We start from the raw sequence: 57,671 nt of genomic DNA on the forward strand, positions 1-57,671 counted from the left end.
AAAACCGCTATCTCCCCCATCTAAACTACCAAAAATTGCAAATAATAGTATAAGAGAAACTAATTTATTACCTCGTGATTTCAAATCACCGGTAAATTTCGACCTTGTCATGAGATCTAACAGTGAATTAATTGAAATATCCAAAAATCAAAATTACTTACACGAAACAATTTTAGATAATAACAAAATAAATTTAAAACTTAATCATAACAATATAAAAACACCTTTCATTCTAAATAACAGCATCAAATATAAAGGTAAAACTATAACATTACACAACACTGACAATAACGATATTGAAGTTAATTATGGCAATAACACTTCTATATTACCGTCAAAATCATCCACTCGTTTTATATGTGATGAAAATGGGTATTGGCTGACAAAAAGTGATGCTAAACAAATGAAATATTACAGTCCACCTAGAAAAGCAAACTCAAACTCTCTTCCAATTATTTATTTTGAAATTGGAAATCTGCCAGATATCAATATAAATAAAATAGATGCAGATTTTTTTGAGAAAAATCTAGAAGAAAACCCCACCTTAAAAATAATGAAAATGGATTATGACAGAGTCAAAAAATTCACGCTAAAAAAAAATAAAAAATTCACATCTAAAAAAATCATTTTCACATCAGAAGCTAAAGAGTCAACATTCATCCACACTACAAATAAAGTTTTCGAGCTAAAAAAAGACAGTGTATTATTATTCCATTGTAATTCAGATGGCAAATGGGAAAACATTCCTATTTTTGATAACAAATCAAAAATCGACTATTCATACCCTAATAAATTTGATCTAACTTTAGATAAAAATGAATTAATTATTGAGGCTTCGAAAAAAAGAAATTATTTAAATAATCTAATAAAGAATAATGACTCAATAAAAATATTGACTAGTGATGGTAATTGGAGTCGTGACTTCACATTAAATAAAAATGATGCATTCCATAATAAGAAAATACTGTTTAGCTCTAATGCATCGTATAACAGTTACATTCATTATGGAAAAAACACTATAAAGTTACAAACAGGTGAAAACGTCCTTTTTGTCTATGATTTAGATAAAAAATGGATCCCTATTAATCAGAATAACAAAGAAAATTTCATTAGCAACTTGGAATATATAGATAAAACATGGTCTACTACAATCCCAAAAGAATATATCCATCCAGAAATAAAACTTGAATTTAATTATCAAGGTCAGAAAAGCATATTATCTAACATTGATGTAGGTGCACCAAATGAATTACTCATTAATACTTTTGATATAGGGTTGCTTACACCACCAAGAGATACACTTCTATTTCTAGATAAATTTGAATTAAATCGCCAATATTATCAAACGGTTCCAGTCAGTAAACTAATTGTTTCTCGCTACGAACCCATCCATTTGTTAAAAGTAGTCATGCCTGATGGCCAAGTTTTTACAGAAAATGCACCGGATGAGGGAGGAGGCCATAGTGGCAGCATGAGAGAGTTGATCACTAAATCTTTTTATGCTGATGGTGTTAACACTGCAAATTATGGTGTAAATAGTTCTGCTCCGGACACTGATTCCTTTGTTCTAACTCCCCAAATAACTGCCTATAACTCTGTCGGAATGTATAAAAATGGTAGAGTAGTTCACGGCTGGTCTGGTGGTAGAGGTAAAGCTACATTATATAGTACAGATAATAATGAGATCAGCCATGAATTCGGTCACAATTTTGGTTTAGGTGATCATCACGGGGGAGTTGAAGGCGGCTCCCATGCAGCTGCAAATAAAAAAAATTCAACCTGGCTGTGGGATTCAGATAATAACTATTTTATTCCAAATATGTATAAAAATGGTACATTAAATCATGATGGAATGAATGGAGGTGAAGCTTATGATGCGCGTTACAACGTTTACACCGCTTATACACCTAATTCTTTTATTGAAATTCAAAATAGATTTGAAAATCAGCATGTATTTAGTGAAAAATCAAAAACAGGATATAAAAAATGGGATCCAGAAATAAAAGAGATGGTAGATGCATATTTAGAACTATCACAATATAACGCCATCGAGTTTACTGCAATAAATGGTTCAGATATTACAGCTAACGATTTAAATTCACTATTGAAAAAAAACAAAAACGTTATTATTCATAATGGAAATGGTTATCATGCCATAAAAATCAACATTCCATTAGCAAATGAAAGTAATAAGGGTGCTATTTTAAGAATAGAATCAGTCGCGGATTACAATAGTGAGCTTCATATTAACAACAAGATTGAATTAATTAAAAAAAATGATTCAATTTGTTATATTTCAGATGGCTACACTTGGAATCGAAAAGATAACAATGAAACAATCCTCTATAAAGTTCCCTATAAACAAGGAGTGCCTGTTGTGACCTTAATGGGGTTCTATGACCCTAAAGACGTAATCGATAGCTATATCTACCCTTCTTTATATGGTTCTTATGGTATGGTTTATAGCCATGATAAAAAAATAGACACTCAAATGCCATATTTAGAGGTTATTTTTGAAGATGGGAAAATAAGCCAGTACCAACTTCATAACTTCCGTTCAAATGAAGAGATGATGAATAAATTTCATGTTAATATTGAGCGAAGTTTAAACCCCATAAAAGCTAATCTTTATATTAATAATAAAATTGTCCATTCTAGAGAAATTGAAATAAAGAAGAATAGACTCCTAACAACGATTAATGGTGATATTGCATAATTTTATCTAAGTTATCACTAATTACTAAATTAATTAGTGATAACTATATACGACATAATGAAAAATAAAATCTTCAAACGGTCTACTCTATATTGATTTAACAAGAGATAAGCTCTTTTTTCTTGCAAGCAATCCAAACAAACAGCCAACCAGCATAACTAATGCTAATGATATTTTTGGTGCGATAGGCAAACTGATTGCACAGAGTCCGAGAGTTGCTCCCCCTGCCATTTGAACAAAACCCACTAAGGCAGATGCAGTGCCTGCTTCATTACCAAACGGTTCTAAAGCATAACTGGTTGCCGTTCCCATCATAAAGGCCAGCCCTGTACAAGCACAAGCGACAGGCAACATATAGACTAACCAATGGCTTTGTATTTCTATCGGTAATACGACAAAACCTAGCAATAATCCTAAACAGCCAACTGCCATCATTGAACTACCAACCAATAAACAGGTTGGCCGCCCTATTTTATGAATAAAATAATTAGCGATATAACTGGCAAACATGATCCAAAAACCATTAACACCAAATACTATAGAAAACGCGAGCGGAGTTAACTGGGCATCCCCCATCAGTACAGTTGGTGCAAGTGATACATATGTTAATGCCATACCCATCGTGCCTGCGTTCACTAAGGCAAAAATAATAAATTGAGGATTCCCCAAAATTCGCCAATAGGTTTTCAGTGGGATAACTTTTGCTTTTGGCAAATTAGCTGGGCGAGTTTCAGGTAAAAAGGCAACAATCAGCACTAATATGACTAACGCATACAAAGCAAGAAACCAGAACGGTGCTCGCCAGCCCCACGCTTCTGCTAACAGGCCTCCGAGCAGCGGAGCTAACGCAGGAACAATATTCAATGTTCCATTTAAAAAACCAAAGGCGCGGGCCGCTTCTGTGCCATTCATTCGGTCACGTACACAGCTAAATGCCACCACCGAAGTACAACAGACTGCAACCCCTTGCAATAAACGCGAGGCAATAAATACTGTGGGTGTTGTTGCTACAATGGCAACACCAGCACCAACGATGTACAACACCATGCCCAAAATCGCGATAGGTTTTCGTCCATATCTATCGACTAATGGGCCCGAAATCAATTGCCCTAGCCCCAGAACAAGAATGAACAATGCTATCGTTGACTGGATCACCGACTCACTGCTTCCTAAATCCTTCGCAATATCAGGTATTGTTGGTAAATATAAATCAATCCCTAATGGACCAAGTAATACCAATAAAAGTAATAAGATAAGAAAATTACGCATAAACCATGCCCAGACTCGATAAAATTAATTTTTAAAATATTAGATACAATAAATTATAGAAAAGCTAAAGCCACCGTCGAATTAATGATTTACTTATAATGATAAATTAAATATTTTATGGCTCTTCAAAGTCAAAAAAGGCGCTAAACCTAGCGCCTTTTGTGTTATCAAAAATTAATGATAACGAATTTTATTCCATCCACTCAGTGTGGAAAACACCGTCTTTATCTGTACGTTTATAAGTGTGAGCACCGAAGTAGTCACGTTGCGCTTGGATCAAGTTTGCAGGCAATACTGCTGAACGGTAGCTATCATAATAAGAGATAGCCGCTGAGAATGTCGGTGTTGGGATACCATTTTGTACGCCATAGCAGACAACATCACGCAGTGCTTGCTGATATTCGTCAGCAATTTGCTTGAAATATGGCGCTAGCAGTAAGTTTGCAATTTTCGCATCTTGGTTATACGCATCAGTAATTTTTTGCAGGAACTGCGCACGAATAATACAACCTGCACGGAAGATTTTTGCAATTTCACCGTAGTTTAAATCCCAGTTATATTCTTCCGATGCCGCTTTGAGCTGTTGGAAGCCTTGTGCATAAGATACAATTTTACCTAAATACAGTGCACGGCGAACTTTTTCAATAAAGTCTTTTTTATCACCTTCAACGGCTTTTAGGGTTGGACCGGTTAATACTTTAGATGCCGCAACGCGCTGATCTTTTAAGAAAGAAATATAACGCGCAAATACAGATTCAGTAATTAAAGTCAGGGGAATACCTAAATCCAGCGCACTCTGGCTAGTCCATTTACCTGTACCTTTATTAGCCGCTTCATCAAGGATCACATCAACGAGATATTTACCATCTTCATCTTTTTTCTTGAAAATATCTGCTGTAATTTCAATCAAATAGCTGCTCAGCTCACCTTTGTTCCACTCAGCAAAGATACCAGCTAACTCTTCGTTGCTCAGGTTCAAAGAACCTTTTAATAATGAATAGGCTTCTGCGATTAATTGCATATCACCGTATTCAATACCGTTGTGAACCATTTTCACATAGTGGCCCGCACCATCTGCACCAATATAGGTCACACAAGGTTCGCCTTCGGCTTGTGCTGCGATTTCTTTTAAGATTGGCGCAACTAATTCATAAGCTTCTTTTTGCCCGCCCGGCATAATTGAAGGGCCTTTCAGTGCGCCTTCTTCACCACCTGAAACACCAGTACCGATGAAATTAAAACCTTGTTCGGATAATTCACGATTACGACGGATAGTATCAGTGAATAAGGTATTACCGCCGTCAATTAAGATATCCCCTTTGTCCAGATGAGGAGTCAGCGAGGCAATGGTTTTGTCCGTCGCTTCACCCGCTTTAACCATCAACAAGATGCGGCGAGGTTTTTCCAGAGAGTCAACAAACTCTTCAATTGTATAGTTGGGAACTAATTTTTTCCCTGGATTTTCGGCAATCACTTCGTCTGTTTTATCTTTAGAACGGTTAAAGATAGACACTGAGTAACCGCGGCTTTCAATATTGAGCGCAAGGTTACGCCCCATGACTGCCATTCCGACAACACCAATCTGCTGCTTTGACATGAACAACTCCTGTCTGATTAGGACCAAGTCAGCCTCGACCGTGCTGACATTCTGTTAACGGGATCACATATTAACCTAGGATTGGGCAGCATGGTAGTTATTGATGCAATCGATGACGTATACAAGGCCATTTTTGTCAAGAATTGTCCAATTAGCGTGATTTTTTATTGATATTTCATTCAACAAACCGCATTATTCATTCGTCGGTATAAGCCGTCATATCAGAAGGTAAAACAAACTGTATGGAATGGATCGCAGATCCTTCGATTTGGGCGGGCCTCGCTACCCTTATCGTTCTAGAAATCGTTCTTGGTATTGATAACCTCGTTTTCATCGCCATTCTGGCAGATAAGCTCCCGCCAAAGCTGCGTGATAGAGCCCGTGTAACTGGACTTTTATTAGCCCTGATTATGCGTGTTGTGCTTCTATTTAGCTTGTCATGGCTCATTACCCTCACGAAACCAATATTAACCCTCTTTGAGCATCCTTTTAGTGCTCGAGATTTAATCATGTTGGTGGGTGGTCTATTCCTCTTGTTTAAAGCCACAATGGAACTAAACGAGCGGTTGGAGGGGAAAGACGAACACACCAATACTCAAAGAAAGACATCGAATTTCTGGGCTGTTGTTGCACAAATTATTGTTCTTGATGCCGTATTCTCACTGGACTCCGTGATCACCGCTGTCGGCATGGTTGACCATATCGGCGTAATGATTGCCGCTGTAACCATTGCTATGGTATTAATGATTTGGGCAAGTAAACCGTTAACTAGCTTTGTTAACCAGCACCCAACCATTGTCATACTGTGTTTAAGCTTCTTACTGATGATTGGTTTCAGCTTAGTTGCCGAAGGGTTTGGCTATGCCATACCGAAAGGTTACTTATACGCTGCAATTGGCTTCTCTATCATGATTGAAGTCCTAAATCAATTTGCCCAATTTAACCGTCGTAAGTTCCTTAAAGGCTCACGTCCACTACGTGAACGTACGGCAGAAGCGGTCTTACGTATTCTTAGCGGTAATAATGAGCGTGGGGAATTAGACCCGCACACTTCTGACCTTATCGCTGATAATCAATCGGTTTTTGACCCACAAGAGCGCTTGATGATTGCTCGTGTGTTAGGTATGGCACAACGTAACGTAGAAAGCATTATGACTTCACGCCATGATGTGGATTATCTCGACATTAATAAATCATCTTCAGATTTACTGCAATTAATGGAGAAAAACCCACACTCGCGTTTAGTGGTCATTGATGAAACTATCAGTGATGAACCTGTTGGGGTAGTACATGTAATGGATTTGGTTAAACAGCAATTAAAAGGCCAACCATTAAACTTACGTGCATTGATTACCCAACCATTGATATTCCCAGAAGGGTTGTCTCTGTTAAAAGCGTTAGAGCAGTTTCGTAAGGCGCATACTCACTTTGCCTTTGTTGTGGATGAGTTTGGTTCTATCGAAGGTATCGTGACATTGACCGATGTAATGGAAACGATCGCAGGTAACTTGCCGGTTGGTGATGAAGAAAATGACTCACGCCACGACATTCAAAAACTGGATGATGGTACTTGGATTGCCAACGGCTTTATGCCACTTGAAGACCTGATCATGTTTATCCCTATGGAATTAGACGATAAACGTGAGTATGAAACGATTGCGGGTCTTTTAATGGAACACTTACAACGTGTTCCTGAAGTGGGAGAGCAAGTCACTATCAATGGTTGTATTTTCCAACCACTGGAAGTCAATAGCCACCGAGTCAATAAAGTGTTAATCACGCCACCTGCCCCTGAAGGGGATGGTTATGAGTTTGAAGATGACTAACCTTTAGCGCTAATACAAAAATGCCGACCTCTGTGTCGGTATTTTTTTGCCTCATTTTTAGTGAAAAATAACAATTTAATAAAGTAAATAAAAAAACCACATCGTTTTTTAAAAGAAATAAACATTGAAACACTGAATAATTCATAGCATTAAATACACCCAAACTTTATAAAGGTCATGCTATGCGAGTAAATAGTCAGTCTCTAAATGTAAATACATTACAAGCGTCAAATATTAATAAAAGTACCAATAAATCATCAGGGAAAATTGCAGTTACAGCAAGCCGTATTCAAAATAGTGCGGAACAATGCCCTGTAGCCTCTAAAAAGAAAGTCTGTTTTTCAGACGTCAGCCAAATGAAAGAGTTTTCTAGTAAAGAAGCTCCTAACAAAGTTTCAGATACTCAATCTGTTAATATTTTGACTAAAACAGACGAAAAAACCGTTCATAAAAAAGACATAACAAAACTGAATAATAACGTTACAGCTGGATTAAGTAAGATTAAATCAAAACTGGACGCAATTCTAAGCGACAAAATGCCTGGTTCTTTCCAAAAGGATGTAATCAATGAATTGAAGATAGAACTAAAGGAGCTAACGACGTCAGTCAATAACTATCAAAATAAGTTAAATAGCTCTTCATACGCACATAATAGTTCAAAACAAAAAACGCTCACTCAATTGAATAATAAATTATCAATGGCTAATGATAAAATTAGTCATGCAAATCATAGCAATAAGTACAATGGCATTAAAAACAATCAAGCCTATACTGATAATATAAATAAAGCGAATAATTTTATAAATGGTGAAAAGGCACCATCAAAATTTAATGACTAAACAGTTATATTTGAATAAAACCGCCTACATTAGGCGGTTTCTCTCGTTTATAACGCATTCAGTAAATCATTCAAGCCTTTATTTTCTTCTTTCTTCAAAAAGTTACCAAGCGCTTCTTTGGCTTGAGTCCGTAACTCATCACGCAGTAGTTTTTCCACATCTAATTGGTATTTTAAATTATTCCAACTACCATAAATACGCAGTGGAATGGTCATTGCTTGCAATTGCTGGACTAAACGTGAATCACCGCCCCAGCCGTTAGCAATATTAACCCCTAAATTGACATCAATGGTTTCATTAGGGATATTTATACGGCCTTGCCCACTAATATTCACTAAGGATGACATTGCATTCATAGAGGAAATGTTCAAATTACCTTTATTTAATTTCCCTGCTACAGTGAAGGAATCAACCTCAGTGACGTTACCCGTATTCACTGGTGCATTAATTTTATTGGTTACTCTGGAAACGGATTGCTGAATTAATAAAGGAATATTCAACCCCTGCAATTTTGCATTTCTTAACTCAAAATTAACAGGCCCCTGCCATTGATTTTTTACTGCATGGTCATCATAACCTACACCCGATAATGTAGCATTTAACGAAATTACCCCACTTAATTTTTGTGGCATATTGAAGGCTTTTAATAGTGGTGTTAGGTCGATATTTTTAAAATCCGGCCTTGCGGAAACGTATGCAGGCGTTGAACTGTAATTAAATGTCACTGGTAATGAGAAGGCACCACCAAATGCCTTACCCTGTAATTTTGAAACCGTCAAACGAGGTGTTTGGTTTTGTGCCTCAAAAACTACGTCACTAACCATCATTCCACGATAGATTAACTGGTTAATGGCTAAATTGATATTGGCGGAAAATACCTGCAAGCCAGATAAATCATATTGTTGAGGATTTGCACCAGAAATAACCGGTTTAACACCAACACGGTTATTATTCACCTCTGATTCGATACGGGTACTGCTAGGCACAGTCCCCAGTAAGTTATCTAAATCTAATTTTTCGGCCACTAAATTGACCATTATTTTGGGGGTATCGGCTAATTGTATACTAGCATCGCCTGACAGGGCACTTTCATTAGCCGTTATCACCAAATGGCTTAAACTGGCACTTTCTACTTTCCCTTTGGTGTATAGAAAATCACTTGTTATTTGCCCTTCAATTCCACTTTCAGGCAAATCAACACCACTCAATTTATAATCAAATTGCGTTAATTTCCCACTAATCTTTTGATTAATATCCGATAAATCGATATCTGCACGTAGATTAAATACAAACTCTTGTTGGTTTTTATTTAGATTTCCACTGAATTTAACGGCGACCTGTTTTTTATCACTTTTCTTCAGTGATAAATCAATGTTACGTAGGTTAAACTCATCTTTAGATGTTTGCCAAATCACTAAGCTATTAGAAATATTAATTTTTTCTATATCTAATAACCAGCTATTTTTCTCTGGTAAAGGGGAGGATGTAGGCACACCACCTGGCGCGACAGGAGCATTACGGTGAGTTTGGATTTCGCTATCCGGTGTTTTGCGGATAACAGCACCATCAATCACAATTTGCTCAACAGAAAGCTTATGGGAGATAAGTGGCCATAATTCAACATCTAAGCGCATATTATCTGCACTTAGTATGGGTTTAGCGGCATTCGGTGCAGTAAGGGAAACAGGGCCAGTAATAATGCTTAAAGTTGGCCATACATGCCAACGCATATCACCGTTGAATTCAAGTTGATAACCGCTTTTTTTCTCTACCTGTTCAACAATATAATGACGAAAATCATTCGGGTTCACCAACATTACAAGTGTGGTTAACCCTGCAACAATTACCACGAGTAAAATAATCAGTGTCGTCAAAAAACGTTTCATCCTTCCCTCTCTTAAATTCCGCTTGCGCTCGCCACAAAAATGAACTCACACCTATCCCTGAAAATGGGCGGAAATTACCTGTTTAATCTCCATTAAACGCCGCAATTTCCGCAAAGTTCACCGGTTATCAGTCTTCGCTGATACGGCTACCAACAGCACCTTGTTGGTTTTTATATTTAGCGTCTTGTCGGCTATTATAAGGGCGATCAGCACTACCAGATAACGGCTCAAAACTTAATGCGCCAATCACCATGCCAGGACGCAACGCTAACGGTAATTTACCTGAATTGTAGAATTCTAGCACGATTTGCCCATGCCAACCGGGGTCAATTCGATGTGCTGTTACGTGCACCATCAAACCTAACCGCGCTAATGAAGAGCGCCCGTCTAGCCAACCGACAAGGTTATCAGGGAGCGTAACAGACTCAAGCGTCACTGCAAGTGCTAATTCACCTGGATGTAGGAAAAAGGGCTCATCTTCATCAAGCACAATTTCATCACTCATGACGCGATCTAATGCGGCATTAACCTCATCTTTAGGGCCACTAAGGTCAATAAATGCAGCCGTGTGTCCTCGAAAAACACGGAATTGATTTCCTAAACGAACATCTGCAGTTGCACCATTGATTCGTTCAACTGGTGGGCGTGGGCTAATAACTAATTTACCATCATCCATCCATTGAATAATATCGCGGTCACAAAGACGCATGGTTGTTTCCCCCTTCATTATTTTAATTTCTGCGCGGTTTAATCTTGACAGAATTCGCCAATTTTCGCTTTCAAGATATCAATCGCAACACGGTTTTTTCCCCCGCGAGGTACTATAATATCGGCATATTGCTTTGATGGCTCAATAAATTGCAAAAACATTGGGCGAACCGTTTTATTATATTGGTCAATAACGGAGTCGAGCGTTCTGCCCCTTTCATTTACATCACGTTTAATACGGCGCATCAAGCAAATATCAAGTGGCGTATCGACAAAAATAGAAAAATCCATTTCACCACGTAAGCGCTTATCTGTTAATAATAAAATACCTTCAATGATAATAACTTTTTTAGGTTTAAACGTGATGGTTTTCTGTTTACGGGTATGAGCGACATAGTCGTATTGCGGAATTTCTACTGCTTGGCCACTTTTCAGTGATTTGAGATGTTCATAAAGCAAGCTGTGGTCCATCGAGTTAGGATGGTCATAATTTACTTTAAGACGCTCTTCCATTGGGACATCGGCTTGGTCTTTGTAATAACAATCTTCTGGAATAACACCGATATTATGATCACCAACCTGTTCCCTTAATTCACGGTATAACGTACTGGCAATTAAGCTTTTGCCAGATGCAGAGGCTCCCGATATACCTACAATGGTACAGTGATGCGCTATGTCAGTCATAAAATGATAACCTGGTTAAATATTAGAAATGAAAATACACAACAACAAAATGTTATGTTGGCGGAATTATAGGGGGTAATGGCGTGTTGTTCCAGCATACCTCAACAAAGTTCGCTAAAAAAACACCCATTAGATAGGAAATGCCGTAAATCAAAGCGTACAAAATGTCATTTATACACTAAAACTGTTTTTTTCCTTCTAATACCGCAATGCGATTTTCAATCGAAGGGTGAGTTGAAAACACAGAATCGCCCTTATTAAAAATATAAGCGGCCTTACGGTAAGCTTGGCCTGTACTCGTTTCATCATAATCATGGGTTTCATGCTTCCCTGATATTTTTTTCAATGCGCTGATCATCGCTTGGTTATCAGAAGTGAGATCGACCGCTGCGGCATCCGCCATATATTCACGGGTACGCGATAAATAAAAATAGAGAATTTGTGTTATCCACGGTAAAACAAAATTCAGAACTAATAGGATCATTTGCGCTTTGTTCGCCGCATTATTGCGACTGCGCCCTGCTGTTCGAATAAAAATCTGACTAAATAAATTGGTCACGGTTAAAATCACATTCGCCAAAATCCCCACGTACAGAGTTAATTTTGAATCACCGTGAATAATGTGCCCAACTTCATGAGCAAGAACGGCTTGAACCTCTTGCCGATTAAGTGTCTGTAATAAGCCTCTTGTCACCCCCACAAGTGCATTACGATTATTCCACCCTGCTGCGAAAGCATTAGGCTCGTCCGTTTCTAAAATATATAAGCGAGGAATATAGCCTAAGCTGGCACTTAAACTTAATTCTTCAATAATATTAAAAAGTTGCTTTTCTTGGGGAATATTCGCATTTTCTTGGGTGATTTCTCTGGCATTCACCCCAGCTAACATCATTTTATGGCCTCTAAAATGAATATAAATTAGCCCAAGGAAGGTTAAACCTAAAACAATGAAAGTGGCGATAGGTAATTCATGAAGTGTCACAAACATCATCGCATTGTCGACCAAATCCAATTGTTCATTTGGATGTGTTGCAATATCCGCCAGTAATCCAATGATTAGCATTAAAAAAATATAGCTCATCACCACCAAACGTGTGCGAATATTATTTTTACGAATGACGTTTCTAAAATCCATAATGTAACCTGTTATCTACTACTCATAAAATATCGGAACACCATAAGGCATCCCGATGATTTATCACTTCAAAGGTTTAAAGGCTTTTAATCAAAATTAATTCGACGTGATTCCTCAGTCTTAATGGTTTCTTCATCAAGACGCCAATATTCCTTTGAAATTTTTAAGCTAGGAATAATGCCAACAATGAGTGCCGCAGGCATAGAAGCGATATACGCATTATAAGTTTCTAATGAACGGTTATAACCACGTTTAGCAAATGACAATTTATTTTCTGAAGAAACGATTTCTTCTTGTAAATTTGCCATAATTGCATCGGATTTTAGCTCAGGATAAGCTTCAACCGCGACATTAATTGCCCCACTTGTTACCATTTTTGATAACGCATCTTCGGCTTCACGGGCTTTATCCCCAGTCGCCGTTTGTGCTTGCGTCCGTAGCTCAGTAATTTTACTGAACACCTCGCTTTCATGGCTTAAATATTTTTTAACTGTTGCCAATAAGCTATCAAATACTTTTCCACGACGATCTAATTGAACTGAAATTTCTGTTTCACTCGAAATAACAGCTTCTCGCAATGCGACGATACGGTTATAAAAATAAATAACGATCAGCACCACGACAACAATAAAAATTAAAAATTTCATAGTCACCTTTTCGGGTTGCCCGTAGAAAGAAAACTGATTAAATAAAAGATGTGGTTATTCTACGCGAACATGACTCAATAAAGAAATGTTCCGCAAACAATTCAGAAAAATAGAAGGTTAAAAAAACACGTTTAGTAAAGAAAAGTATCAACAATAAATAAGGCTATCTAGTGATAAACTAAATAGCCTTTTTTCTCTATAACCGATTAAACGGCGCGGAAAGAAATCTCTGTTGGGATTTTATCCCCTTCCCAATACATCAAAGCTGAAATACCCGAAGCAATTTCACGGTAGATATCTGCAAATTCACCTTCAGGATCACGCATAACAGTAGGCTGGCCACGGTCAAGGTCTTCACGTAAAGAAATATGCAGAGGAACCTGCCCCAATAATTTAGTATGGTATTTTTCGGCTAATTTCTCAGCACCACCAGTACCGAAAATTGGCTCAACATGGCCACAATTACTGCAAATATGTGCGCTCATATTTTCAACAACACCCAGCACTGGGACATTGACTTTCTTAAACATCACAATGCCTTTCATGGCATCGACCAAGGCGATATCTTGTGGAGTCGTCACCACAACAGCACCGGTTACTGGGATATTTTGAGAAAGTGTTAGCTGGATATCACCTGTTCCCGGTGGCATATCGATAACTAAGTAATCCAAATCAGGCCATAACGTATCTTGCAACATTTGCATCAACGCTTTGCTTGCCATTGGGCCACGCCAGACCATCGCGTTATCATCAGTCACTAAGTAACCGATTGAGTTTGTCGCCAAGCCATACGCCATAATTGGCGCCATGTGCTGACCATCTGGGGAGGTTGGGCGCTCTAAAGTTGTGCCTAACATATTTGGAATTGATGGGCCGTAAATATCCGCATCAAGGATCCCCACTTTCGCCCCTTCTTGTGCCAGTGCGAGCGCTAAGTTCACAGAAGTACTGGATTTACCAACACCACCTTTACCCGAACTGACGGCTAAGATATTACGAACACCATTAATACCCGGCAAATCATTTGCACGTTTTAATGTGGTGATGTCATGGCGCAGTTTCCATTCAACAGCATGAGCCCCTGTTTGTTGCTTTAATTCAGCAGTTTTTTCGCTAATTAAAGTTTGAAACGGCCCTTTCCAAACGAATGGCATAACTAATTCGACATGCAGCACGTTGTCCAACATTGCACAATGATGTAACGCTTTGATAGAAATCAAATTACGTTGCAGTGTTGGGTGTGTAAATGAAGCCAAAACTTTGGAGACTTGTTCAGTCAGCAGTTCTGGTTTGTTCTGCTCGGGGGATTTATCGTTCATCCCGGCTCCTTTATTTATATTTTTGAACTATGTATATCCTAGAATAAGTTACAGAAAATTGGGCGGATATACTTTGACTGAGATTAATCATAACAGAGAACAGGAAGAAAGTTATTATATCGAGATAGGAAAAGCCACGAAGAGGTAAAAATTCTTTTTCAAACAAATTTCCAATTAATATTTTATACCCCTAGCAGCGATGGTTTTGATCGGTTAACATCAAAGACCCTTTTCAAATAATGGAAGTAAGAAAGTTACTATGTCTCAAGTCGCGAATAAATTACTGGTAACCTGTGCGTTACCCTATGCTAACGGTTCAATCCATCTTGGTCATATCCTGGAACACATTCAGGCTGATATTTGGGTCCGTTATCAGCGAATGCGCGGCAAAGAGGTTCACTTTATCTGTGCCGATGACGCGCACGGAACTCCAATCATGCTTAAAGCTCAACAACTTGGCGTAACGCCAGAAGAGATGATTGCGGCAGTGAACCAAGAGCATCAGAACGATTTTGCTGGTTTCGCCATTAGTTATGATAACTACCACTCCACACACAGTGAAGAAAACAAAGTTTTATCAGAGCTGATTTACGGGAAACTAAAAAATAACGGTTTTATTAAGAACCGTACTATTTCACAGCTTTTCGACCCAGAAAAAGGCATGTTCTTACCGGATCGCTTCGTTAAAGGCACTTGTCCAAAATGTAAAGCCGAAGACCAATATGGTGATAACTGTGAAGTCTGTAGCGCAACCTATAGCCCAACAGAACTGATTAACCCACGTTCAGTGATTTCTGGCGCTACACCTGTAATGCGTGATTCAGAACACTTTTTCTTTGATCTTCCTGCATTTAGCGACATGCTTCAAGCGTGGACTCGCTCTGGCGCCTTACAAGAACAAGTCGCCAACAAAATGCAAGAATGGTTCGAATCAGGCCTACAACAATGGGATATTACCCGTGATGCGCCTTATTTCGGTTTTGAAATTCCTGATGCGCCGGGTAAATATTTCTATGTTTGGTTAGATGCGCCTATCGGTTACATGGGCTCCTTTAAAAACCTGTGTGACAAACGCGGCGATCTTGATTTTGATGAGTTTTGGAATAAAAATTCGAAAACCGACCTTTACCACTTCATTGGTAAAGATATCGTCTATTTCCACAGCCTGTTTTGGCCTGCTATGTTAGAAGGTAGCCAGTATCGTAAACCAACAAACCTGTTTGTTCATGGCTATGTCACGGTTAACGGGGCAAAAATGTCTAAATCGCGCGGAACATTTATTACTGCGCGTTCGTATTTAGATCATTTAGATGCTGACTGCTTGCGCTATTACTATGCAGCAAAACTGTCTTCGCGTATTGATGACATCGATTTTAATTTGGAAGATTTCGTCCAGCGCGTCAACAGCGACATCGTCAATAAAGTGGTTAACTTGGCATCACGTAATGCGGGCTTTATTGCTAAACGCTTTGATGGCAAATTATCAGCAAACCTTGCTGAGCCAGAGTTATACCAACAATTTGTTGATGCCGCTAAAGTTATCGGTGAGGATTATAACAACCGTGAATATAACAAAGCGATCCGTGAAATCATGGCATTAGCCGATATCGCAAACCGCTATGTTGATGAAAAAGCACCTTGGGTTGTCGCCAAACAAGAAGGTAAAGATCAAGAACTGCAAGATATTTGCTCGATGGGCATCAACTTATTCCGCGTTCTGATGACGTACCTGAAACCTGTTTTACCAGGCCTTACTAAGCGTGCTGAAGCCTTCTTAAATAGTGAATTATCATGGGATGCGATTAACACCCCATTACTGAACCACAGCGTCGCACCGTTCAAAGCGCTATTTAACCGCATTGAAATGGCGAAAGTTGATGCAATGGTTGAAGCCTCAAAAGAGAGCATCAAACCCGTTCAGCAACTTACGGGGCCACTTGCCGATGACCCAATTCAAGAAACCATCACTTTTGATGATTTTGCGAAAATTGACCTGCGAATTGCGTTAATCAAGCAAGCTGATTTTGTTGAAGGCTCAGACAAGCTACTGAAATTGCAATTGGATATCGGTGGTGAAACGCGCCAAGTATTTTCTGGTATTCGCTCCGCTTATCCAGACCCTAAAGCTTTAGAAGGCCGTTTGACGGTGATGGTTGCCAACCTCGCGCCACGTAAAATGCGTTTCGGTGTTTCTGAAGGCATGGTAATGGCTGCTGGCCCTGGCGGTAAAGATATCTTCTTACTCAGCCCAGACAGTGGTGCACAACCCGGTATGCAAGTTAAATAACCCATACTTGCTCTAGTCTGTTATTCATCAAAAGTGGGAAGCTAAATACTTCCCACTTTTTTATTGGCTTTTTATTGTGATCGGTAGCACAATAATAAAGTTAATTGTATGATGAATAGATATTACATTACAGGACCAGTCTCATGTCATTTAAACAGGTACTGATAACGGGATGGCAATATTTGCGAGCTTTCGCAATACTCTACCTTTGCCTGATTATTGGAAACCTTATCTCAACACTACTTCCATTCTCCATCCCTGGCAGCATTGTCGGCATGTTAATTTTATTCATATTGCTTGCGTTACAAATTATCCCCGCGAAGTGGGCACAACCCGGTTGCAGCATTTTGTTGAAAAATATGACCATCCTGTTTGTTCCTATTGGTGTTGGCATAATGAATTACTATGAATTACTCAGCCAACAAATGGTTCCTATCATCGTTTCCTGTGTAGTTAGTACCTTAATCGTTATGGTGGTTGTCGCCATCAGTTCCAACTATATTCATAAGGAACGCCCTGTCGTTGGGGCTCAACCTGATGACGTTCCTTTACCCCCCGAAGACCCAATTTCTTCGGTCATTAATAATGATAAAACTAAGGGGAATGAATAATGTTAGAACATATTTGGTGGTCATTACCGCTGACCATTGTGGTGTTTTATTTAGCGCGTAAGTTGTCGACCACATTTAAGTTACCGATTTTAAACCCACTATTAATTACTATTGCGGTATTGATTGCACTACTAGTGATCACGAATACCTCTTATGAGCACTATTTTGCAGGTAGCAAAATACTCAATGATTTACTACAACCCGCAGTCGTTGCGCTCGCTTTTCCACTTTACGAACAAATGCACCAAATTCGTGCCCAGTGGAAATCTTTATTAAGCATTTGTTTTGCAGGTAGTTTAGTGGCCATGTTCAGCGGTGCTGCCATCGCACTATGGTTGGGGGCAACCCCAGATATCGCGGGTTCTATTTTACCTAAATCAGTAACTACTCCTATTGCGATGGCTGTCGCTGATTCTGTTGGTGGGATCCCTGCGATTAGTGCCGCTTGCGTGTTGTTTGTTGGGATCTTAGGCGCCATGTTTGGCCATAGCTTATTTGATGTACTGCGTGTACGAACCCATGCTTCAAGAGGGCTCGCGATGGGAACTGCTTCCCACGCCCTAGGCACTGCCCGCTGTGCCGAAGTGAATTACATTGAAGGTGCTTATAGCTCTCTTGCATTAATGACCTGTGGGGTTATCACCTCGCTTATTGCCCCGTTTATATTCCCTGTCATTTTACATCTTTTTAGCTAAGCTTAATTCATTAAGCCAATAACCAAATATATGAGTAAGAGGAGTTCACTAGCCTCTTGCTCATACGCACACTGATAAAATATGAGATATATCTCACAACAAAAGAATATGTTTCATGTATTACATCCAAAATAGTGATAATTATCACACATAGCTCTACGTATTATTGAATAGAATAAAAACAATTAAAATAGGGAGAGTAACTCATGCATTCAAGATTTAAGGCCGCTTGGGCCGAGCTTCCAGAAAAGTTACAGTCAGTACTTAGACCTATCATTGATAAATCTGATTTTCAAGGCATGTTAACGGCGGAACAAGTTGAACAGATTAAAGCTGAAACAAGTGTAGACGACGCTGAGTTAGCCTTTGCATTATTGCCTTTTGCTGCTGCCTATGCCCTCACTCCTATTTCCCATTTTAACGTGGGTGCAATCGCACGTGGAGCAAGTGGTAACTTGTATTTTGGTGCCAATATGGAATTTAGCCATGTATCAATGGGCCAAGTGATCCATGCAGAACAGTGTGCAGTGACACACTCTTGGATGAAAGGTGAAACGCAGATTACCTCAATTACTGTAAATTACACACCTTGTGGCCACTGCCGCCAATTTATGAATGAATTACGTGAAGGTGGTAAAATTATGGTGAATTTACCAGGCCGTACACCTGCGGTACTACACCACTATTTACCTGACTCATTTGGGCCTTCTGACCTCAATATTACCACTTTACTGCTAGACCCTGTTGACCATGGTTATAAAAACCAAAGCCGTGACCGGTTATTAAGTGCAGCAATTGAGGCTGCAAACCAATCCCATGCACCTTATAGCCAATCCCATTCAGGAATTGCGTTACAATTAAAAGATGGCTCACTGTTTACCGGACGCTACGCAGAAAATGCCGCATTCAACCCAAGTTTACCGCCACTGCAAGCCGCTTTAATTATGATTAACCTTGCAGGTAAAGATATTCACGCCATCGACCAAGCTAAGTTTGTTGAAAAGCAAGATGCAATTATCAAACATTGGTATGTTACCGAAAATACATTACAGGCATTGGGTTGCCAAAATATTGAATTAGCTTATTTGGATTAATTTTATATTTATTTAAATATAACGGTTATTGCTGGGAGCTTGAATAAACAGCAATAACCGTATAGTTGCTATTAGAACTTTAATCTTGTTCACAATACCATTTACCTGCAAAGTGGCCATCCATAATAGAACTCACTAATGTTGATTAATATATGCTCTAGTAAGTGAATTCATTAAACAATTTTTCTGTTTCATTTATCGTCTCTTCTAATGTAATAACTAAAGGGATCTTTCGCATTTTTTCTAGCCAAGCTTGGCTTTGTTGCTGTTTTATCGATGCAGATTGTGCGGCTTCTTCTTTCATGTCTAGCCAAATGCTAGCAAATAACGCTGATTCACCATTACGTGATTTATTAGAAAAGCTATTTAATAGTTCCCCTATAATTTTATTCTGTTTATCTATAGATAATACTTCAAATACATCTTTAAATAACCAACCTTCATAAGGAATTCCTGTATTTAACATCGCTTCTTTTTTTATTTTAATAAATTCTTGATGTGTAATATCACCAATTGGAATGTTATCACTTTCTTTGCGATTTTTCATAATTCGTCCATATGCTAATTTTACTTCTTTTTGATACCGACTCCGTTTTTCACTGGTAAATGACTCACCCCGTGCCTTCATATGATTATTTAAAAATTCTTTTTCTAGATAAATAAAAATACTAAAATATTTATCATCCGAATTATTAACCTTTTGAATATTGTCTTTATCAGTAAAAGCATAACCTTTATTTAAAAGACTTAAACATGATAAAATTATACAAATAAAAATTAATGTAATAATAGATTTGTATTTAAATGATATCATTAGAACCTCTTCGATTTTTATTATAAAACTTTGAATCATCAATCATTTCTTCAAACATAAAATCTAACTTTCTCTCTAGCTTATTGACTAAAGCAATCCGCCTCATCTTCTCCAGCCATCTTTTGCTTTTAATTTGCTTGTCTGATGGTAGTTTGGAAGCCTCCCTTACCATTGCATACCAAAGCATCATGAATAATTTAGCTTCCTTCGCAGGATCGTTGTTATTCATCACAAAAACGAACTGTTGCCATAGTGCCTCTCGGTTTCTCTCATTAATAATATCTAAAACATCTGCTGAAATCCAAGCATGATAAGACATTCCCATTTCATTTAAATTCTCACGATAAAAATCCATTGCCTGTTCATGGCTTAATTTTTTAATAAATGCTTCTTTTGGATACTTTAAAAATTCTAACATTGGGTTATTATCTTTACCCCCCTTGAAAATAACTAATTTTTTTCTATCAAATATTAAATCCTTAGATTCAGAAAAGTATAACATCTGTAGCATAAAGAAAAAACGTGGCGTTTTAACACCTTTTTTTCACAAAAATTAGTTATATTTTTTTTATTATATTTTACATTATTTCCTTGAGGATTTTGGCAAGCACCGAGAAGAAAAACTGAAAGCACAGCTATTAATTTATAATTCATATACATCCTTGTGATTCATAAAGTTAGAAACCAACAATCTTAAAAAGCAATTATGTAAAAAACACATTGCCCACATAAAAACAAACATCAGTAATCACCATTCGTTTACTAATAACTAAAATAATTTATTTTATTATAAGTAGACTTTTTAAATATTAATTAAAACTAAAAGATCCTCCAGAAGAATAACCACTATAACTAAATTCAGGTATACTTGGCATTGAGGGTATTGAGTATTTATCTTCAAATGAGTCCATTGAATTGTTCATTGATGACATATTGTCTCTTAACTGGCCAATCATATTTTCAAAATGAGGGTTATTTCTTATGGTATCTGTAGGGAAGTCTTTAAATCCTGGCGTTTCCGGAAGAACAACACTCGGGCGTTCTAGATAATAATTTGTTGGTGTTTCATTATCCTTAAACCTATCAAGTAGGTTTATTGTACGAGGTGCTAATTGTCTATTCGGTTCGGATTTTGGATAAGTGCTTTCCAATATCGATTTATCTACCATATTGTGTGGATACTTAATTGGAGGTGTTGACTTGTTGTTTATTGATGGCATATTTCCCCTTAAATCATCAATCATACGATCATAATGAGCAACATCTGGTTGATAATTAACTGATGGTGAATCAAATAAGCCTGTTTCTGGTAATATATAGTCAGGTCTTTCTAAATAATATTCAGACAATAGATTTTTATGTGTAAATTCCGTTTGGCCACGCCAATCTGTTTGTACTTGAAATGATTCTAAATGTTGTGAAGGATAATCCCAAAATGAAAAACGCTCTGTTCCTCTATCAATTAAAGGGTTTCCTGTATTATAAATAATTGTATTTATTCTATCCATATTATCTTCTTCTATATGAGATATAATATTTTGATAAGATTTCTTGGCTGTAACCACCACGCCATCTACTACATTATCAATATCCAGAACTCGTTTAGTCCAACTATGTATTTTAGGCTGCATATGCGCTGGAGCTTCATATAATGCTCTAAACATTATATCTTTAGTATTTATACTTAATAATGTTTCACTTTCTATATCACCTACAGAATTTAAAGCTCTCTGCCAATAACTCTCTCTTTGTTCTCTAGGTAACACAAAAAATACAGGTTCTAAAGTCCATGCATCAGAAGGAAGATTATAATAAGAAAATACACTACTATGAAATAATTTAGCCTCTATGTGATTTATATCACCATAGATTACATCCTTTCCATCTTCAAATCTATTTTTTAGGGTTTGAACATAAGCTATTGCCATATCATAGCGAATACGCTCAATTATAAACTCATCTTGCACTCCAATATGCTCTAAAATAGCTTCATCTAAATAATTAAGCGCAAAAGCACCTGAAAGAGAATCACCTTTAACCACACTATTAGCTAATTTAGCATATCGGTCTCCTTTACTTTCCAAATATTCATACATCAACTTTGGTTCTTTGGTTACGTATAAAATTTTAATTGCATTAGAAACATCACTACGAGTTAACTTTAAATCACCCTTTCTAATTTCTTGATTTCTCATATTATCTCCTAATTTTTAACATGGTCGAGTAAAAAAATGCGTATTTTTTCCCTCATTATATTGCTATTAGATAATTCTTTAGCATCAAAATAAAATTTAACCTTAGTTCCTATTTCTGGAATCAAAAAATATTGAAAACACTTATGATACTTCTCATCAATTGGTAACCATTCACACTCAATTAAAAAAATCACTTCATTATTAATTTCCTTCCAATAATATCCTTTTTTATTAAAATACATATCATCTTTATGACCAATACTTCTTCGTATTGTTACAGTCACTTCAGTAAAATAAAGATCCAACTCTTCATCATAATATAACTCCCCCTTTCTTTTGAGGTACCCCATATCTAAATACACGTGTTTTCTATAACTCAAATATTTTTCAGGGTTTCCTTTTAATGGTTCAGCATAAACCTCTATAATTTTAACATCATTACTTACCTCATTAGATGGTTTCAAATCAGACCAAGACATTCGCATTGGCAGCACTCTAAAATTAGCCTCACACCCTTTTTTATTTTCAATAAACCTTGGGTCAAAATAGCTATATCCTTCATATTCAGCAAATGGAAAAACATACTCGCCAGGAACTTCTATAATATTCTTATTAAACTGCCCACAGACAAAACCGGGGCGATTATCAGCGAAACTATTTATGGAAATCAATAACACAAGACAATTAACTGTAAATTTAATTAGATAATTAATTATCATTTCAAATTTCATACTTGCACCTGTTGAAATAAATCAATATGTTTTAAATTATAAAAACATCCTCACTAGGTATACTTGAAAAATTTTCTTCGCCCATAGAATTTGCAAATTTACTTTCTAATAAAATAACATTTAAACTTGCGATATCATTATAATTAATTGAAAAACTAGCCATATCTTTACTCATAATATTCATCCTTAATAAAACCGAAGACAAAAACCTTAGCTTCATTCATTATATCTCTCCATTGATTATACTTATCAAAACTAAATTTAATCTCTGCAAGTATACCTATTTCTGATATTGAAAAAATCATATTACAACTTGAATATTTATTTTCCAATGGTAGCCATAAGCATTCTAAGATAGCAATAACTTCATTTTCGAACCAAAAAAAGTTCTTTTCTTTTGAGTTCTTTTTCCACTATATAGTTTTTCAGATACATTATATTCATCAAAATAGTCAACATATTGAAGTTCGGAATCATCGTCATAAAATATTTGACTTCGCTTTCCTAAATATGATGCATTTAGATAATTTTTCATTTTTTGTGTTAATGAATAATCTTTCTCTCTAATTGGTCTCAATATAATTCTTATCGTTTTTTCATCTATTTCAAGATGAAATTTTTTTTGGGGATCAACACTTGTCATATAAGGCCAATGCGTTATTAATGTTAACTCTCTAAAATTAGCATCACATCCTTCTTTATTTTCAATAAACCTTGGATCAAAATAGCTATACCCTTCATATTCAGCAAATGGAAAAGCATACTTGTCAGGAACTTCTATAACCGTTCCGTTAAACTGCCCACAGACAAAACCGGGACGATTATCAGCGTAACTATTTATTGAGATTAATAGCATAAGACAATTAACTGTAAATTTAATTAGATAACTAATTATTAGTTCAAATCTCATACTTACACCTATTAAAATAAACTAATCATACATAAGCTCTGGATTTTTACTAACTATTAAAATTCGGGTAACATTAGATAAATCTATTGATATTAATTCTAAGTCTCCCTGCCTACGATCACGACCATTCATATTTTTAGCCTCTAATTTTTAATATATTCAGATAAAAATAGCCTTACCTTGTCTTGAATAGCTTCCCAATTAACAAGATTTGAAAACTCAAATGAAACACTATATTTAAGACCAAATTCAGGCATTAATGATAATAATTTACAACGCCGATAACTATCATCTAACTGTCTCCATGAACACTCCATTAAAACATTAACTTCACCATTATCTTCATCCCAATAGTAACCATACTTTATTATATTGAAATAAACTTTATTACCATTAATATGTTTAGACTCAATAAAAACCTCATTAAAATACAACTCTAATTCTTCATCATAATATAGTTCACCTTTCCTTTTAATAACCCCCATATTTAGATATATATTTTTCTTATGACTAAAATATTTTTCAGGGTCTCCATTTAATGGCTCAACATAGACTTCTATTATTTTAACATCATGACTGACTTCACTAAATGGTTTTAAGTCTGGCCATGACATCCTCATTGGCAGAATTCTAAAATTAGCCTCACACCCTTTTTTGTTTTCAACAAACCTTGGATCAAAATAGCCATATCCTTCATATTCAGCAAATGGAAAAACATACTTACTAGGAACTTCGATAATATTCCGATTAAACTGCCCACAGACAAAACCGGGACGGTTCTCGCCATTAACAATGCAGGAAAATAATAATAACGGTAGAATCAAACCAAAATATAATTTCATAATAATTGACACCTTAATACTTATATAACATTTAGTTTTCAAACTTATTTAAATGAAAACTATGATTTAGCAGAAGCTAATGTTTTACTCATACGTTCATACCATTTATTAATAATGATTTTCTGTTTTTTAGTGGCCTTCTTTTCCTTTTCTAACATCACTTTCATCAAGCTGTATATTACCGATAATTCATGGCCACGGTCTCCGGAAGCTGCCATAATTTTTTGCCAATAAAATTCTTTTTCTTTTTCATCTAATACAGAAAATACCACACCTAAAACCCAAGCTTCTTCGGGTATTTTATTACGTAACATAACCAGATAGTGTATTTCATCTGCTTCTTTATAAGTCATATCATGAGTACTCTGTTTCCTCGCTTTTCGCTTCAATACTTGAAGCATTTCTAATGCATGGTCATAATTTATTTTGTCTATCAATGTTTTATTAATTGTTTTGTTTTTTTCTTTCATCACCAAATAAAAATAATCTGTTATAACTCGACCAAAAATTGATGAACCATATTTGTTTTCATAGAAATAGCTGTCAATATTCCTTAGTGTTTCGATTGGGTTATAGTCTGCTCTTGAATGATTCATTCCTCCTAGAAATGCCATAATAATTAATATATAAATACGCTTATTTCTTAACACCCCATTAATTAAATTCATAAAACTCCTTAGTGAAAAATGAAATATAAAATAAAATTTAACTTATATAAATTTAAAACTTGCAGCAATATATAATATTTAAAAATATAATTTAACTTTCATTGAATCCGTTTTTTCTCTCTGTAACTGACTAAAAATAAGAAAAAACATGAAAAAATTGAACCCGCAGAAAAGCTAAACTAACGTTTGAAAACGTAAAAATAACGATGAGACATTCATTATTTGCCTAAGCGTGATCTACCTACCGTAATGCGTATGCCGTTATCGGCTTTCATTCCCTTCCGCGCATAAACTCCTTATCATATGCACAATATTTTTCAGTAAATTTTTTAACGCTTTTTTATCATTATTTACTGTACATATTTGCTGTTTAGCTTAGGATCTACCCTGACTTTGTTGATTAATCGTCCGAAGAGTGATATTTCATGGAACATGAGTACGAAACAAAACGCCCTCTCTATATACCCTACGCTGGCCCAATTTTGCTTGAATTCCCTTTGCTGAATAAAGGAAGCGCCTTCACCGAAGAAGAGCGTGCAAATTTTAACTTGCATGGTTTACTTCCTGAACAAGTAGAAACCATCGAAGAACAAGTTGAACGTGCCTACCGCCAATTAATTGATTTTAAATCAGATATTGATAAACACATTTATCTGCGAAATATTCAAGACACCAACGAAACCTTATTTTATCGCCTTATAGATGCTCACCTCACTGAAGTAATGCCTATTATCTATACCCCAACCGTGGGTGAAGCTTGTGAGCATTTCTCTGACATTTATCGTCGTGCACGTGGTTTATTTATTTCTTATCCAAATCGTGAATACATCGACGACATGCTACAAAACGCCACCAAACAAAATGTGAAAGTGATTGTTGTTACTGATGGCGAACGTATTTTAGGCCTTGGTGACCAAGGTATCGGTGGTATGGGCATCCCAATTGGGAAACTCTCTCTCTATACCGCGTGCGGGGGTATCAGCCCTGCTTATACCTTACCTATTGTTATTGACGTAGGAACCAACAACCCACAGCGTCTGAATGACCCTCTGTATATGGGATGGCGTCACCCACGTATTACGGGTGATGAATACAACGAGTTCCTTGATGAATTTGTTCAGGCAGTTAAACGCCGCTGGCCAAATGTATTATTACAATTTGAAGATTTCGCTCAGAAAAATGCGATGCCTTTATTAACCCGTTACCGTGATGAGCTATGCTGTTTCAATGATGATATTCAAGGCACCGCATCGGTTGCATTAGGTAGCTTAATTGCCGCCAGCCATGCCGCAGGCAGTAAGCTAAGCGACCAACGCGTGACTTTCTTGGGTGCAGGCTCAGCAGGCTGCGGTATTGCAGAACAAATCATCGCCCAGATGAAATCCGAAGGCTTGAGTGACGAAGAAGCGCGTTCACGTATTTATATGGTTGACCGCTTTGGTTTATTAACCGATAAACTACCTAACTTACTCGATTTCCAAGCCAAATTAACCCAAAACAGTGGGAATTTAACCGACTGGGATGTTAACAGTGACTCAATTTCACTGTTAGATGTGGTACGCAATGCCAAACCAACCATATTGATTGGTGTGTCTGGCCAAGCTGGATTATTCACAGAAGAAATCATTAAAGAGATGCATAAGCACTGTGAACGTCCTATCGTGATGCCGTTATCTAACCCAACATCACGCGTCGAAGCTCGCCCTGAAGACATTATCAATTGGACTGATGGCAAGGCCTTAGTCGCAACAGGAAGTCCATTTAGCCCTGTATCTTACAAAGACCAAGTGTTCCCAATTGCACAATGTAACAACTCCTATATCTTCCCGGGTATCGGTCTTGGTGTGATTGCCTCTGGTGCTAAACGCGTTACTGATGGCATGTTGATGGCCGCCAGCCGTGCGCTTGCCAGCTGTTCACCACTTGCCAAAAATGGTGAAGGTGCGCTATTACCTCTACTGTCTGATATTCAAGATGTCTCTCGCATTATTGCTAAACAAGTGGCAAAAGAAGCACAGATCCAAGGTGTGGCAACGGTCACCTCTGATAGCGCATTGGATGAAGCCATTGAGCGTAATTTCTGGAAACCAGAGTACCGTACCTATAAACGGACCTCGTTTTAATTTGTCATAACGGTATTGATTGAAAGGGGCTCTTTAGAGCTCCTTTTTTGTTTTTTATAGATCCGAAAAAACGAATGTCTGTTTTCTCAGATAATGATAAATTGCGCTAAACAAATCACTTATTTAAGATAACAGCCATGACTGATTAATAGGATATTGACATGACTGGCGACCTCAATGCTGCTATTCCACAGAAACCTAAGTTTTCCCTATGGGCAATAGCCCTAACGCTTTTTATTGCGGTGCTAAATATTGTTGTTTATTTTTACCAGCTCAATTATGCCGCCCCACTCGGTTCCCAAGAAAATAACTTATTATTATTTGGTGCCAATGTTTACCAACTTTCATTAACGGGGGATTGGTGGCGTTATCCAGTCAGTATGGTATTGCACTCAGGTGGTATGCATCTTGCTTTAAATACATTGGCCTTGTTTGTTATTGGGATTGAATGCGAACGCACCTATGGAAAATTTAGGATGCTCGCAATATACCTATTTTCAGGTATTGGCGCGGCATTTTTTAGTGCTTATTGGCAATACAGTGAAGCCATTAACGCCGCAGCAAACCGAGCGTCAATGAATACATGGAATAGTTTATATTTACCTGATAACACGGTATATATTACCGTTGGTATTGGCGCATCTGGCGCCATTATGGGGTTAGCTGCCGCTTCCGTAATTTATTTATTAAAAGGGATAAATAACCCAGACCTCTCTTTTGAAGAGCGCAACCAATTAAAACGCCCGCTATATAATATTATTGGGATGATTGCACTAACTCTCATCAATGGTTTGCAGTCAGGTATTGATAACGCTGCTCATATTGGTGGAGCAGTACTTGGCGCTGTTATTAGTGGCGCTTTTGTACTTGCGCCCCAAGCAACCGTCCGGACAAAACTACTCTCTAGCGGTGTCATTGTACTTATAGCTGCCGCCTTACTGGCCATAACACTAAGCCAGTTTTCTTCCCTACAAGACGAAGACCTGAACTATGAGCGCCAGTTTATTTACCAAGAAATGGCAAAAGAACTTAATCAGCGATAAAAATACCGTTTTTTCGTAAGAGATTAGTCCTATTATTGATACCGTCAATAATAGGACGCGTAAATCTAGAAAGTGAATAAATTCATTGTCATCATTACTGCACTACAGATAATTAATAACAATGTAATGTATTGGAAAGTACGTTCAGATAAACGGATCAGTAAATATTTAGCTAATGGCATCACAATCAATGCCCCTGCACACAATATCAGCGCCAGTTTTAAATCCGTATAGCCATCTTGCGCATAAGCTAAAGCAGAGGAACCAGACAACACGGTTGTTACAAAAATCGATGTACCAATTGCTTGCTTAATATTCAGTTGCATATAGCGCAGCAACATAGGGAGAACAACCACCCCACCACCAACTCCAGTTGCACCAAGTACAACACCCGCTAGGATAGCCGGCACAGCCATGGATTTTAGCTGATCCCCTTTTGCCGCTTCTTGCTTGATGATCGAAACAAAAAACATTCGCTGAACAAATAAATATAGCGAAAAAATAATGGCAGCAGCCACTAACAGGTTAATACCCCACTCGACTTGTTTTTCATACCCCGGTAATCCCCCCAACCATGTAACAAACAGACTTGAGAGAAATGTGCTCGGCAACATAATCGCTAATACAATCATAGCGCCTTTAAAGGGGATATTGCCTAATCGAAAATGCATATAAGAAGAAGAAACCTTCATTAGCATCGAAAGGAAATTGGCAGTGGCTACTGCTGCTAGTGCATTTAGCCCAAAAAAATAGGTCAGTATCGGTAAGACAATCACACCACCACCGACACCCGTTGTGCTGATAATCAGCCCAATAAGTGCGCCTATCGCTAACTCCGTTACAATCATTAACTCTTGCCTTGTATCAGTGCTCGTCGCCCTTTTTGTAATGCTTCATTTGCATCACTATCTGCTAACGTGAGGTATTTAAAAAATAATGTATCGAAAGTAATCATCTGTAACACTTGGGGGGTGATGATGCCTAATTGGGAATGTTGCTCATCATAAAAATAAGGCAAGGCGAAGTCCGCTAACTTTATCGCTTCATCTTGACCAAAACGTGTCAGTGCGACTGTCGGGCAACCTGTTTCTTTTGCAGCACGAAGCATACTATTGATTTCTTGAGTATTTCCACGCGCCGTTACTGCAATAGCTAGGTCTTCCGGCCCCAAATTTGCCGAGTAACTTAGCTGAACATGCAAATCATAACTAAACAGTGCGTGTTTATTAATGCGAATTAATTTATGGAAAATATCACTGGCAACAATGGCTGAAGACCCGACACCAAACAGCACGATACGTTTGGCCTGAAACATTTTTTGCGCGATGGTATCTACGACAGAGGGCTCAAGTAAATCCAGTGATTTTTCAATAGCCGAAATAAACATTTGCCCTGTTTTGGCGATAATCTGAGAGGTATCATCGTGACGACTCAGATTACCGTATAAACTTTCTGCTTTGTGTTGCTTCTCATCCGACAAATAATCAACTTTAAATTCAGGATAGCCACGGTACCCCATTTGGCGTGAAAAGCGGATAACAGATGCACTACTGACCCCAGCCGCCTGAGCCAATTCCGCTGCATTCATTGCGATAAGACTTTCGCGATTATCCAGCAAAAATGTGGCAATACGTTGTTCTGTGCCTTTACCGCGTGTCTGCAAGCTTTCCAGTTTTACCGTCAGTGTCGACATGGCTTTTCCTTCTAATTATTTTTCTGGATCAGTGAAGCCTATTATCATACTGGCAATGAACCCGACAATCCATGCACCTGCAACAGCAATTAAGAAATCCAATATTTGGCCATCACCCACTAATGGAATTAGCGATAACCCTGCTGTTCCAAAAGGAATGATGATCCCGACATGAAAGAACGCCATTAATGCCCCACCAGCTGCGCCGCCAATGCAACCTGCGATGAATGGTTTACCTAATGGTAATGACACACCAAATAAAAGCGGTTCACCGACACCAAAAATACCCACAGGTAACGCACCGACTAAGGTTTTCTTCAAGCGTTGGTTTTTGGTTTTTAAATAAACCCAGAAACACGAACCCACTTGCCCCATTCCCCCCATAGCTAAAATTGGGAACAAGTAATTCAGACCAAAAGTTTGTAAAATTTCAGCGTGAATTGGGATCAAACCTTGATGTAAACCCGTTAGTAATAAGAATAAGAAACTCCCCCCCAAGATACCGCCAGTCGCCACGGCACCACCGCCACTATTTAATAAAGCGACAGAAACACCTTGAGCCAAAATTTGGTTTAAGTAATGTCCTGCGGGTTGGAACACCACAATTGCGACCATCGCAGAGACTAAAATGGTCACAAATGGCGTCACGATAAGGTCTAAGCTTTCTTTAATAATGCTCCTAAACCACACTTCAAATTTAGAAGAGAAAACGACCACCATGAGCACTGCAAAAATACCCCCGGTACCCGGGACTAATTTCGAACCAAATAAGGTGATATCCGCTAACCCCGGCATCGAAAGTAACCCAGCCATGACCGCACCAATTGAGGTAGATGCACCAAGCTCTTTCGCGGTATTCACCCCAATCATAATTGAAAGATAAACAAAGACTGCGCTACCAATCAATTTTAATAACTTAAATAACTCAGGGAATTGGTCGACAACCCCCGGAGCAACCAAGCGGACGATATTGATTAGCCCCATAATTAGACCACAACCAATCAAAGCTGGAATAGTAGGAACAAATATAGCGGCTAACGTATTCAACGTACGGCGAATGGAAAACGCTTTTTTCTCCGCCGGTGCTGAACTTTCTGATGTCGTAGAGGTGCTACCTTGCATACGTTTGTTCATCACCGAAAAAACTTTCGCTGCGGTTCCCATCCCAACAATCACTTGTTGCTGTTCACCATTAAAAATAACACCTTTTACGCCCTCAATTTGTTTCAAGGACTCAGCATCAAATTTACTGTTATCTTTTAAAACTAAACGGATACGCGTCATACAATGAGTTAATGTTGCCACGTTCTCAAAGCCGCCCGCATATTTTTCTATTTCTCTGGCGAGTACTTCCAGATGTTCTATCTTATTAGCCATATGATCTCCCTGATGTTGACTGAGCCAATAACCCTGCTCTTCAACATGCTATCCCATTACTTAACGGTAATTGCTAACATGCTATCCAAGGTGGTATTTGGATGTTGTTGAACGATATCCGTCGCTTGCTGTGCATTAATTTGTAGCTCATGCATTAAAATTGCGCGTCGTGGATGATAATCCACTTGCGCTAATAACCCTGCCGCGGTGTGTTCATCAATACCGCAGACTTCACTCACAATCCGTTCTGCGCGGCGCAGTAATTTGATATTACTGGCAACAACATCAACCATTAAATTAGTATGAATACGGCCTAGTCTCCCCATCACACAAGTACTTAGCATGCCTAAAATCATTTTTTGCGCAGTACCACTTTTCATACGAGTCGAACCCGATAACACTTCAGGGCCAACATCGGGGGCAATTGCCAATTTTGCTACGTCACTTAATAACCCTCTTCCTCGCGTGGTGATAGCCACCGTTAACGCACCGATTTCATTAGCGTATTCAATACCCGCTAAGGTAAATGGTGTACGTCCACTCGCAGCAATGCCCACCACGACATCTTTGGCACAAAGTTGGCGTTTTTTTAGCTCAGCAATCGCTGATTCTGCTGAATCCTCAATATTTTCAACCGCTTTTAGCATTGCATCTTGGCCACCCGCAATAATCGATTGCACCATTTCAGGTGAAGTACCAAATGTGGGTGGACATTCTGCACTATCTAATACGGCTAACCTACCGCTAGTACCCGCGCCAATGTAAAACAAACGTCCACCTTGCTTTAAGCACTCAGCAACAGCGTCAACCACTTGAGCAATCGCAGGTAGAACAGCCTGAATGGCACCTGCAACCGTGCTATCAGCTTGGTTAATGACGTTCACCATCGATAGCGTATCCAAACGTGAAAACTGCTGCGTTTCCTGATTGAATTCATTGTGTAGACAGTTACTCAGAGTATTTTCGGCTAGAGACATTCAAATGCCCTCATGAAATTTAATTTCATTAGAAAATACATTAAATGAATTTTAATTTCAATTCAAATCACAGCAATTTCGTACCACTTAATTGCGGGTTATGATCTTACTCACAATAATAGGTTTGTATTGAAAAATACCGGTGACAAAAGCCACCGGCGATAATGCTATTTTACGAACTTACAGGTTCCGAAGGCTGATGGGATGTGAAAATCAGGTTTAACGGAATCAGGTTTGATCCAGCTAATCCATTTACGCACTTGCTTAGGTTCACCCGCGCTGAACTCTCCACGCAAAATGGCACACATTAGTGTCTGTTTGTCTGCGTCTTGCCATAAATCGAGTTTAGTGAATTCATCTAAATCAATTTTTCCCGTTAATACATAACCATTTGGCGTTATTTCACCCACGGTTTGTAATGTTTCCCAGTTCCAACTCGGGTCAACTTCACGGTAATAATTAGCTTTTGCATCGAAAGTACGCCCTTTCGGGTCCATTTCAGCCGTGTAATAAGGTTTTAATTCAGGGCTAGTCGCGAAAAAGAGTTCGACTCGGTCAGAATCTAACACCGCTTGGTCTTTATCTGGGTTATCACCTAACTGAATATCTTTATCATCTGCAATAAAACGGAAATATAGTGCGTCATCACTCCATAAAGCGCGAAAATCTGTTTTGGGAGCCACTTCCTTTTCCCATGGGTAAGTAAAATCGGTTAATACTTCTGCTTTTTCCCAGACTTCAGTACTTTTAGTCGCATCATTGAGTGATTTTAACTGATCGGTATGATTGATTTGGTACTCTTTTGCCGCCACACTTGCTGTAACAAGCACAGCGCTCGCGGCTAGTAATGTCGTTAATTTCATACTTTCCTCACCTATCGGATTAGAGAACTGTTATTCACAAAAAACCGCCAAAGAAACAATATTTCACAGAACATATAAAATATAGAATTAAAATTTCATAATATATAGCTTCATTCTATAAAAACTATCATGATGTGAAGCCGCTCACTCTTTAATGAGAATGTGATTTATCTTTTTCATCCAATGTCTGATTAATTTTAATTCAATTATTAGGCTTAATATTAGTCAACTTCGATTGGTATTCAGACATTGACATGACTTTACGTTACGCGACTTGCGTCACTAATTTAAGTCAAGTAGCCTAAAGACACAGGCCTATTGGGGCTGACAATTTCGGATTATGACTTTTTATTATCAAGGCTAGGACATGAGGAAACGTCTGTTTTTTGGTCTTATTATTCTTGCAGGGATCGCATTTACGACCATAATGTTGCTTGATCGCTGGATAAGCTGGGATACCGCCCCCTATATCTATGAAGATGTAGAAAAATTGCCTGCACGCGATGTTGGGATGGTACTTGGCACATCCAAATATTATGCCTCTGGTGTTAATAACCTCTATTATACCTATCGCATTAAAGGCGCAGCAGAGGCATACCACAGTGGAAAAGTTAAATATTTGCTCCTCAGTGGTGATAATGGCGCTCATAATTACAATGAGCCAATCAACATGCGTAAAGATTTAATTAAAGAAGGGGTTCCAGCCTCTAAAATCGTGCTCGATTTCGCAGGTTTTAGGACATTAGACTCCGTAGTACGCACTAAAAAAGTGTTTGATACCGATAATTTTACGATTATTACCCAGCGTTTTCATTGTGAACGCGCGGTCTTTATCGCCAAACATAAAGGTATTGATGCACAATGTTTAGCAGTTCCGACACCTTCTGGGATGTATAGAGTGAGAGTGCGTGAAGTGTTTGCACGGCTAGGCGCTCTGGCGGATTTATATATCTTAAAACGGGAACCTAAATTTTTAGGTGAACAAGAATCCATCCCAGCCCCCATTAAGATGCCAGCAGGAATTAAAGGCTATCCGGCGGTTTCACCGGATGAAGTCAATAAATTGAAGTAGATATAGGTAGATGAATACTCATCTACCTATGAGGTTGTTGACAAAGCGGGATAAAAGCGTGGTTTTTCCCGCTTTGTGTTATCAGCCGAAAATCAATAAATTGATTTTCCTAGTTTATTTTCAATAACCTATTCGACTTGCCGCCAAACATAATATGTTTGTCAGCAGTCTGATAGGTAGATGAATACTCATCTACCTATCAGCTTTCTCGTTAATTTGCGCCAACACCATTCAAGTGGGCCTTGCCTGAAAAACATCAACCAATAATAAGAAAACAATAAATTTGCTCCCCAAATAATGGGAACCAAGGCAAGTAATTCAACCCGCGTAAATTGACCAAAATAGCCGAATTGGTAAAACAACATGGTACAAATTAGCGTTTGCAAAATATAATTACTTAGCGCCATCCGCCCCACATATTGCAAGCCAAGAGCGACTTTGCTGTTTGCCAGTATCGTCCAAAAGCCATACACCAGAGCTATGTATCCTAAAGATTGAAATGGAATAACTAGCTCATTAATAATGTAACCAATGATTGATGTTGAAAAATAACTCCAATTGAATTGGCTTTGCATGTATAGCGAAACTATTTGGACCAATATAGATGGCAAGATAAATATGTAGGCTATTTTGCGATAGTGTTGAGCGCTAAATTGCCCTCGTAACCAACCATTTTTCATTAGCAGTGCGCCAATAATCATCAATGCCGCTAATTGCCAGCCATATTGGATAACCAACATTTCAACCATTTTGAGCATCTCTGACGCTCGATAAAGCACGCCATCCATTCCCCCCGAGGTATGTATCGCATATTCAAATGCCAGTTGCTCATCAGAGGTTTGCCAAAAACCAGAGGGGTCTACGCTACTACCCAACACGAGCAAGATAACTAACCCAATCAAATAGATTGATAGTGCTATTTTCAATAAAAAACCATCTTCATATTGATTAAGCAGATAGGTTACCAACAAGCCCGTCAATGCATAAGCCAAAAGAATATCACCATCCCAAAAACCAACCCCATGAATCACCCCGAACAGGGCTAAAACGAATAGACGGCACCGGTTCCAACGAAGAGAACGGGGTTGTAATAAAGCAAGGGTTGCCCCAAATAGGATTGAAAAAATAGCGAGAACTTTGCCTTGGAAAAGGACATTGAAAATCCCCCAGAGGTAAGCCTCTGAGTCGGGTGTTTTATTGGTGTAATAAGGGTTTAAATACGCCGCTTGTGGTAAAGCAAAAGCAAAGATATTCATTAAAAGAATACCTAAAATCGCCATACCACGAACAGCGTCAAGTTGGCCAATGCGACTTGACGGCGTCGTTGCTGTCATAAATTATAAGTGACGCACTGCACGTAAAAATTCTTGCCGTGTATTTTGGCTTGATTTAAATAACCCGCCTAATGACGTTGTTGTTGTTGCACTTGTCGCGTCACGAATACCACGTGCTTTCACGCAATAATGCACTGCATCTATACAAACAGCTACATTTGTTGTTCCCAATAATGTTTGCAGAGCAACCAAAATTTGCTGTGTTAAGCGCTCTTGCACTTGTGGACGCTGTGAGAAAAATTGCACAATTCGATTAATTTTCGATAAACCAATGACTTTATCTTTTGGAATATAGGCAACCGTGGCCTTTCCATCAATCGTAACAAAATGGTGTTCACAGGTACTTGTTAACGTAATATCACGCACAGTGACCATTTCATCCACTTTCATTTTATTTTCAATTAAAGTGATTTTTGGAAAGTTTGCGTAATCAAGCCCTGAAAAAATTTCATCAACATACATTTTTGCGATGCGACGAGGGGTATCAGCTAAACTGTCATCGGTTAAATCCAAATTCAGTAGCGTCATGATCTCTGTCATGTGCCCTTCAATCAGTTTCTTACGTTCGTCGCCTGATTTTGGCTGAATACGTAAAGGCGTTTCTAAGCCTCTAGCCTCCAGCGCGGCATGAACTAATTCGGCCTCTTTACTCAGAGATGACATGTGATCCTCCACAAATGGTATAACTATTTTTATAAAATGCAGGTGTGCGGTACTCTAAAACAGCAGGTAGAGATAATCCAGTACAACATCGTTAATCGCTGTGAAATATTTGCATTTAGCCCTGTAATTTATTCACAAGATGAATACATACATTAAAAGGTTTTACACCTTATATAAGGTGATTAGTAGCACATTTTTTATCAATGTTTTAACCTTGAATGGCGATAAACGAATAAACTTGAAATGATTAACGCAATAAATAATCTAAAAATTGGTCATTTCATGTGTAATTTTGTCTGCGTTAATGCCTCCCTATTCGTTAAATCTAACCAAAAGCTATCTGTAATCAATTTCTATTCATTCACGCACTAATGGATTTCTGCCATAATATGCATCACGAACACATTTTAAAGCCTCAAGGCAGATAACAATAATGAGGGTCATTATTTATGGATCAGTGTCATACTAACGATTTGATTTCTCTAGATGTTGCATTGGAAAAATTACTATCTCAAACGAAAACCGTCACAGATACAGAAATCATTCCACTGACCTCCTCTGCACAACGCATCATTGCGACAGACCTGATTTCCCCTATCAATGTTCCACCATTTGATAATTCTGCTATGGATGGTTATGGCTTACGTTTCGCCGATTGGGATGGTAAAACGCCAATGCCTGTAGCAGGTAAATCTTTTGCGGGTAACCCGATGGAAGGTGAACTAAAAGCAGGTTGCTGCGTACGTATTATGACAGGCGCACCAATTCCACAAGGAGTGGATACCGTTGTGATGCAAGAATCTACACAACAAACGGACCAAGGTATTGTATTCACCCAACCAATTAAACAAGGTAGTAATATCCGCAAAGCAGGGGAAGATATCACCCAAGGCAGTGCCGTATTCCCTGCGGGCACCTTACTAACGACCGCTCAGCTACCTTTAATTGCTTCACTGGGTATTGCTGATGTCACCGTATATCGCCGCCTTAAAGTTGCCGTTTTTTCAACGGGAGATGAGCTACAAGCCGTCGGCCTTCCTTTAGCAGATGGGCAAATTTATGATACTAACCGTTTTACCGTTCGTCTGATGCTGGAAAAACTTAATTGTGAAGTGCTTGATTTAGGGGTAATACCGGACTCGCCCGAAAAACTCAAGCAAACCTTTATCGAAGCTAACCAACACGCTGATTTAGTGATCAGTAGTGGCGGTGTTTCCGTAGGTGAAGCCGACTATACCAAACAAATTTTGGATGAATTAGGCACCATTGGTTTTTGGAAGTTAGCCATTAAACCAGGAAAACCCTTTGCTTTTGGTAAGCTGAGCGACGCTTGGTTTTGTGGGCTACCGGGGAACCCTGTTTCCGCCGCACTCACCTTCTATCAATTGGTTCAACCGCTGATTGCCCGCCTTTCAGGACACAGCCAATGGCGTGCTCCGCTACGCTTTAAGGTTCCAGTGACCACCGCGTTGAAGAAAAGCCCGGGCCGTTTAGATTTTCAACGAGGAATTCTAAGCACCAATGAGCAAGGGCAGTTGCAAGTCGCCACGACGGGTCACCAAGGCTCACATGTGTTTAGTTCATTTAGTTTAGCCAACTGTTTTATTGTCCTTGAAAGAGAACGTGGGCGCGTTGAAGCAGGTGAAATGGTTGAAGTCGAAATGTTTAACTATTTATTAAAAAGTGAATAATAACAGTGCAAGAGCTTAGCGATCCGGAAATGTTGCGGTACAACCGCCAAATTATCCTCCGTGGGTTTGATTTCGATGGGCAGGAAAAACTTAAAGCTGGCAAAGTACTGGTTATTGGCCTTGGCGGTTTAGGCTGTGCCGCAACTCAATACCTTGCTGCTGCTGGTGTCGGTCATCTGACATTGGTGGATTTCGATACCGTGTCATTGTCTAACTTGCAACGGCAAATTTTGCACCGTGACGTCACCATTGGTACACCGAAAGTTGATTCAGCTAAAGCGCAACTTGCTGCCATTAACCCATATATTCAAATTGACACCGTCAATGCACAACTTGATGATGCACAACTTGATGAATTAATTATGCATCATGATGTGATCTTAGACTGCACAGATAACGTTGCCATTCGTGAACAGCTCAACCGCTTGTGTTTACCACAGAAAAAACCACTGGTTTCAGGTGCTGCTATTCGCATGGAAGGGCAATTATCTGTTTTCACTTATGAAGAAAACACCCCTTGCTATCACTGTTTAAGCCGTTTATTTGGCGAAAATAACTTAACTTGTGTGGAAGCAGGGGTTATGTCCCCTTTAGTCGGTACCATTGGTACGCTAGAAGCGATGGAAACCATTAAATTATTAGCTAATTATGGGAAAGTTAATTCAGGAAAAGTATTGCTATTTGATGCAATGACCATGGATTTTCGCCAATTTAAACTTAGCAAAGACCCGCATTGTGAAGTCTGTGCTAAAGGCTAACTGCTAAATTTTCGGGCAAGTTGGCTTTTCTCATCATTCAGGCGAGGCTTTTCTCGCCTTTTTCCTATTTTTATTACATCAAAATTAAGAATAATCCGAAAAAATAATTTAATTGCCCTTTCACCTTATACTATCTCTCTTTTGTGGTGCTTGATGGTTTAAATATCACCACTGTTTATTCTTTTGATAAAGTTACTGAGAGTATGAATATGCAATTCCCTCCTTGCCCGAAATGCCAGTCTGAATACACCTATACTGATAACGATATGTATATCTGCCCTGAGTGCGCGCATGAATGGAATGATGCCGAACCTGTAGCTGATATTGATGAATTGATTGTAAAAGATGCCAATGGCAACCTGTTAGCTGATGGTGATACCATCACGGTTATTAAAGATCTCAAAGTCAAAGGCAGCTCTTCTATGCTAAAAATTGGTACCCGCGTTAAAGGTATCCGTTTGGTCGAAGGCGACCACAATATCGACTGTAAAATTGATGGTTTCGGTCAAATGAAATTGAAATCTGAGTTTGTGAAGAAAAACTAAGTTTACTTCACCCATTAAAAAGCCCTCAAAATTTGAGGGCTTTTTGTTTCTAATCTAAAAACTCTATTTAGATAACCACACCTTGGCTTGTCAGGTATTCATCATAAGTACCTTTGAAATCAATGACTTTATCTTCTTTGATTTCTAAAATACGGCTCGCTAACGAGCTAACAAACTCACGGTCATGAGAAACGAAAATTAATGTACCTTTGTATAATTCGAGGGCTAAGTTTAATGACTCGATAGATTCCATATCCAAGTGGTTAGTTGGCTCATCCATAATCAAAATATTTGGCTGTTGCATCATTAACTTACCAAATAACATACGCCCTTGTTCACCACCGGATAACACTTTAACTTTCTTTTTAATGTCATCTTGAGAAAACAGTAAACGGCCTAAAATACTGCGCACCGCTTGCTCGTCATCCCCTTCACTTTTCCACTGACTCATCCAGTCAAACACGGTTAAATCCGTTTCAAAATCTTCTGCGTGGTCTTGGGCATAGTATCCAATGCTGCTGTTTTCTGACCATTTAACCATCCCGCTCGTTGCAGGCTGTTCACCCACCAGCGTTTTTAAGAATGTAGTTTTACCGATACCATTAGCACCAATGACAGCCATTTTTTCGCCAACTTCCAGTAATAAATTGACGTTTTTGAATAATGGCCCTTGGTCATAACCGTTCGTTACAGCTTCTAATTCAAGCGCATTTCGGAACAATTTTTTCTCTTGTTCAAAACGAATAAATGGATTTTGTCGGCTAGACGCTTTCACTTCATCCAATTGAATTTTATCAATTTGACGTGCGCGTGAAGTCGCTTGTTTCGATTTAGATGCGTTAGCGCTAAAGCGGCTAACAAAAGATTGCAGTTCTGCAATTTGTGCTTTTTTCTTCGCGTTATCTGCCAGTAAACGCTCACGTGCTTGAGTTGCCGCGATCATATATTCATCATAGTTACCAGTGAATAAACGCAATTCACCGTAATCTAGATCAGCCATATGGGTACATACGGTATTTAAAAAGTGCCTATCATGGGAAATAATGATCATAGTACAGTTACGATCGTTCAGCACTTGTTCTAACCAACGAATCGTATCGATATCCAAGTTATTCGTCGGCTCATCGAGTAATAAGATATCAGGGTCAGAAAATAGGGCTTGAGCCAACAGTACCCGCAGCTTCCAGCCTGGCGCGACTTCACTCATCGGCCCATAGTGTTGTTCAACAGGAATACCCACACCCAGTAATAATTCACCTGCGCGCGCTTCCGCGCTATAACCGTCCATTTCACCATAAGCGACTTCTAGGTCAGCCACACGGTAGCCGTCTTCTTCGCTCATTTCAGGTAAGGCGTAGATTCTATCGCGCTCTTGTTTGACGTCCCACAGCTCGCTATGGCCCATAATCACGGTATCAAGTACGGTAAATTCTTCAAATGCGAACTGATCTTGGCGAAGTTTACCAATACGCTCATTTGGATCAGTCGTGCTCACATTTCCAGCTGTAGGGGTTAAATCTCCCCCTAAAATCTTCATAAACGTGGATTTACCCGCGCCATTTGCGCCGATCAAACCATAACGGTTGCCTGTGCCAAATTTAACTGAAATGTTTTCAAACAGTGGCTTACTGCCAAACTGCATAGTGATATTGTTCGTTGTTAACACTGCTATGCCTTAAATTAAACGGTGTAAAATAGCCTGCGATGATTAGGGGTCTATGACCACAGCGTGCAAAACAACCCAAAATAGTGATTTGAGCAGCAAAATACACTCCATGTATGGTCATTAGAGTATGGCAGGTATAAATAGCGGCGCATTATGCCATATTACACCGCTTAGATCTTGTGCTGTTTTCAGCAAATTGATTAACACGAAAGGAAAGGCTGACTAAATGCCAAACTAAAGAGCGATCCCCATAGTACGGCTGATCTCGGTTAGCCCTTCTCGCTCATAAAATTTAATCGCTTTATGGTTTTGCGCTAACACTGACAGCTCCAAGTGGCTCAATTGTCTACCCTTCGCCCATGCTTTCATCGCATTTAGTAATTTTTGGCCTACTTTTTCACCACGGAAATTAGGAGCAACCACTAGGTCAAAGATATAACCAAAATTTCGAGGAACAACACAGTTATAAGGGTCAGCAGCTTGTTGTTGTGCAATACAAAACCCTTTAATCTCACTGTTAAATTCAGCAACTAATAAACAAAATTTATCGTCAATAATCGCATTTTCAATAAATTCCCTAGTCTGCTCCGCTGGTTGTAAACGTTCAGGGTCGAATAATGCCATTTCCGAAAACAAAATTTGGTAAAGCGATAAAATGGATTCTACATCACTTTTAATAGCTTCCCTTATCATGCATTCCTCTCTGTGATTTTAATATTAACGCTAGTCGTAGGTTTTAATTGGTGGGGCGACATAAGATTCAAAACTTTCTAATAACTCAGCGGGAGAATCATTCACAATCGCCATATGACGGTATTTTTCATGGAGGAAACCTTCATCTGCCATCTTATTTGTCATATCAATCAATGGTTGCCAATAATTATTAATATTAAATAAAGCGCATGGCTTAGCATGTAAACCAATTTGGCTCCAAGTAAATACTTCTGCATACTCTTCAAGCGTGCCATAACCGCCAGGCAAAGCGACAAAGGCATCCGCAAGCTCAATCATTTTACTTTTACGCTGATGCATCGTTTCAACTTTATACAACTCAGTTAAATTCTTATGAGAAATTTCACGTTCTTCTAGCAATGATGGGATCACCCCAATCGCTTTTCCCCCTAATGACAATACGGTATCAGCAACTGTCCCCATAATTCCCACGCTCGCTCCACCATAGACTAACGTGATATCACGTTTAACCATTTCTTTAGCAAACTCAATGGCTTTTTGCTGATAGACCTCATTTTTTCCCATACTGGAACCACAATACACTGCAATACTTTTAATTTTTCCCATTTGTTCCTCATTTTCCATTTTTATTGTGACTTTTTAGTTAAAGCACTGAATTATACGAGCCTAATACAGAAGCTCAAGCTTCACTCTTCGCCATAATAAAATGAGACTTACTCATGTTTATAGCACTGCTATTCACCTAAACCAACATGTTGACAACCAATAAAGCACATTTACCCCCTTATTCTCTATAGCTAAACCATAAACAAATATAAAGCCGTGCTGTTTTATGAGATAATCTTTAAGAAATTATTTTTCATCACTGAATACTTATTTTCTAAATATTTATTATCAATTAAGTTACGTTTTCCGAGGTTTACTTATTTATGTCTGCCGACACTAAAAAGAGCGCATTTCCGCTATTACCTATAGGGTTATTACTGCTTGCAATGACCTCTATTCAAAGCGGAGCTTCTTTAGCTAAAACTTTATTTCCTGTTATCGGCGCTCCCGGTGTTACTGGTTTACGTTTATTGCTTGCTACTATTATTTTGTTCGTTATTTTTAAGCCTTGGCGTTTAAAATTCAGAAAAAATTCGCTAGTTCCATTGCTTGCTTATGGGTTATCCCTAGGTACGATGAATTATTTGTTTTACCTATCTCTTGAACGAATTCCATTAGGGATAGCTGTTGCTTTAGAATTTACTGGTCCTTTAGCCGTTGCGATGTTTTCTTCTCGCCGTCCGATTGATTTTTTATGGATAGCCCTTGTTATTGTTGGGTTATTATTCTTACTTCCAATCGGAGATAATATTGATTCCATTGATACACTCGGTGCTCTCTATGCTCTCGGAGCCGGTGTCTGCTGGGGGTTATATATTATATTCGGGCAACGTGCAGGAGCGGGTTACGGTGCAGCAACCGTTGCAATAGGTTCATTTATTTCTGCCATGATCTTCTTCCCTATCGGCTTAATGCAAACAGGTGTCGAGGTGATGTTCGACCCCTCAATTTTACCTATTGCACTAGCAGTCGCGATTTTATCAACCGCATTTCCTTATACATTAGAAATGATCGCGCTAACGCGTTTACCAGCCCGAACTTTTGGTACATTGATGAGCCTTGAACCTTGTATGGGCGCATTTTTAGGAATTGTTTTCCTAAATGAGCACTTAACGATGACTCAATGGTTGGCATTATTATGTATTGTCTGTGCTTCTATTGGCTCCACCTCAACAGCAGTACCAAAGTCAAAAATCGAAAAAGTGTCCTAGCCACTAAAAGCTCGAAGCAAACAAAGACAATCAAGGTTAATAAATTCGATATATTGATATTTATTAACCTTTTTTCGTGTAAAGTTTTATTCATCAATTTGAAATAATCTATTTTTATTTCTAGTTTATGCTTTAAATAAAAATTTATTATCTCTATCGCACTTATTGTCAAAAACGATTAGTACCGAAGATCCACAATTAATTAACGGTTAATAAAGTATATCGAATAGACCTATTAAATTAATCGTTTATTACATTATGACAAATTAGTTTGGTTATTTTATATTTATTGACAGATGAGGTTACTAAACAAATTCATATTTAAGAGAGGATGAATCATGAGCACAGCTAAATTATTTAAAGCATCTTCAAATGAACTTTTATATACACGTAATGATATGGAAGACAGCGTAAAATTGGAAACCATTGGAATTCTTAATGTTATGGTGGTCCATTTTACCGATCTCTCTCTAATGACTAAACAAGCCCACTGGAATATGCGTGGCCGTAATTTTATTGCTATCCATGAAATGCTAGATGGCTTTAGAACCACGTTAGTTGAACATTTAGATGAATTCGCAGAGCGCGCGGTTCAATTGGGAGGTGTTGCTATTGGTACAACGCAAGAAGTTAACCGCTTCACCTCGTTAGAAGCTTACCCAATTAATATCCATAGCGTACAAGACCACTTAAAAGCGTTAGCCGACCGCTATGCTATTGTCGCGAATGATATCCGTAAAGCCATTGATGAAGTGGAAGACGAAGACACTGCGGATATGTTTACCGCAGCTTCCCGCGATATGGATAAATTCCTCTGGTTCTTAGAAGCAAATATTGAGTAATGTCGTAAATAGAGTCAATTAAAATTGACCAATGGCCACTGTAGAGTGGCCATTTTATTTGCGAGTCATTAACTATAATCAAACTGTTATTCAAATACCTAAAAATAAAATAAGTTAACTTAGTTATTTACTGTTTTTAGGTATTTCAGGTTGTTCTATAGGAAATACAGGTAATGCATTTAATAGCCTTTTACCATAATTTTTAGTTAGCAAACGTTTATCATAAATAATAATTTCACCATAGCACTCATGACTACGAATCAACCTACCTGCTTGCTGTATCAAGTTAAATGAGGCGCTAGGTAAACTTTGTACTTCAAATGGGTATCGCTTCAATGATTTCAACCAATCCCCTTCGGTGATAATCACAGGGTTTGTTACTGGTGGAAATGCAATTTTATGGATATGGACCTGAGTTAAATATTCCCCTTTTAGGTCTAACCCCTCAGCAAACGATTGTAAGCCAATTAAGGCACTAGATTGCCCTTGGTTAATTCTTTCGCAATGTGTTTCGACTAACCGGTAACGTGGTTGATCTCCTTGAACTAAAAGCTGCAAACGCAAATCCTTTACGTGCTCAAGAAAACCTTCCATCGCTCTTTGGCTACTAAATAAAACCAGTACTCCACGGTGAGTATTTTTAGTGAATTGTTCACGGAAAAATACTGCCATTTCCGCTAAGTGTTCAGCTTCAGTGTTTATCGTTGGCTCATATTCCATTTTAGGAATAATAATTTTTCCTTGCTCAACATGGTTAAAAGGAGAAGACAATGTCACGAAGCGGTCATCACTTTTTTCGGATAACCCAGTAAGTTCCATAAAACGTGAATAACTGTTCAATGACCTCAGTGTTGCCGAGGTAATCACAATATGAGGAACATTTCGCCATAACAAATGTTGTAATTGTTCGCTGACTCGGATCCCTGCACAATGCATAAAGAAGCGAGATTGGTTTTTCTCATAACGCCGACTTAACCATTTTGATACAGGGGCACCTGAACTTTGTTCTAATGCCGCCAACCGCCAAAGCTTCGACATATTTTCAAAGTACCCCATAGCCCTACTAGTCACAATAATGGAGCGATGTAAGCGGACAATATCTTGCTTCGCAGTTTGTTCCGTCAAATCATTTAAGATGGCTTCCGCCAGCCCCTGTAATGCATCAGTTTGCTTAAACAAGGCCTGACAGCTCAGTTGCATAGCTTCAGGCAATACACCAAGCGGAAATAAATATTCAGTTTCTTTTGATGTTTCTGGTAATAATGCATTCGCTAATAATGAGAAATCACGAAATGTTTCACGTAATTTTTCTGCATGTTGCTGTAACCGTTCGGGGTTAGCTAACTTTGGTGGCTTCGCCGGACGAAATTGCCCCATGTACTGCCCAACATGCTGAATAAAGCTATCAAGCTGTGCCGTTAGTTGAACTAACGTAATTTCGCCTTCAACTTCAAGGGCATCCCTTGCTACATCCGGAACATGATGGCCTTCATCAAGCACTAATAATAAATTTTTCGGGTCAGGTAATACCGATTCACTTTCCATTGCAGCCATAACTAACGCATGATTAGCAACCACCACATCGGCATCTTCGATTTCTCGCCTAGCAATAAAAAATGGGCAACGCTGATAAAATTGACAATTACGACCTAAACAATTCATTTTATCTGTGCTGACTTTGCGCCATAAGCTATCACTAAATGCACGTTTGTGGTGATCCCTTAGCCCATCCCATGCAAAACTCTGAAAGTCATGCCGCAGTTGCTGACAAATAGCCCGCTCTTCACTATTCGCAATTTCTGTTTTATCTTCCACCAATAACATTAAATCAATTTGTTCGCCTTCCGCGGCACAAATAGCTTCTAAATTACGAGGGCAAACATAACGAGCACGCCCAAACGCCCCTGTATATTTTAAATCAGGAATAATTTTGCTTAATAAGGGTAAATCTTTACTATAAATTTGATCTTGTAATGCCACATTCGCTGTACTAACCACTAAGGTTTTACCTTCTTCCCTACCAACCGCTATCCCCGGTATTAAATAAGATAGCGTTTTACCCACCCCAGTAGGTGCTTCTATGACCAAATGGCGGCCGTCATCATCTGCTAAATTTTTTGCAACTTGCGCGATCATCTGCCGCTGCGGGGCTCGGGAAACAAACCCGTCAATTTGTACGGACAACCCTTTATACCACTGAGTTATTTGTTCTTTAGTTTTATTCGACAGGGACATAAATTATGCAGGTGACCAAAGTTAAAATGAAAGATAACGAAACTGACAACAATACGGAATATGTAAAAAACGCTTTTGCCAACCGCTTCGCAAAACTACTGTATTAATACCCATTATACATAAAAATTGGGAAGCTTTTTGCAAAACGCCCATTCTGCAACAGAAAAAATAGCTTTTAACTTGTTTGCAACACTCATCCGGTTATACTTTGAGTTCTTATATCATTTGGATTTTTATCACTAGGCAGGCTATAGAAAATGAAAAAGGTTGTTATCGCACTTTGCGCATTATGCGCTTTTGGTTCTGTAGGCGGTATTGTTTTAGCGGGTATGAACATTTATACACGTTCAACCACACCACTTGAGCAAGGGCAACCGCAATCCCCTTCAGCACTGCCAGCACCCAATCAAATTCAGTAATTTTAAAATAATTTATCAGCCCAGGATGGAGATAGCTTATGTACAACGATTATTTCGTAACCCCACAATGGTTAAATTCACATCTATTTGATGATAACATCATTGTACTCGATGCTTCTTCTCCACCACCGACCGCACCTTATGATTGCCGCCAACAATATCTAGAAGAACATATTCCTAACGCTCAGTTCTTTCATCAAGATGAAATTGCAGACAAAAGCTGTGATTTACCCCATATGCTGCCAAGTGCCGATGTTTTTAGCCAAGCAGTTAGTGCCATGGGCATAGGTAATGACACCCAAGTTATTATTTATTCACAGAATAACTTATTTTCGTCCCCAAGAGCATGGTGGACTTTCACCACTATGGGCTGCAAAAACGTTAAAATTTTAGCTGGTGGCATCGATGCATGGAAAGCAGCAGGGCTTGATGTTCAGTCCGGGGAAGTCACTCCGCCAGCTGCGAAGCAATTCCATGCCACACGTAAAGACAGTAACGCACTGAATCAAGAACAAATGCTTGATATTGTAAATCAAGGAAAAATTCAAATTATTGATGCTCGTGCAGAACCACGCTTTCTTGCCCAAGCGCCAGAACCACGTCCGGGTCTACGTATGGGGCATATTCCTGGGAGCAAAAACGTCCCATGGGATCTTCTCGTTGAAAAGGGTGAATTCAAATCACCGGAGCAACTTAAAGCTATTTTTACTAAACAAGGTGTGGATATCCATGCACCTTCAGTGACGACCTGTGGTTCAGGAATGACCGCAGCTGTGGTATTAATGGCATTAACATTATTAGGTAACCAAAACGTGCGTTTGTATGATGGTTCATGGGCCCAATGGGGGCAAGATAACGGCCTGCCAATCGAGTCGTAATCCTCTTCTTCCATAAAAATATAAGCCACTTGATATTTAAGTGGCTTATAGAATGAAGATTTACCAAGTAGAGGAAATGGTTATTTGGCAAATATCCCGGCTAAGAACAGTACGACAATCGCACCGATAACCGCGACAACAAAACTCCCAAAGTTGAAACCATCAACTTTTCCTTTACCAAAGAAAGTACTGATGTAACCACCCACAACGGCACCAACAATCCCCAGCACGGTGGTCATAATGAACCCCATGTGATAAGTACCTGGCATCAGCCACTTAGCTAAAACACCTGCAATTAGACCAAAAATAATCCAAGCAATTACACCCATCTTACGCCTCCCAGACTAGGTAATTTCACTATAATGTCAAAATGTTCTCATATAATAGTAGAGCTTTAAATAAATAAAATCGCTCTCCTACCAATTAAGTAAAGACCCTATAAGTTAATTTCGCAACTATAAAATTTTGCCAATCAACATTATTCATAACTAATTGCTCACAATTTCAGTTATCACTTGCGCAATCTGTTGGGCATTTTTTAACGACCTAACCTGAGAAAAAAGTTCATCTGCTTGATGATATTCTTTACGTAAATAGCCTAGCCATTGCTTAATCCGGGCTGCATGGTAATGGCCGGTATCCCCTTGTTTTTCAAGTTCTGTATACTTTAATAACAACCTGCCAACTTGCTCCCAAGGCATTTTAGATTCATTAAATTTGACCACTCGACTTAGGTTTGGGGTGTTTAGTGCTCCACGGCCAATCATCACGGCATCACAACCTGTGATTTCAAGGCAGCGCTGTGCACTTGCATAGTCCCAAATTTCACCATTAGCAATCACTGGGATCGATAATTTACGGCGGATCTCTCCAATGGCAAACCAATTAATACTCTCTGCTTTATAACCGTCTTCTTTGGTTCTACCATGGACAGTAAGTTCTGTTGCCCCCGCCTGTTGAACCGCATCTGCAATTTCATAAGCAAATTCAGAACTGTCCCACCCCAAACGAACCTTAACCGAAATAGGTAATTCTTTTGGAACTGCTTCACGCATTGATTTCGCAGCTTGATAAATCAAATCAGGTTGCTTCAATAACGTCGCACCACCACCGTGGCCATTAACTGTTTTTGATGGACACCCGCAATTTAAATCAACCCCCCAAGATCCTAACTCGACCGCTCGGTTTGCGTTCTCTGCCAACCACTGAGGGTGTTGCCCTAATAACTGCACGCGAACTAATGTCCCTGAAGGGGTACGACTACCATGTTTTAGTTCAGGGCATAAACGGTAAAAAGTTTTTGCTGGTAAAAGAGTATCAACCACGCGAACAAACTCTGTTATGCACAGGTCATAGTCATTAACTTCGCTTAATAGACAACGTACTAAAGGGTCTAAAACTCCTTCCATAGGAGCTAATAAAACGCGCATAAATGGCTCACAAAAAACGTAATAACACCTGCTTATCATACCGTTTATTGAATAGATGAGCAGGAAGATTCTAAGATGGAGGTGACCAGTGACAGGCTTGAAATAGTTTCACAGGTAGCTCCAGTTAATGCCATTAACATTAAAAAAAGCTACAAGCTTTATGGAAGATTAGCTGTCACTTCGCCCTTGTTTGACTTTTTTCTGGGCGTTTTTCCATGGGGAACTTGCCCCCTTCCCTGAACTAGGCTTTGACGATGGCGAATTACTGCGACGTGGTGGTTTACCTTGGTTTCTATCACCTGAACGACGTTCATTGCGTTGTGGTGTTTTTTGAATAGGCTCCGCCTTTATGGAGGGGTCGGGCTCATAGCCTTCAATCGCCATCAATGGAATCGATTTTTTCAATAATTTTTCAATATCCTTGAGTAACTTAGCCTCATCGATACATACTAAGGAAACTGCCATCCCAGTTGCTTCTGCACGGCCTGTACGACCGATACGGTGAACATAGTCTTCTGCAACATTAGGAAGCTCAAAATTCACCACATAAGGAAGCTGTTCAATATCAAGGCCACGAGCTGCGATATCCGTTGCCACTAACACACGAATATCCCCAGATTTAAAATCAGCTAATGCACGAGTACGAGCCCCTTGGCTCTTGTTACCATGGATAGCAGCAGCTTTGACACCATCTTTATTTAAATGCTCAGCGAGACGGTTTGCACCATGTTTTGTACGTGTAAAAACAAGAACTTGTTGCCAGTTTTCACGGCCAATCATAAACGAAAGTAATTCCGCTTTTCGTTTTTTATCAACCAGATGAACATATTGAGTCACTTGCTCAGAAGCTGAGTTTCGCGGAGCAACCTCAATAGTTACAGGGTTATTGAGTAATTTATTCGCCAATTGTTTGATTTCGTCAGAAAACGTCGCTGAGAACAATAAGTTTTGACGTTTTTTAGGTAATTTATTAATCACCCTACGAATATCATGAATGAACCCCATATCTAACATACGGTCAGCTTCATCCAGAACAAAAACTTCGACTTGGGAAAGATCTACTGCATTTTGGTGTTCTAAATCTAATAAGCGCCCCGGAGTTGCAATTAAGATATCAACCCCGCCACGTAACTTCATCATTTGTGGGTTAATACTTACCCCACCAAAGACGACAAAAGAACGAATACGCAGGTGACGGCTATATTCTTTTACATTTTCAGCAACTTGCGCTGCAAGCTCCCTTGTTGGCGTCAAAATTAACGCACGAATAGGCTTGCGATCCTTTCCTGCTCGAGGAGTTGTAATCAGCTTCTGTAAAATTGGCAATGTAAAACCCGCTGTTTTACCTGTACCAGTTTGGGCGCTAGCTAAAAGGTCGTTTCCTGCAAGCACGGCTGGGATAGCTTGTTGTTGAATAGGCGTAGGGCTTTCATAACCTAATTCATTAATGGCAAGCAAAATTTCCTCGTTTAACTCGAGGTCTGAAAAAGTAGTCAAATTAAATTACTCCGGGCTTCACCGCTTCAAATTGAATGTGGCAGTTATGGGGGAAGTGAGTCAGAAGATAAAGCGCAAACTGCCGTGCGACACTGTGTAAAATTCTAACATTATTTACAGATGATAAATATATTAATTTAGTTTGGTTAATAAATTAATATAAAATCCGACCCACATAGTATATATACTTACATTGTACTATGAGATGTCGTTTTTTACTTTTTATAAAAATGAAAAGCCATTAAGAGCTAATTAGGTGTTATTTAATTCTGAATTTTTAAAGGAATGGTTATGAATACAGGTTCATCGTCAACGTTGCGAGGAGAAAATGCGAAAATGCAATTGCTTCTCACTGCTGCTGATGTATATGGAGAACAAGGGCTTGATGGCGCTACTACACGCAAGATCGCACAGGCATCAGGGCAAAATATTGCCGCAATTTCTTATTATTTTGGCTCAAAAGAAGGTCTTTACTTAGCGGTAGCTCAGCTTATCGCAAAAACTATTCGGGACGATTTCCATGATGTTTTTCAAGCAATTGACAACTTTCTAAATCAACCTTTGTCAGTACAAGTAACTGATGATGCACTTGATTTACTACAAAAAACAGTCATTGCCTATAATCATTTTCAGTTGGAAAAGAAAAATTTAAGTTTTTCTCGGATATTAGCACGTGAACAACTCAACCCGACCGAAGCCTATACGGTAATCCATGAACAGGCTTTAGGCCCAATACATTCGCGCCTAAACCGCTTGATTGCGATTTACATTGGTGCTGACCCCAATCATTTAACAACGCTAATCCACACACACGCAATCCTTGGCGAAACACTTTCATTTCGAATTGCTCGAGAAACTTTGTTACGCCAAACGGGTTGGAAACATATCAATGAAAATGAATTTAAAATTATTAATCAAGTTCTTATTGAACATACAAATATATTATTAGCAGGCTTACGCCATCGCAAACAATATGAAAAGTGATATGATAAAATAATTAAAGTGATTCATTCACATTGATAATAACTAGAGGCTGGTGATTTTATTGCAGCTGGTGCCACATTTCTTCATTAAAAACAGCGGCCTCTAACAACAAATTTTGTTTTCATATCGTTGATTCTTTAAGTAAGGTTAGCTATGAGCAATAAAAACCGTTCTGTTGTTGTTTTCATTATTCTCATATTAATCGGTGCTGCAATTGGTGGTTATTACTACTATCAATCACAGCAAGACAAAATATTAACACTCTACGGCAATGTTGATGTCCGAACGGTTAATCTTGGTTTTCGAGTGTCAGGTAAGCTCAAATCCCTAAGCGTTGATGAAGGTGCAAAAATTATTGCAGGCGAGCAACTTGGCCTACTGGATGATGCCCCCTACATTAACGCGTTAAATAAAGCCAAAGGGGTGCGTGACAGCGCCAAAGCCCAACTTGCTTTAAAAGAAAGTGGTTACCGTACTCAAGAGGTTGCACAAGTTGAAGCTGAAGTGGCTCAAAAACAAGCGGCTTGGCAATATGCAGATAACTTCTATAAACGTCAGCAAGGGCTTGCTGCCTCCCGCGTTATTTCGGCTAATGATTTAGATAACGCGAAGAACAATCGAAACCAAGCATTTGCCGCCCTTCAAGCGGCACAAGATAAACTAAATCAATACCAAAGCGGTTTTCGCCAAGAAGAGATAGCTGCCGCTCGAGGCGAATGGTTACAAGCCGAAGCGGCTGTCGCTCAAGCTGAACTCGACTTACAAGACACCGTTTTAACTGCACCTTCCTCTGGGACTATTTTAACCCGAGCAATCGAACCTGGCACAATCATCGGTGCAGGTAATACCGTATTTAGCGTCACTTTAACAAATCCTGTTTGGGTCAGAGCTTATGTTAGCGAACCACACCTCGGTGATGCCATCCCCGGTAGAGAAGTCTTGCTGTATACGGATAGCCGCCCAAATCAGCCTTACCATGGTACCATCGGGTTTGTTTCCCCTACCGCCGAGTTTACCCCTAAAAGCGTACAAACACCGGATTTACGAACCGATTTAGTCTATCGACTACGTATCGTCGTCAATGATGCAGATGATGCTTTACGCCAAGGTATGCCTGTAACTATTCAATTTACTGATAATAAACAGTAAGAGTTTGCTATGAGTGATGATTACAGTATCCGCCTATCCAATGTCGAGAAAACATTTGTTGGCTTGGATACTCCAGCCGTTGAAAGCTTAACAATCGATATTCATGGGGGCTCTGTAACAGGCCTTGTCGGCCCTGATGGTGCAGGAAAAACAACTTTAATGCGCATGATTGCAGGGCTATTAAAACCAGATGCAGGGAAAATTAGCGTGATGGGGCTCGACCCTATCGACGACAGCATTGCTATGCGAGCTGGTCTTGGTTATATGCCCCAAAAATTTGGTTTATATGAAGACCTGACCGTACAAGAAAATTTAAATTTGTACGCAGATTTGCGTGGCGTACTCGGCGAAGAGCGCCAAAAAACCTATCAGCAACTGCTTTCTTTCACCAGCCTAGCCCCTTTTACCAATAGGCTAGCCGGTAAATTATCGGGGGGGATGAAGCAAAAACTCGGGTTAGCCTGTACATTATTAGGAAAACCCAAGGTCCTTTTACTCGACGAACCCGGTGTTGGTGTTGACCCCATCGCTCGACGCGAACTATGGCAAATGGTTCATACTCTTGCCGATGATGGAATGCTCATTCTTTGGAGTACTTCCTATTTAGATGAAGCTCAGCAATGTAAAAATGTGCTACTATTAAATAAAGGCAAACAGCTTTATGCAGGCAAGCCCGAGTTATTAACTGAAAAAATGGCGGGACGCTCGTTTTTACTTGATGTACCAGCCACACAAAAACGCACTGTATTACAAAACGCACTCGTATTACCAGAAACCACCGATGGTGTAATCCAAGGCCGCTATATTCGCTTAATTTTGAAGCCTAATGCATCACAGACAAATTTATTAACTGCATTAAATATGGCAGATGGAAAACTCATTGAAGCACAGCCACGTTTTGAAGATGCGTTTATTGACTTATTAGGTGGGGGCCCATCTCATCGTTCGGAATTAGCCGCTATCGTACCGCAAATTCCACCTAATCCTGAAGAAACCGTCATAGAAGCGCGTAATTTAACCAAAAAATTTGGCCAATTTGCGGCAACTGATACCGTAAATTTCCAAGTTAAACGAGGAGAAATTTTTGGTTTATTGGGGCCAAATGGTGCGGGAAAATCGACAACTTTTAAAATGATGTGTGCGTTAATGAAGCCAACAGATGGGCAAGCACTCGTTCTTGGAATGGATTTAAAAACGAGTTCAAACAAAGTCAGGCAGCACCTTGGCTATATGGCACAAAAGTTCTCGCTGTACGGTAACCTAAAAGTGGGGCAAAACCTGAAATTCTTTTCGGGTGTTTATGGTTTACATCATCAACAACAAACCCAAAAAATCCAAGAAATGGTTGAGGCCTTTAATTTCAAACCGATTATCAATCAGGTGACTGAATCCCTCCCTCTGGGGTATAAGCAGCGTTTAGCCCTCGCCTGCTCATTAATGCATGAGCCTGATATCTTATTTTTAGATGAGCCAACCTCAGGTGTTGACCCACTAACTCGTAGAGAATTTTGGTTACATATCAATGGAATGGTTGATAAAGGCGTTACCGTTATGGTCACGACTCACTTTATGGATGAGGCAGAGTATTGTGACCGTATCGGGCTGGTTTACCATGGAAAAATTATTGCGGCAGGAACCCCTGATGAACTGAAACAGCAAGTCGCAAGTGCTGAAAACCCTGACCCATCCATGGAAGATGCATTCATCGAGCTAATCATGAATTATGATAAGCAACAGGAGGCACTATGACTCACACCGCTTCTCATTTTTCATGGCGTAGGCTTAAAGCACTATGCTGGAAAGAAAGTAAACAAATTGTGCGGGATCCTAGCAGCGCTCTTATAGCTGTGCTTATTCCATTGATGTTACTATTTATTTTTGGTTATGGTATCAATTTAGACTCAAGTAAATTACGTGTCGGTATTTTACTTGAGCAACAAAGTTCGCAAGCTCGTGAATTGGTTGATACCTTCACTGGTTCGCCATTTATCGATGCGACTATTAGTAATAACCGCCATTTATTAATCGATAAAATGCAAGCGGGTGAAATTCGCGGCATTATCGTCATTCCTGTAAATTTTTCAGCCCAATTGCTGCAAAAACAAGGTCATGCCGCAATTCAAGTCATTACTGATGGCAGCGAACCGAATACGGCTAACTTTGTGCAAGCTTATACTCAAGGTGTGTGGCAAACGTGGCTGGTGCAGCAAGGGGAAAATAAAGGCTACCCAACAGACCCACTAATTGAACTCAATATGCGCTATTGGTTTAATGAAGCGGCAATTAGTCAGCATTTTATTATTCCAGGGGCAATTAGCATCATTATTACCGTAGTTGGTGCTATTTTGACCTCTTTAGTTATTGCAAGAGAATGGGAACGTGGCACGATGGAAGCATTGCTTTCAACCCAAATCACTAAAACTGAGTTATTGCTTTCAAAATTATTGCCTTACCAAGTGCTTGGTACTTTTGTGATGGTGTTATGCATGTTTGTCACCACATTTGTCTTAGGAGTACCTTATCGCGGCTCTCTATTGGTATTATTTGTCATTACCAGCCTTTATTTGGCAACGGCATTAGGGATGGGGTTATTGATTTCAACAATTACTCGTAACCAATTTAATGCAGCGATGGTTGCTCTGAATGCCGCTTTCTTACCTGCTATCATGTTATCTGGGTTTATTTTTGAAATTGATAGTATGCCAGCCATTATTCAAGCTGTGACTTATTTTATCCCTGCTCGGTACTTTGTCAGCAGCTTACAAACTCTCTTTCTTGCGGGTGATATCTATATTGTTTTATTGATAGATTTCCTGCTACTCATCGCTTCTGCAACACTATTTATTGGACTGACGGCGCTAAAAACTCGCCGTCGTTTGGATTGAGGTGAAGTTATGTTTTATCGCCTATACACCTTAATTATGAAAGAGCTTCAATCATTACTTCAAGAACCACAAACACGGGCTATTTTGATTTTACCCGTGATATTTCAGATGATTTTATTTCCTCTGGCTGCCACTCTTGAGGTCACTAACACCACCATTGCAATTTTTGACCAAGACAGTGGTGAGCATTCTATCGAGTTGACTCAACGTCTCGCTAAAGCCAGTGCGTTTTCTCAAGTTTTATTATTGAAGAATGAACATGAAATTCGTGAAACGCTTGATAACCGCAAGGCTCTGCTGGTTGTCCGTTTTGGGCAAAACTTTAGTGCTGATATTGCAAGCCACCATAACGCTAATATGCTGTTACTCCTTGATGGACGTAATTCAAATAGTGCGCAAATTGCAGCAAATTATGTTGCACAAATTGTCACTCAATACCAACATGAGCTAACGCAATCACAGACTCTGCCGAACAACAGTGAATTAATCGTTCGTAATTGGTACAACCCCAATTTAGATTATAAATGGTTTATTGTGCCTTCATTAGTAGCTTTAATAACTACGATCGGGGTACTGATTGTGACATCTCTTTCTATCGCGAGGGAAAGAGAACAAGGCACCCTGGACCAATTGCTCGTTTCTCCCCTTACCACTTGGCAAATATTTATTGGTAAGGCGGTACCTGCATTGATAGTAGCGACTGCACAGGCAAGTTTAGTCCTAGTTATTGGGATCTTTTGCTATCAAATTCCTTTTGCTGGCTCCCTACTCCTCTTTTATGCCACAATGTTATTCTATGGGTTGTCCTTGGTGGGGTTTGGTTTACTTATTTCAGCACTGTGTTCAACTCAGCAACAAGCGTTCATTGGGGTATTTGTATTTATGATGCCAGCAGTGCTGCTATCAGGTTATATTTCCCCAGTCGAAAACATGCCAATTTGGCTGCAACAAATCACTTGGATTAACCCAATTCGTCATTTCACTGAAATCACCAAACAGATATACCTAAAAAATGCTGATTTTTCAGTTGTCTTCCATAGTTTATGGCCATTATTCATCATTGCGATAATCACCAGTTCAGTGGCCTATTACTTATTTAGAAAGAAAATAGCGTGATCAAAAAAAATAATATTACACTTTGAAAATACAATTAAAAGCATTGGAACTATCATTAACGCCTTGAATCACAAACAAGTTAATAATATTCAAATCATATTTTACGATGGTATTTAGATCAAAAAACCCTTGTTACCAAAGTAACAAGGGTTTTCAATTTTAACGACTTCTATCCCCTCATTTCACTGAGTAATGAGGAAAGCCACTCAAATTAGCGACGGTCACCAAAGATACGCAGCAACATTAAGAACAGGTTAATGAAGTCTAAATACAGAGATAATGCACCCATAATAGAGTATTTACGCATTGTTTCTCTGTCGTCTTCATCAATTTGTGAACCCATTTCTTTCAGTTTTTGAGTGTCATAAGCAGTTAAAGCAGCAAATAGTAAAACACCACCGTAAGTGATCACCCAATACATCATGGTGCTTTGCAGCCAGATGTTAAC

The 57,671-nt window shown here is 38.9% G+C and carries 53 protein-coding genes (2 of these 53 running past the window's edge); 22 read left to right on the forward strand and 31 right to left on the reverse strand.

Going from position 1 to position 57,671, the window contains the following annotated elements:
• Positions 1–2,716: the 3' portion of a M66 family metalloprotease gene (locus P3L40_RS15790; protein WP_210852879.1), read on the forward strand. The gene continues 434 nt to the left of window position 1, outside the view; the window shows 2,716 of its 3,150 coding nt (coding positions 435–3,150); its start codon lies off the left edge, out of view; the stop codon is at positions 2,714–2,716.
• Positions 2,717–2,803: 87 nt separating this feature from the next.
• Here P3L40_RS15790 and P3L40_RS15795 read toward each other — a convergent pair whose 3' ends face one another.
• Positions 2,804–3,985, reverse strand: coding sequence for a multidrug effflux MFS transporter (locus tag P3L40_RS15795; protein WP_210852881.1), 1,182 nt, complete (start codon positions 3,983–3,985; stop codon positions 2,804–2,806).
• A gap of 190 nt (positions 3,986–4,175) precedes the next feature.
• Positions 4,176–5,582 carry an NADP-dependent phosphogluconate dehydrogenase gene (gene gndA / locus P3L40_RS15800; protein WP_004256481.1) on the reverse strand — a complete coding sequence of 469 codons (1,407 nt, stop codon included), beginning with the start codon at positions 5,580–5,582 and terminating at the stop codon, positions 4,176–4,178.
• Positions 5,583–5,824: 242 nt separating this feature from the next.
• On the opposite strand from gndA, the gene P3L40_RS15805 reads away from it, so the two are divergent.
• Both P3L40_RS15805 and P3L40_RS15810 read left to right on the forward strand, forming a co-directional pair.
• On the forward strand, positions 5,825–7,408 hold the full coding sequence (locus tag P3L40_RS15805) for a TerC family protein (protein WP_004256484.1): 1,584 nt from the start codon (positions 5,825–5,827) through the stop codon (positions 7,406–7,408).
• 182 nt (positions 7,409–7,590) lie between these two features.
• The gene (locus P3L40_RS15810) at positions 7,591–8,247 is read left to right on the forward strand and encodes a hypothetical protein (RefSeq protein ID WP_136134431.1); all 657 of its coding nucleotides are present in this window, start codon (positions 7,591–7,593) and stop codon (positions 8,245–8,247) included.
• Positions 8,248–8,294: 47 nt separating this feature from the next.
• Here the strand turns inward: P3L40_RS15810 and asmA are convergent, their stop codons facing one another.
• The 6 genes from asmA to apbC form a co-directional block, all read right to left on the reverse strand.
• Positions 8,295–10,133, reverse strand: a complete 1,839-nt coding sequence (gene asmA / locus P3L40_RS15815) for an outer membrane assembly protein AsmA (RefSeq protein WP_196731832.1) — start codon at positions 10,131–10,133, stop codon at positions 8,295–8,297.
• 127 nt (positions 10,134–10,260) lie between these two features.
• The gene (gene dcd / locus P3L40_RS15820; RefSeq protein WP_004909269.1) at positions 10,261–10,842 is read right to left on the reverse strand and encodes a dCTP deaminase; all 582 of its coding nucleotides are present in this window, start codon (positions 10,840–10,842) and stop codon (positions 10,261–10,263) included.
• Positions 10,843–10,880: 38 nt separating this feature from the next.
• A complete protein-coding gene (udk, locus tag P3L40_RS15825; RefSeq protein ID WP_004256495.1) occupies positions 10,881–11,525 on the reverse strand; it encodes a uridine kinase in 645 nt (214 codons plus the stop codon).
• 178 nt (positions 11,526–11,703) lie between these two features.
• A complete protein-coding gene (gene htpX, locus P3L40_RS15830) occupies positions 11,704–12,660 on the reverse strand; it encodes a zinc metalloprotease HtpX (protein WP_210852894.1) in 957 nt (318 codons plus the stop codon).
• A gap of 86 nt (positions 12,661–12,746) precedes the next feature.
• Positions 12,747–13,307: a LemA family protein gene (locus tag P3L40_RS15835; protein WP_004256501.1), complete on the reverse strand. Its 561-nt coding sequence runs from the start codon at positions 13,305–13,307 to the stop codon at positions 12,747–12,749.
• Positions 13,308–13,513: 206 nt separating this feature from the next.
• On the reverse strand, positions 13,514–14,626 hold the full coding sequence (gene apbC / locus P3L40_RS15840) for an iron-sulfur cluster carrier protein ApbC (protein ID WP_004256506.1): 1,113 nt from the start codon (positions 14,624–14,626) through the stop codon (positions 13,514–13,516).
• 259 nt (positions 14,627–14,885) lie between these two features.
• Here apbC and metG point away from each other — a divergent pair, with 259 nt between their 5' ends.
• The 4 genes from metG (at position 14,886) to cdd (ending at position 19,313) form a co-directional block, all read left to right on the forward strand.
• On the forward strand, positions 14,886–16,913 hold the full coding sequence (gene metG / locus P3L40_RS15845; protein ID WP_004256509.1) for a methionine--tRNA ligase: 2,028 nt from the start codon (positions 14,886–14,888) through the stop codon (positions 16,911–16,913).
• A gap of 143 nt (positions 16,914–17,056) precedes the next feature.
• Positions 17,057–17,524 (forward strand): CidA/LrgA family protein, encoded by a 468-nt coding sequence (locus tag P3L40_RS15850; RefSeq protein WP_004256512.1) that lies wholly within the window; start codon positions 17,057–17,059, stop codon positions 17,522–17,524.
• On the forward strand, positions 17,524–18,219 hold the full coding sequence (locus P3L40_RS15855) for a CidB/LrgB family autolysis modulator (protein WP_004256514.1): 696 nt from the start codon (positions 17,524–17,526) through the stop codon (positions 18,217–18,219). The genes P3L40_RS15850 and P3L40_RS15855 overlap by 1 nt, the downstream gene beginning before the upstream one ends.
• A 206-nt stretch (positions 18,220–18,425) precedes the next feature.
• The gene (gene cdd, locus P3L40_RS15860) at positions 18,426–19,313 is read left to right on the forward strand and encodes a cytidine deaminase (RefSeq protein ID WP_096864137.1); all 888 of its coding nucleotides are present in this window, start codon (positions 18,426–18,428) and stop codon (positions 19,311–19,313) included.
• Positions 19,314–19,470: 157 nt separating this feature from the next.
• Here cdd and P3L40_RS15865 read toward each other — a convergent pair whose 3' ends face one another.
• From P3L40_RS15865 to P3L40_RS15900, 8 genes are all read right to left on the reverse strand, one after another.
• On the reverse strand, positions 19,471–20,127 hold the full coding sequence (locus P3L40_RS15865) for a hypothetical protein (RefSeq protein ID WP_144396045.1): 657 nt from the start codon (positions 20,125–20,127) through the stop codon (positions 19,471–19,473).
• On the reverse strand, positions 20,114–20,638 hold the full coding sequence (locus tag P3L40_RS15870) for a hypothetical protein (RefSeq protein ID WP_210852895.1): 525 nt from the start codon (positions 20,636–20,638) through the stop codon (positions 20,114–20,116). The genes P3L40_RS15865 and P3L40_RS15870 overlap by 14 nt, the downstream gene beginning before the upstream one ends.
• 298 nt (positions 20,639–20,936) lie before the next feature.
• Complete coding sequence (locus tag P3L40_RS15875) at positions 20,937–22,322, reverse strand: serine protease (protein ID WP_210852896.1); 1,386 nt, start codon at positions 22,320–22,322, stop codon at positions 20,937–20,939.
• An 8-nt stretch (positions 22,323–22,330) separates the two neighbouring features.
• Positions 22,331–23,053 carry a hypothetical protein gene (locus P3L40_RS15880; RefSeq protein ID WP_210852897.1) on the reverse strand — a complete coding sequence of 241 codons (723 nt, stop codon included), beginning with the start codon at positions 23,051–23,053 and terminating at the stop codon, positions 22,331–22,333.
• A 31-nt stretch (positions 23,054–23,084) separates the two neighbouring features.
• Positions 23,085–23,228 carry a hypothetical protein gene (locus P3L40_RS15885; RefSeq protein WP_153673646.1) on the reverse strand — a complete coding sequence of 48 codons (144 nt, stop codon included), beginning with the start codon at positions 23,226–23,228 and terminating at the stop codon, positions 23,085–23,087.
• Positions 23,229–23,402: 174 nt separating this feature from the next.
• Complete coding sequence (locus P3L40_RS15890; RefSeq protein WP_210852899.1) at positions 23,403–23,963, reverse strand: hypothetical protein; 561 nt, start codon at positions 23,961–23,963, stop codon at positions 23,403–23,405.
• A gap of 143 nt (positions 23,964–24,106) precedes the next feature.
• Positions 24,107–24,805, reverse strand: coding sequence for a hypothetical protein (locus tag P3L40_RS15895; protein WP_210852900.1), 699 nt, complete (start codon positions 24,803–24,805; stop codon positions 24,107–24,109).
• A 59-nt stretch (positions 24,806–24,864) separates the two neighbouring features.
• Positions 24,865–25,473 (reverse strand): hypothetical protein, encoded by a 609-nt coding sequence (locus P3L40_RS15900; protein WP_210852902.1) that lies wholly within the window; start codon positions 25,471–25,473, stop codon positions 24,865–24,867.
• 425 nt (positions 25,474–25,898) lie between these two features.
• Here P3L40_RS15900 and P3L40_RS15905 point away from each other — a divergent pair, with 425 nt between their 5' ends.
• Both P3L40_RS15905 and P3L40_RS15910 read left to right on the forward strand, forming a co-directional pair.
• Positions 25,899–27,596, forward strand: a complete 1,698-nt coding sequence (locus P3L40_RS15905; protein WP_004256541.1) for an NAD-dependent malic enzyme — start codon at positions 25,899–25,901, stop codon at positions 27,594–27,596.
• A 161-nt stretch (positions 27,597–27,757) separates the two neighbouring features.
• Positions 27,758–28,639, forward strand: coding sequence for a rhomboid family intramembrane serine protease (locus P3L40_RS15910; protein WP_210852904.1), 882 nt, complete (start codon positions 27,758–27,760; stop codon positions 28,637–28,639).
• Between the two features lie 65 nt (positions 28,640–28,704).
• Here the strand turns inward: P3L40_RS15910 and P3L40_RS15915 are convergent, their stop codons facing one another.
• The 5 genes from P3L40_RS15915 to P3L40_RS15935 all read right to left on the reverse strand — a co-directional run bounded on the left by P3L40_RS15915 (position 28,705) and on the right by P3L40_RS15935 (position 33,549).
• On the reverse strand, positions 28,705–29,487 hold the full coding sequence (locus tag P3L40_RS15915) for a sulfite exporter TauE/SafE family protein (protein WP_272515391.1): 783 nt from the start codon (positions 29,485–29,487) through the stop codon (positions 28,705–28,707).
• Positions 29,487–30,332 carry a MurR/RpiR family transcriptional regulator gene (locus tag P3L40_RS15920; protein WP_004256548.1) on the reverse strand — a complete coding sequence of 282 codons (846 nt, stop codon included), beginning with the start codon at positions 30,330–30,332 and terminating at the stop codon, positions 29,487–29,489. Before P3L40_RS15920 ends, P3L40_RS15915 begins: the two co-directional genes overlap by 1 nt.
• Positions 30,333–30,347: 15 nt before the next feature.
• Entirely contained in the window at positions 30,348–31,709 is a 1,362-nt protein-coding gene (locus P3L40_RS15925) for a PTS transporter subunit EIIC (RefSeq protein ID WP_210852908.1), read from the reverse strand.
• 56 nt (positions 31,710–31,765) lie between these two features.
• A complete protein-coding gene (murQ, locus tag P3L40_RS15930; protein ID WP_004256554.1) occupies positions 31,766–32,686 on the reverse strand; it encodes an N-acetylmuramic acid 6-phosphate etherase in 921 nt (306 codons plus the stop codon).
• Between the two features lie 167 nt (positions 32,687–32,853).
• On the reverse strand, positions 32,854–33,549 hold the full coding sequence (locus tag P3L40_RS15935; protein WP_094962439.1) for a sugar-binding protein: 696 nt from the start codon (positions 33,547–33,549) through the stop codon (positions 32,854–32,856).
• A gap of 367 nt (positions 33,550–33,916) precedes the next feature.
• On the opposite strand from P3L40_RS15935, the gene sanA reads away from it, so the two are divergent.
• Positions 33,917–34,621: an outer membrane permeability protein SanA gene (gene sanA / locus P3L40_RS15940; protein ID WP_004256559.1), complete on the forward strand. Its 705-nt coding sequence runs from the start codon at positions 33,917–33,919 to the stop codon at positions 34,619–34,621.
• Positions 34,622–34,809: 188 nt separating this feature from the next.
• On the opposite strand, the gene yeiB is transcribed toward sanA, so the two are convergent.
• A complete protein-coding gene (gene yeiB / locus P3L40_RS15945) occupies positions 34,810–35,955 on the reverse strand; it encodes a DUF418 domain-containing protein YeiB (RefSeq protein WP_153673648.1) in 1,146 nt (381 codons plus the stop codon).
• Positions 35,956–35,958: 3 nt separating this feature from the next.
• Complete coding sequence (gene folE / locus P3L40_RS15950) at positions 35,959–36,618, reverse strand: GTP cyclohydrolase I FolE (protein WP_004256561.1); 660 nt, start codon at positions 36,616–36,618, stop codon at positions 35,959–35,961.
• Between the two features lie 449 nt (positions 36,619–37,067).
• On the opposite strand from folE, the gene moeA reads away from it, so the two are divergent.
• From moeA to P3L40_RS15965, 3 genes are all read left to right on the forward strand, one after another.
• Complete coding sequence (gene moeA / locus P3L40_RS15955) at positions 37,068–38,309, forward strand: molybdopterin molybdotransferase MoeA (RefSeq protein ID WP_004256562.1); 1,242 nt, start codon at positions 37,068–37,070, stop codon at positions 38,307–38,309.
• 5 nt (positions 38,310–38,314) lie between these two features.
• A complete protein-coding gene (gene moeB, locus P3L40_RS15960; RefSeq protein ID WP_004256563.1) occupies positions 38,315–39,067 on the forward strand; it encodes a molybdopterin-synthase adenylyltransferase MoeB in 753 nt (250 codons plus the stop codon).
• A 209-nt stretch (positions 39,068–39,276) separates the two neighbouring features.
• Positions 39,277–39,612: a zinc ribbon domain-containing protein YjdM gene (locus tag P3L40_RS15965; protein ID WP_004909208.1), complete on the forward strand. Its 336-nt coding sequence runs from the start codon at positions 39,277–39,279 to the stop codon at positions 39,610–39,612.
• Positions 39,613–39,679: 67 nt separating this feature from the next.
• Here P3L40_RS15965 and P3L40_RS15970 read toward each other — a convergent pair whose 3' ends face one another.
• The 3 genes from P3L40_RS15970 to P3L40_RS15980 form a co-directional block, all read right to left on the reverse strand.
• Positions 39,680–41,254: an ABC-F family ATPase gene (locus tag P3L40_RS15970; RefSeq protein ID WP_004256567.1), complete on the reverse strand. Its 1,575-nt coding sequence runs from the start codon at positions 41,252–41,254 to the stop codon at positions 39,680–39,682.
• 258 nt (positions 41,255–41,512) lie between these two features.
• Entirely contained in the window at positions 41,513–41,971 is a 459-nt protein-coding gene (locus P3L40_RS15975; protein ID WP_136135086.1) for a GNAT family N-acetyltransferase, read from the reverse strand.
• 30 nt (positions 41,972–42,001) lie between these two features.
• Positions 42,002–42,577 carry a TIGR00730 family Rossman fold protein gene (locus tag P3L40_RS15980; protein WP_096864124.1) on the reverse strand — a complete coding sequence of 192 codons (576 nt, stop codon included), beginning with the start codon at positions 42,575–42,577 and terminating at the stop codon, positions 42,002–42,004.
• A gap of 323 nt (positions 42,578–42,900) precedes the next feature.
• Here P3L40_RS15980 and rhtA point away from each other — a divergent pair, with 323 nt between their 5' ends.
• Complete coding sequence (gene rhtA, locus P3L40_RS15985; RefSeq protein ID WP_004256572.1) at positions 42,901–43,788, forward strand: threonine/homoserine exporter RhtA; 888 nt, start codon at positions 42,901–42,903, stop codon at positions 43,786–43,788.
• Between the two features lie 338 nt (positions 43,789–44,126).
• Positions 44,127–44,630, forward strand: coding sequence for a DNA starvation/stationary phase protection protein Dps (dps, locus tag P3L40_RS15990; RefSeq protein ID WP_004256573.1), 504 nt, complete (start codon positions 44,127–44,129; stop codon positions 44,628–44,630).
• A 123-nt stretch (positions 44,631–44,753) separates the two neighbouring features.
• Here dps and dinG read toward each other — a convergent pair whose 3' ends face one another.
• Positions 44,754–46,865 (reverse strand): ATP-dependent DNA helicase DinG, encoded by a 2,112-nt coding sequence (gene dinG, locus P3L40_RS15995; RefSeq protein ID WP_094962432.1) that lies wholly within the window; start codon positions 46,863–46,865, stop codon positions 44,754–44,756.
• A gap of 257 nt (positions 46,866–47,122) precedes the next feature.
• On the opposite strand from dinG, the gene P3L40_RS16000 reads away from it, so the two are divergent.
• Positions 47,123–47,284 carry a hypothetical protein gene (locus P3L40_RS16000; RefSeq protein WP_004256593.1) on the forward strand — a complete coding sequence of 54 codons (162 nt, stop codon included), beginning with the start codon at positions 47,123–47,125 and terminating at the stop codon, positions 47,282–47,284.
• Positions 47,285–47,322: 38 nt separating this feature from the next.
• Positions 47,323–48,162 carry a 3-mercaptopyruvate sulfurtransferase gene (gene sseA / locus P3L40_RS16005; protein ID WP_136135085.1) on the forward strand — a complete coding sequence of 280 codons (840 nt, stop codon included), beginning with the start codon at positions 47,323–47,325 and terminating at the stop codon, positions 48,160–48,162.
• Positions 48,163–48,242: 80 nt separating this feature from the next.
• Here the strand turns inward: sseA and P3L40_RS16010 are convergent, their stop codons facing one another.
• From P3L40_RS16010 to rhlE, 3 genes are all read right to left on the reverse strand, one after another.
• The gene (locus P3L40_RS16010) at positions 48,243–48,491 is read right to left on the reverse strand and encodes a GlsB/YeaQ/YmgE family stress response membrane protein (protein ID WP_004256598.1); all 249 of its coding nucleotides are present in this window, start codon (positions 48,489–48,491) and stop codon (positions 48,243–48,245) included.
• A gap of 159 nt (positions 48,492–48,650) precedes the next feature.
• A complete protein-coding gene (dusC, locus tag P3L40_RS16015) occupies positions 48,651–49,592 on the reverse strand; it encodes a tRNA dihydrouridine(16) synthase DusC (protein WP_136135084.1) in 942 nt (313 codons plus the stop codon).
• 168 nt (positions 49,593–49,760) lie between these two features.
• The gene (rhlE, locus tag P3L40_RS16020) at positions 49,761–51,089 is read right to left on the reverse strand and encodes an ATP-dependent RNA helicase RhlE (protein ID WP_136135083.1); all 1,329 of its coding nucleotides are present in this window, start codon (positions 51,087–51,089) and stop codon (positions 49,761–49,763) included.
• A gap of 285 nt (positions 51,090–51,374) precedes the next feature.
• Here rhlE and cecR point away from each other — a divergent pair, with 285 nt between their 5' ends.
• The 5 genes from cecR to P3L40_RS16045 all read left to right on the forward strand — a co-directional run bounded on the left by cecR (position 51,375) and on the right by P3L40_RS16045 (position 57,223).
• A complete protein-coding gene (cecR, locus tag P3L40_RS16025; RefSeq protein ID WP_004256610.1) occupies positions 51,375–52,073 on the forward strand; it encodes a transcriptional regulator CecR in 699 nt (232 codons plus the stop codon).
• A gap of 153 nt (positions 52,074–52,226) precedes the next feature.
• Positions 52,227–53,222, forward strand: a complete 996-nt coding sequence (hlyD, locus tag P3L40_RS16030; RefSeq protein WP_136135082.1) for a secretion protein HlyD — start codon at positions 52,227–52,229, stop codon at positions 53,220–53,222.
• A gap of 9 nt (positions 53,223–53,231) precedes the next feature.
• The gene (locus tag P3L40_RS16035) at positions 53,232–54,971 is read left to right on the forward strand and encodes an ATP-binding cassette domain-containing protein (protein ID WP_136135081.1); all 1,740 of its coding nucleotides are present in this window, start codon (positions 53,232–53,234) and stop codon (positions 54,969–54,971) included.
• Entirely contained in the window at positions 54,968–56,107 is a 1,140-nt protein-coding gene (locus P3L40_RS16040) for an ABC transporter permease (protein ID WP_196731827.1), read from the forward strand. The genes P3L40_RS16035 and P3L40_RS16040 overlap by 4 nt, the downstream gene beginning before the upstream one ends.
• Before the next feature lie 9 nt (positions 56,108–56,116).
• A complete protein-coding gene (locus P3L40_RS16045; protein ID WP_196731826.1) occupies positions 56,117–57,223 on the forward strand; it encodes an ABC transporter permease in 1,107 nt (368 codons plus the stop codon).
• 211 nt (positions 57,224–57,434) lie between these two features.
• Here P3L40_RS16045 and P3L40_RS16050 read toward each other — a convergent pair whose 3' ends face one another.
• Positions 57,435–57,671 carry the end of a Bax inhibitor-1/YccA family protein gene (locus tag P3L40_RS16050; protein WP_004256664.1) on the reverse strand. Its footprint extends 471 nt past the window's final position, so 237 of the gene's 708 nt are visible here — the last part of the coding sequence; the start codon falls outside the window, past its right edge; the stop codon is at positions 57,435–57,437.

This window comes from Providencia sp. PROV040 (genome assembly GCF_032706145.1).
Classification (GTDB): Bacteria; Pseudomonadota; Gammaproteobacteria; order Enterobacterales; family Enterobacteriaceae; genus Providencia; species Providencia hangzhouensis.

Bases quoted from the DNA above. Each gene is read 5' to 3' on its own strand.
- P3L40_RS15795 (WP_210852881.1), bottom strand. From the start codon at position 3,985: ATGCGTAATTTTCTTATCTTATTACTTTTATTGGTATTACTTGGTCCA.
- gndA (WP_004256481.1), bottom strand. From the start codon at position 5,582: ATGTCAAAGCAGCAGATTGGTGTTGTCGGAATGGCAGTCATGGGGCGT.
- P3L40_RS15805 (WP_004256484.1), top strand. From the start codon at position 5,825: ATGGAATGGATCGCAGATCCTTCGATTTGGGCGGGCCTCGCTACCCTT.
- P3L40_RS15810 (WP_136134431.1), top strand. From the start codon at position 7,591: ATGCGAGTAAATAGTCAGTCTCTAAATGTAAATACATTACAAGCGTCA.
- asmA (WP_196731832.1), bottom strand. From the start codon at position 10,133: ATGAAACGTTTTTTGACGACACTGATTATTTTACTCGTGGTAATTGTT.
- dcd (WP_004909269.1), bottom strand. From the start codon at position 10,842: ATGCGTCTTTGTGACCGCGATATTATTCAATGGATGGATGATGGTAAA.
- udk (WP_004256495.1), bottom strand. From the start codon at position 11,525: ATGACTGACATAGCGCATCACTGTACCATTGTAGGTATATCGGGAGCC.
- htpX (WP_210852894.1), bottom strand. From the start codon at position 12,660: ATGGATTTTAGAAACGTCATTCGTAAAAATAATATTCGCACACGTTTG.
- P3L40_RS15835 (WP_004256501.1), bottom strand. From the start codon at position 13,307: ATGAAATTTTTAATTTTTATTGTTGTCGTGGTGCTGATCGTTATTTAT.
- apbC (WP_004256506.1), bottom strand. From the start codon at position 14,626: ATGAACGATAAATCCCCCGAGCAGAACAAACCAGAACTGCTGACTGAA.
- metG (WP_004256509.1), top strand. From the start codon at position 14,886: ATGTCTCAAGTCGCGAATAAATTACTGGTAACCTGTGCGTTACCCTAT.
- P3L40_RS15850 (WP_004256512.1), top strand. From the start codon at position 17,057: ATGTCATTTAAACAGGTACTGATAACGGGATGGCAATATTTGCGAGCT.
- P3L40_RS15855 (WP_004256514.1), top strand. From the start codon at position 17,524: ATGTTAGAACATATTTGGTGGTCATTACCGCTGACCATTGTGGTGTTT.
- cdd (WP_096864137.1), top strand. From the start codon at position 18,426: ATGCATTCAAGATTTAAGGCCGCTTGGGCCGAGCTTCCAGAAAAGTTA.
- P3L40_RS15865 (WP_144396045.1), bottom strand. From the start codon at position 20,127: ATGATATCATTTAAATACAAATCTATTATTACATTAATTTTTATTTGT.
- P3L40_RS15870 (WP_210852895.1), bottom strand. From the start codon at position 20,638: ATGCTACAGATGTTATACTTTTCTGAATCTAAGGATTTAATATTTGAT.
- P3L40_RS15875 (WP_210852896.1), bottom strand. From the start codon at position 22,322: ATGAGAAATCAAGAAATTAGAAAGGGTGATTTAAAGTTAACTCGTAGT.
- P3L40_RS15880 (WP_210852897.1), bottom strand. From the start codon at position 23,053: ATGAAATTTGAAATGATAATTAATTATCTAATTAAATTTACAGTTAAT.
- P3L40_RS15885 (WP_153673646.1), bottom strand. From the start codon at position 23,228: ATGAGTAAAGATATGGCTAGTTTTTCAATTAATTATAATGATATCGCA.
- P3L40_RS15890 (WP_210852899.1), bottom strand. From the start codon at position 23,963: ATGAGATTTGAACTAATAATTAGTTATCTAATTAAATTTACAGTTAAT.
- P3L40_RS15895 (WP_210852900.1), bottom strand. From the start codon at position 24,805: ATGAAATTATATTTTGGTTTGATTCTACCGTTATTATTATTTTCCTGC.
- P3L40_RS15900 (WP_210852902.1), bottom strand. From the start codon at position 25,473: ATGAATTTAATTAATGGGGTGTTAAGAAATAAGCGTATTTATATATTA.
- P3L40_RS15905 (WP_004256541.1), top strand. From the start codon at position 25,899: ATGGAACATGAGTACGAAACAAAACGCCCTCTCTATATACCCTACGCT.
- P3L40_RS15910 (WP_210852904.1), top strand. From the start codon at position 27,758: ATGACTGGCGACCTCAATGCTGCTATTCCACAGAAACCTAAGTTTTCC.
- P3L40_RS15915 (WP_272515391.1), bottom strand. From the start codon at position 29,487: ATGATTGTAACGGAGTTAGCGATAGGCGCACTTATTGGGCTGATTATC.
- P3L40_RS15920 (WP_004256548.1), bottom strand. From the start codon at position 30,332: ATGTCGACACTGACGGTAAAACTGGAAAGCTTGCAGACACGCGGTAAA.
- P3L40_RS15925 (WP_210852908.1), bottom strand. From the start codon at position 31,709: ATGGCTAATAAGATAGAACATCTGGAAGTACTCGCCAGAGAAATAGAA.
- murQ (WP_004256554.1), bottom strand. From the start codon at position 32,686: ATGTCTCTAGCCGAAAATACTCTGAGTAACTGTCTACACAATGAATTC.
- P3L40_RS15935 (WP_094962439.1), bottom strand. From the start codon at position 33,549: ATGAAATTAACGACATTACTAGCCGCGAGCGCTGTGCTTGTTACAGCA.
- sanA (WP_004256559.1), top strand. From the start codon at position 33,917: ATGAGGAAACGTCTGTTTTTTGGTCTTATTATTCTTGCAGGGATCGCA.
- yeiB (WP_153673648.1), bottom strand. From the start codon at position 35,955: ATGACAGCAACGACGCCGTCAAGTCGCATTGGCCAACTTGACGCTGTT.
- folE (WP_004256561.1), bottom strand. From the start codon at position 36,618: ATGTCATCTCTGAGTAAAGAGGCCGAATTAGTTCATGCCGCGCTGGAG.
- moeA (WP_004256562.1), top strand. From the start codon at position 37,068: ATGGATCAGTGTCATACTAACGATTTGATTTCTCTAGATGTTGCATTG.
- P3L40_RS15965 (WP_004909208.1), top strand. From the start codon at position 39,277: ATGCAATTCCCTCCTTGCCCGAAATGCCAGTCTGAATACACCTATACT.
- P3L40_RS15970 (WP_004256567.1), bottom strand. From the start codon at position 41,254: ATGCAGTTTGGCAGTAAGCCACTGTTTGAAAACATTTCAGTTAAATTT.
- P3L40_RS15975 (WP_136135086.1), bottom strand. From the start codon at position 41,971: ATGATAAGGGAAGCTATTAAAAGTGATGTAGAATCCATTTTATCGCTT.
- P3L40_RS15980 (WP_096864124.1), bottom strand. From the start codon at position 42,577: ATGGGAAAAATTAAAAGTATTGCAGTGTATTGTGGTTCCAGTATGGGA.
- rhtA (WP_004256572.1), top strand. From the start codon at position 42,901: ATGTCTGCCGACACTAAAAAGAGCGCATTTCCGCTATTACCTATAGGG.
- dps (WP_004256573.1), top strand. From the start codon at position 44,127: ATGAGCACAGCTAAATTATTTAAAGCATCTTCAAATGAACTTTTATAT.
- dinG (WP_094962432.1), bottom strand. From the start codon at position 46,865: ATGTCCCTGTCGAATAAAACTAAAGAACAAATAACTCAGTGGTATAAA.
- P3L40_RS16000 (WP_004256593.1), top strand. From the start codon at position 47,123: ATGAAAAAGGTTGTTATCGCACTTTGCGCATTATGCGCTTTTGGTTCT.
- sseA (WP_136135085.1), top strand. From the start codon at position 47,323: ATGTACAACGATTATTTCGTAACCCCACAATGGTTAAATTCACATCTA.
- P3L40_RS16010 (WP_004256598.1), bottom strand. From the start codon at position 48,491: ATGGGTGTAATTGCTTGGATTATTTTTGGTCTAATTGCAGGTGTTTTA.
- dusC (WP_136135084.1), bottom strand. From the start codon at position 49,592: ATGCGCGTTTTATTAGCTCCTATGGAAGGAGTTTTAGACCCTTTAGTA.
- cecR (WP_004256610.1), top strand. From the start codon at position 51,375: ATGGTTATGAATACAGGTTCATCGTCAACGTTGCGAGGAGAAAATGCG.
- hlyD (WP_136135082.1), top strand. From the start codon at position 52,227: ATGAGCAATAAAAACCGTTCTGTTGTTGTTTTCATTATTCTCATATTA.
- P3L40_RS16035 (WP_136135081.1), top strand. From the start codon at position 53,232: ATGAGTGATGATTACAGTATCCGCCTATCCAATGTCGAGAAAACATTT.
- P3L40_RS16040 (WP_196731827.1), top strand. From the start codon at position 54,968: ATGACTCACACCGCTTCTCATTTTTCATGGCGTAGGCTTAAAGCACTA.
- P3L40_RS16045 (WP_196731826.1), top strand. From the start codon at position 56,117: ATGTTTTATCGCCTATACACCTTAATTATGAAAGAGCTTCAATCATTA.